Consider the following 57,154-nt stretch of genomic DNA (forward strand, 5'->3'; position numbering starts at 1 on the left):
CATTTGATGATTGGCGTAGCGTATATAACCACGAGCGCCCACACGAAGCGATTGCACTGGATACGCCTGTCAGTCGTTATCGCCCCAGCCCGAGAGGGTTTCCGTCCAGGCTACCTGAGATTGAGTATGGACCGGATGATGCGGTGGTCACAGTGAAATGGAATGGTGAGTTGCGATACAAGGGAAAGAGATTCAAGGTATCCAGCGCCTTACACAGGCATGAAGTGGCAATTCGCCCTCGCCATGATGAGGATGGCGTCTATGATGTGTTTTATGCGCACCATCATTGCGAAACCATCTACTTTACACACTCATGAAAAACACATTAATGTGTCAACCATGTCCTCGTACATGTGTCACCTATGTCCTCGGTCTATACAGGGCAAGCAAAGAAAAGTAACTCGCCTAGAGGCGAAAAAACGTAAACTTATTCGCCAAAGAAAATTAGGTCTCTAAGTAAGGCGTCATTCAAAAGTGACCATTTCTGCCACATTTCCATGGCATAGTTCTTGCACTGTAAGCTGGTACCCCAGCCCTTATGTGTCATGAATAGTCCAGCCCCTTTTTCAATACCAAAATCTTTAGACAGCCTGCGCTTGGGTGATTTATTGCGCATGCTGGTATCAGATGGCCGTATTGACAAGGCATGGGCAGAAAAGCTGCATCAGGACCGCAAGCGCGATAGCTCTAAAATACACCCGATTATCATTGTGGCCGAGCAAAAGTGGCCTGATCAACGACAACCTTCACAATTACTCACGGTAGATAGCCTCAGCCGATATGTCGCCGACAAGGCTAAAGTCGCTTACTACCAGATTGATCCGCTGAAATTAGATTTCAGCGCCGCGGCACAAATCGTCTCCCAGGCTTATGCTGAGCGGTTGCGCATCATGCCGATTACTGTGAAAGACGGTGTTGCCACCATTGCCACTGCCGATCCTTTCCATCAGGAATGGCTGCATGACCTGGAACGCATGCTCAAATTGCGCATAGAAGTGGTCATGGTCAATCCGCTGGATTTACAGCGTTATTTACCCGAGGTGTACCAACTGTCTGCGGCGATTCAATCAGCCAATGCAGCCAAGGCCGGGCAAATTGTCGGCGTACAAAACTTTGAACAACTGATTGAACTGGGCAAAGACCGCCAGCTGGATGCCAATGAACAGCATGTCGTGAACATCGTTGACTGGTTGTTTAAATATGCGTTTGAACAACGTGCCAGTGATATTCACCTGGAGCCCCGCCGTCAAATGGGACTGATGCGCTTCCGCATTGACGGCGTGTTGCATCAGGTTTACCAGTTACCCAGCAACATCATGAACGCCATTACCAGTCGCATCAAGCTGCTGGGCCGCATGGACATGGTAGAGAAGCGCCGTCCGCAGGATGGCCGCGTCAAAACCGTCGGGACTGATGGCAAGGAAATCGAACTGCGCTTATCGACCATGCCGACCGCCTTTGGCGAAAAACTGGTCATGCGGATTTTTAAACCGGATATTCTGGTACAGGATTTCCAGTTACTCGGTTTTTCCAAACGCCAAAGCGAGCAATGGGCGCAATGGACGCATCAGCCCAACGGCATCATTCTGGTCACGGGGCCCACCGGCTCGGGTAAAACCACCACCTTGTACACCACACTCAAGCAACTGGCTACCGATGAAGTGAATGTATGTACGGTGGAAGACCCGATTGAGATGATAGAACCGGCATTTAACCAGATGCAGGTCACCCAGAATATCGGCTTAGGCTTTGCCGAAGGCATACGCACATTGATGCGGCAAGACCCAGACATTATCATGGTTGGCGAAATCCGCGACCAGGAAACCGCAGATATGGCGATACAGGCGGCATTGACCGGGCATCTGGTGCTTTCCACACTGCATACCAATGACGCACCTTCAGCCGTGACACGCTTACTGGACCTGGGGGTGCCTGCCTACCTGATACACTCCAGTTTGCTTGGCATCATGGCGCAGCGCCTGGTACGCACTTTGTGCCCACATTGCAAAACGGAGGACGAGATTTCAGACGAGCAATGGGCCAGCGTGACACAGCCGTTTAAAGCCAAAAAACCGGCAAAAACCATGAAGGCAGTCGGCTGCAAGGAATGCCGCCAGACCGGGTATCGCGGCCGGACGGGCATTTATGAAATGCTGACACTCACGCCCGCGCTACGCAAACTGATCACGCCAGAAACGGATTTACTGCAGTTACGCCAAGCTGCGACAAAAGCTGGCATGCAACCTTTGATGCTGAATGGGGCAGAGAAGATTGCGGCCGGGTTGACCACGGTAGAAGAAGTTCTTAAAGTGGCGCCGCCAATTGAGATGGACTAACCTGCAAAAGACCTGCGTTTATTGATAGCGCAAGGCCTCTATGGGATTTAAACGTGCGGCTTTCCTGGCCGGATAAAAGCCGAAAAAGACACCAATACTTGCCGCCACACTAAAGGCGATCAAGACCGAGGCACTCGAGATAATCACTTCAGCCTGGGTGAACACGCTGACCAATATCGCGCCGCTGACGCCGATCAAAATCCCAATCAGGCAACCGACGATCGAAATCATGATGGCCTCCAGCAAAAATTGCAGCAGGATATCCCGCTCACGTGCCCCTATCGCCATGCGGATACCGATTTCACGTGTCCGCTCGGTTACCGACACCAGCATGATATTCATAATGCCGATGCCACCTACGAGCAAAGATACCGAGGCAATGGCCCCCAATAACAAAGACATGGTACGCGCGGTTTCAGCGGCAGAATTTGCAATAGCTGTCAGGTTGCGTACTGAAAAATCACTGTCTGCGCCTTCACGGATATTGTGACGCTGGTTGAGTAGGCTGTTCAGTGCCTCTTCGACCATCCCCATGACACTATCCGACTCAGCCTGTACCATAATCTGCCGCACCGTACCCGGTAACTGGTTTCCAAACAGTTTGCGCTGCGCAGTTGTCAGCGGCACGATAATGGTGTCATCTTGATCGCGTCCATCCAACGTTTGCCCTTTGCTCTCCAGCACGCCCAGCACCACAAACGGTCGCTGGTTAATGCGTATAGTCTTGCCTACAGCATCAATATCCGCGTCTTCACCAAACAGGTTTTGCACGACGGTTTTACCAAGCAAAGCCACACGTGTGGCAGAGCGTGTATCTGAGGATGAAAACGGATACCCGGCAGACAGTCTCCAGCCGCGGATATCCATATATTCTGGCGTGGTGCCGATGATATCCGTATTCCAGTTATTGCTGGCATACACGATCTGGCCCTTGCCCATGGTCACGGGAGCGACACCGACCACGCCATAGAGCTCGCTCATGGCATTGGCATCACGCACATTCAGTGAAGGTGCGTTACCGGTAGCAGTGCGCGCGCCGCCCATTCTGGGAGGGCCGGAGAGTACGACAAACAAATGACTGCCCATGGCACTGATAGAGCGTTTGACCGAAGCCTCAGCCCCTTGCCCGATGGCCATCATCAATACCACGGCACTCACACCAATGACCATGCCCAGCATGGTCAGAAACGTGCGTAAGCGGTTGGCACCCATGGCGTGCCAGGCTTCCCCCAACATGGCGCTAAACATTGGCGTTCTCCGCACTTGAGGCGCTAGCCCCGGTGTCCTGCACAATCTTGCCGTCCAGGAAACGCACTTGCCGTTTGGCATGTTCGGCAATATCGGTTTCATGCGTGACCAGCACAATGGTAATGCCTTCCTGATTCAGGCAATCAAAAATGGCCATGATCTCTTCACTGGTCGTGCTATCCAGGTTACCGGTGGGTTCATCCGCCAAAATCAGCCGCGGTTGGTTGACCAATGCTCGCGCAATGGCGACACGCTGCTGCTGGCCACCAGAAATCTGGTTGGGATGCGAATGCATATGCTTGTTCAAACCTACCTTTTCGAGCAACACCCTGGCACGCGCATGCCGCTCCTCTTTGCTAACGCCAGCATAGACCAACGGTAAGGCAACATTATCAAGCAGGCTGGCGCGCGCCAGCAGGTTAAACCCCTGGAAAACAAAACCTATGGTCTGGTTACGCACCTTTGCCACCTGGTCCGCGGGCATGGTGGCGACCGCATATCCATCCAGCACATAGCTGCCTGCGGTTGGCATATCCAAGCAGCCCAGGATATTCATAAAGGTAGATTTGCCGGAGCCGGATGGCCCCATGATGGCGACGTAATCCCCTCTCAGCACCTGCAAGTTGACATCTTTTAATACGGGGAAATCACCCGCAGACGTCCGATAGGCTTTGTAAAGATGCTTTACAGAGATGACTGGTTGCTGCATCTTTTTAGAACATTCTCGGGCCGCGTGGGCCGTTATTATTGCCAGGCCTATTGTTAGCTGAATTATCGCTTTGCAACTCGCCCACAATCACTTTATCCCCAGCTGCCAGTCCATTGCCAGTCACTGCAGTTGAGCGCCCATCGGTAATGCCAGCATACACACGCACCATCACTGGTTTTCCAGCCCTCAATACGTAAATTGTGCCCGTTGTGCTACCAGCAGCAGGCACCCCACGTCGCTCACCTTTGCCTTCATGCCTACGCCAAGCACGTTTACCATCACCATCACCTTCTCTGGGAAGCGGTTGTTTACTGACAATATCTGCCAATTTTGGTTTATAGCGTAACGCCGCATTAGGCACCAGCAATGCATGCCGCGCACGGTCGACAATAATGTTCACATAAGCGGTCATACCCGGCAGCAAGGTCAGGTCCTGGTTATCCACTGACACCACCACGTTATAAGTCACCACATTGGAAGTATTGGTTGAATTTAAACGCAACTGTTTCACCACGCCTTCAAAGCTGCGGTCCGGGAAGGCATCCACATTAAAATTGACCCTTTGTCCCTCTTTGATTTTGCCGATATCGGCCTCAGCAAAACTGGTGTCTATCTGCATTTTGGAAAGGTCTTGCGCGATCTGGATCAAGGTCGGCGTCTGAAAACTGGCTGCCACCGTCTGGCCGACATCGACCACGCGGTTCACCACTACGCCAGCCACGGGCGAGCGGATAATACTTAAATTCAGGTTGGTCACATCACGCGCCAATGCACCGCGCGCGGTTTCCAATTGTGCCCTGGCGGACTTTAATACCTGCACTGCCGTATCCAGCTCCTGCCTGGAAACATACTCTTGTGCATATAACTGCCGCATGCGTTTTTCATTAGCAATTGCCAACTCCACCGCTGCCTCGTTATTTCTCACGTTACCCTGTGACTGTGCAATCTGCGCATTAAACAAGCGGCTATCCAGTTCCATCAGCACCTGGTCTTTTTTGACCACATCATTAAAGTCCACATACATCTTTTTGACGATACCGGATACCTGCGTACCGACACTGATCAGGCTGACCGGATTAAGCGTGCCATTCGCAGAAACCGTTTGCTCAATATGCCCCTGCGTCACTTCATCCAGCCGGTAGAGATCTTCGGGGTTAATCTGCTGTGTCTGCTTGTAATACCAATAGCTTGCACCCACCAAGGCAATCAGCACGCTTAATATCAATGTATGTTTGATACGTTTCATCGTTAAATCCGTTTATTGAGCTGGCGCCGCGGCGCTGGGTAAATCAGGAGAAACTGCACCGGGTAATGACTGGATCATGGCATGATCAAGCACACCGATGGCTTGGGCTAAAGTCGCACGCGCAATATTGGAGTTAAGACTGGCCTGGATATTTTGCTGACGGGCACTGGCCAGCGCACTTTGCGCATTGAGCGTATCAATAATATTGCCTACCCCTGCGGTATACCGGCCAAAAGCGACACGGTAAGACTGTTCGGCACTTTCGAGCAGGGTTTGGCTGGCAGTCACCGACTGCAAGGCGGTACGCAGATTCTGGTAAGCGCTCCACACATCCAGTGAAATCTGTAAACGCAGACTATCACGCTGTGCCAGCCGCAAGTCAGCACTCGCTTCTGCCGCGCGTATACGGTAGGTCGGGGCATACCCTGCAAAAATCGGGATAGACACCGTAAAGCCCAGCGTGGTCGCACTATTGGCGGCATACTGCGAACCATCCTGAAGATTATTGGAGACACCCACGCTGATGGTTGGCTTGCTTGCTGCCTTGCTGGCAGCAATGCTGGCTTCTGCCGCCCGCACCTGCGCCTCGCTGGCTAATAAATCAGGGCGGCGCTGGCCCGCTTGTTGTATCAGTGTACTCACATCATCAAGAATGCCGGAGGGTGTTTGATTGGCGCTTGGAGCCAAAGTCATTGAGCGGTTGGCTGGCCACCCCATCAGGTTGGCAAGGCTGCCATAAGCAACGCGAAGGTTACCCTCAATGGTAATGCGCTGTAAGGTCAGTTGCGCGTAGGCAGTTTGCGCCTGCAACTTATCCGCAGGCGTTGCCACCCCTGCCTGGTAACGGGCATTGGCCGCCTTGAAACTTTCCTCAGCGGCCCGCTCGGCTTGCTGCGCTGCCGAAACCGCAGCAATATTGGCCTGCACCTGGTAATAAACGGCAATGGTATTGAGCAAAATACTTTGTACCGTACTGCTTTGCGTCGCACTGGCGGCCAGTAATAACTGGCGCGCACTCTCGATATTGGCTTTGCGGTTACCAAAGTCATACAGCAAGTAGCTCGCCACCAGGCTGTTTGAAAGATTGAGATTGGGATTGCCACGCGTGGCCGATTCAGGATTCAGTACGCCCATGTTGCTGGAGACGGTGTCGGTGACCGTCGGTAAATAGGCTGACTTGGCCACACCTAACTGCGCGGCTTGCACGCGGGCATTGGCCCACATTTCACGGGTTTGCGGGTTATGGCACAAGCTGATATTAGCCACATCGGCCAGTGTCAGTGGCTGCTGCCAATTCACCTCATCACAACCGGCGTCACCTCCCCAATATTGCCCGGGTATTCTAGGCAAAGTTTGCACTTGCGTGTCCAGGGGGTCACCATCGTTATAAAATAGTGACTCCTGTGCCTCGAGTGACACACAAGAGCAAAGCATCATTAAGCACACACACTGGCGCATGCCACTCCACTTAATCAACAAAACAGCACAACCTCGTAGATATACATCTTTTCCTCATCGCGCAGCCATCTTAAATGAAGCGTGAGTGCGACTAAAGAGAACGATACATTTTGATACTTTTAAGAAGGATGAGATTGAGTGGCCCCGGACGGATATCAAATGTCCAGAGCCCTGCTGCTAGCGGCATTTAGTCCGATGTATGTTTTAAAGATTGTGCGTGCCCATGTATCATTTGTGATAACAAATGCTGGCCCGACAAGCGCGATACAACAATCACTGCCAGCACGTGCACAACAATAAGCGCCAGCAAACCCAGGCTAAGCGCGGCATGCAGCTCAACCGGCCAATCCTCGCCCCACAAGGCATCGGTACGACTCAACCAGCCGGTCAGCGCCAGTGCTGCGATGAATAGCCAGATCAGATAAACCGCCCATTGCCCTAGCGGATTGTGTCCTCTGTGCGGCGTCATACGCTTTTGCCTGATCTTACTGAGATGGGTGCAAATTGCACGCCAACCTGGCAGGTAAAAACGTGCGCACTCTGCTGTGGTCAGGCAACCGCACACAATACGCATTGCCACCACGGCAAGGACAGCGTACCCGACCAACCGATGCCACCAGTCGGTTTCATACCAGACATAACTCATCAGCCAGAGTGCGATCACTCCAGCAGCTACCAGCCAGTGACTCACCCGCACCCACCAGGGCCACAGCAGCTCGTTACGCGTTGGCATGCGCTTACTAGTCTTTCAAACCAATAGCTTTGACGATCGCCAGGGTTTTCATATCGAAATAAATCTCGACTTTTTTACCCTCTTTGTTACGACCATAAATCTCGTAACAATTACCGTCAATTTTAAATTTTTTGATGGTGTACCCTTCGGCCTCCAGCGCCTCTTTCAGCGTATCTTCCGACGCCCACTCCTCTTTGGGATAAGACTTGCAATCGGCCGCCGCAAAGGCTGCCTGTGAGCCCAACAAGCCTTGGCTTAACAAACCCAGTGCCAACAACATTCTAAAAGTCATTTTTTTCATCTGTATTTCCTTTTGTTATGCATACAATTCCACCTTGCGTATCTCAGCCAGGTTAGACACTCCTGTGAGTGCCATGGTCATTTCCAGCTCATCCCGCAGCGTGCGTATGACTTTTGCCACGCCCATCGCGCCTTCCGCCGCCAAGCCCCAGACATACGGACGACCGATACAGACTGCATCAGCACCCATGGCCAGGGCTTTAAACACATCTTGCCCGGAACGGATGCCGCTATCGACCAGGATTTTGCATTGCCCGCCTACCGCCGCCACGATCCCTGGCAACACCGCAGCGACTGACGGCGTGCTATCCAGTACGCGACCACCATGGTTAGAGACAACAACCCCCTCACAACCAATTGCCAACGTGCGTTTGGCATCATCCACATGCATCAAGCCTTTGATCAATAACGGAACCTTAAGCTGTTGCCGCAACCACGCCACATCGTCCCACGTCGGTGCCTGGGTCATCCAGCCGTCAAAGACAGGACTTTGCCCAGCACTGATAGGCTGCATGCTCAATGGCCTGGCTAAATTAACAGCCACTATACCAGCAGGCAAATCAATCAGTGCCTGCTTCACCGGCGCATCCACAGTAAAAACAATCGCGCTTGCTCCAGCGGCCAACACCTTGTTTAACAACACTGCAGTGGCTTCACGGCTGCCTTGCCAGTAAAGCTGGAACCACAGCGGTTGTTGAGCCTGATTAATTATCTCTTCCACCGGCTGGCTGGCCAGGCTACTCACCATCATCTGCCCTTGCTGGGCATTGCAAGCGACAGCCGTGCCAATTTCACCATCTGCATGAAACAGTTTCTGGTATGCCACAGGCGCCAGCATAATGGGATGTGCCCACTGCTCACCAAACAACTCACATTGCGTGCTGGGATGATGCAAAACCTGTAAAGGACGTGGCAGCAGCTTTTTGGCTTGCCACCCGGCTTCATTGGTTTGCAGTTGCGCGCCATGGCCTGCATCGGATTGCAGGTAGTGCCAGATATTGGCAGGGAGCTTGGTTTGCGCCTGCTGCGCAAAGTAGGGTAATAACGGTAAGGATTGCATGAGCTTAGAGCGCCCACTGGCGTAACAGGTTATGGTAGATGCCGGTTAACTGCACCACTTCCGGAGTTTCCCCATGTTGTTGGCGCAACCTGACCAAAGCCATGTCCATATCAAACAACATGCGCCGGTGTGCCGCATCGCGCACCATGCTCTGAATAAACATAAAGCTGGCCAGCCGTTCACCACGTGTCACAGGCGTGACCGCATGCACAGAGCTGGAAGGATAAATGACGATAGAACCAGCTTTAAGCTTGATGCGCTGGTCACCAAACACATCCTGAACCACCAGCTCACCGCCTTCATACTCATCAGGATCGTTAAAAAACAAAGTGGCTGAAACATCCGCGCGCACCCGCGCACTGCCATCCGGCATGCTGCGCATGGCACTATCCACATGAAACCCGTAATGATTGGTTTCGCCGGAATAACGGTTCACAAACGGCGGCAAAATTTTGTCTGGCAGGGCAGCAGAAAAAAATAAAGGATCGCGATGCAATGCCTGCAACACGATCCTGCGAATTTCATCCAGCAACGGATACTGTTCGGCCAGTTGCTGGTTATTTTTGACTTGTGCTGCCTGCGTACCGGCGGTACTGCGGCCATCTACCCATTGCGCCTGTTTAAGCAGGCCTCGGATAGTCGTTAACTCTTCTTTGAGCAATACATCCGGTAACGTCAGCAGCAAATCAACTCCTAGAACTTATACTCAGTGGTCACAATCGCTTGACGACGGTTACCTGGTGTCACCAAACCACCGTTGTCATACACTGCGTCATAATACTCTTTATCCAGCAGGTTTTTCACGTTGAGACGTACTGCCCATTTGGGTTGCTCATACGATGCCATCAGGTCGACACGGGCGTAGCCTGGGGCGGAGTTGGGGTTGAAATGACCGCCAACAAACGATCCGCTTAAGTTAGCCGAACCAGGTTGATAGGCATACCGCTCGCCTTTGGCCTCTACACCGCCACCAATCTTCCACGCATCTGTTAATGCGTATGTCGTCCAAATATTTAAGGTCCCAATAGGGGTATTACGCGCACGTTGCCCCTCTACACGCTCATCTGCATAGCTATAAACGTTACCGGCAGCGACGTTTTGAGCGGCTTTGATTACGCGCGCATCCAATAATGCAATGCCTGCAAACACATCCCAACGGTCAGTGACTTTACCAGTGACTTCTATTTCAACACCATTCGTCCGACGTTTTCTAGTAAGAATTGCTGACGTTGCCTCAAGGTCAGTGTTACGCTCCCAATATTTGGTGGTAGTAAACAAAGCGGTGCGAACTGCTAAATCACCGTCCATGAAAAGCCATTTTGAACCGACTTCAAATGTCTTGCTACGCTCTGGATCTTGTGGCACCACAGTCAACTGGTAAAGATCAGCGGTCGGGCTGAAGGAATCACTCCAGGTAGCGTAATAGTGTCTGTCTGGATTAGGCTGCCATGACAACCCGGTACGGTAACTGTTTTCGCCGTAGCTGAGTTTTGGTGAGGTTGCGCTGGAGTATTTCGAATGTAGCTCATCGCGCCGCACCCCTGCTAACGCAGTCCAGTTAGGGACGAATTCAACACTATCCTGAACATAAAGCGCGTAGTTATCGGCATTGAAAGAATTTTGTAAGTTTCCTTTTGCATGACGGTCAAATAATGCACCTGTTGTCGGATCGAGATCAGTCAATTGGCGACGGACTGAATCCTCCTTCAAGTATTCCACACCCGTTAATAGCGCATGTTTCATACCGGCCAATTCAAACTTGGTACTGAAATCTGACTGCAAATTTAAGGTTTCATAATTCAAATAGCGCGCAACGTTACCGCCGGCACTACCGCTAAATGTTGGCATTGCGGGAGTTGCGCCTTTGGGTGGTGTTTTAGCCCAAAATGCTCTGTTGTATGTGCCACTTCTCAGTTGTGTTCTCAACTGCGTATCTTCAGAAAACTTATGCGTAAAAATTGCAGTTGTGACACGTGTATCACTGTCGTCAAAGTTACGGTTATCACCCCAGAAGGTTTTATCACTGGCGCCTGTTGAGGAACTATTAAGTGGGTGTGTACCCGAGAAACGAACACCAAAATCTGGCACATCCCGTGTCTGTGTATAAATATGGTTCAGGAAGAATTCGTTTTCAGTCCCAATACCAGCGCCAAAACTGATAGCCACCCCTTTACGGTCAAAAGATGGACGGTCACCTGTGGTCGGGTTTTTACGGTAGGTTTCTTCGTACCTATCCATCACGTTGACGCGAATCGCCGCCGTCTCTGTTAACTGCTTGTTAAAGTCACCCGTAAACTGGTGATAATCGTACTCGCCCAGGCTACCAGTCACGACATTTTTATCACGCAACTCAGCCATCTTGCTGACCTGGTTAATCACACCACCGGCCTGACCGCGACCGAACAGCATGGCGGCTGAACCACGCAATACATCGACCTGTTCAAGGTTAAATGTTTCACGGTTGTACTGCGCCGTATCGCGCATATTATCCAGGTAAATATCTCCAAAGGTATAAAAACCACGCAGGTTGAAGTTGTCCCCAGCACGCCCACCTTCGGCCGCATTCACTGACAAACCCACCACGTTACGCAAGGCTTCGCGCAATGAGCCCACTTGTTGATCATGCAGCAATTCGCGCGTCAGGGTAGTGACTGCTTGCGGCACGTCTTGTGGATCCTGATAAGTTTTACCTACCCGGGTTTTGGTCGCTTGGTAACCTTTGTTTGGTTTATCTTGAATGCGCTCCGACTTGACCTTAACCTCAGTCATAGTCTGGGTAGCATCTGCTGTTTTCTCTTCTTCTGCGGCGGATGAAATTGCTGGTAGCGCCATCAAAAGCGCCAATGTGATTGTTTTACGATGAAGGCCTGTAGGCATATTGTCTCCTGTAAGTTTCAAATATTAAGATATTAAATGACAACAATTCTCATTGTTATAATCAATGAAAGATATTGTGTGAATTGTTTGATATCAATGACTTTCTTTAAGGGACATAGGATGGATATAAAACGAAAGTTTCCACATCTACGACCAGGCAGACAAAGGTAGCAGCTGAATTGTTTTTTCAAGCTTTGTAAGTGAAAATGCCTGGGCAATTAATCGGCACAACATGCTTATCGAATAGATTGATAAACATGTGTGTTTAAAAAGCTTGTAGGACTAAAGTGGCTTTACATTGAGCGATTTAAAATGTAATTCCATTTAGTTTTTCAAGACAAGCCCTGGCAAGCTCGCAGCCCTGATTAACATCTCACTTAATTGAAGCTGCGCTCTACTAGGCGATCATGAGCAGTGCCCTGTTGCTGAAGAATAGTGAAAGATACCTTACGGGCTCTGCGCTTTTTTAGCCACAGATATACACCAGTCACTGACAGCATTGCGACCACCAAGCCCATCACAGAGATCAGGATTCGTCCGGGCATACCTAGAATGCGCCCTGAATGCAATGGGAACTGTGCCTGCACGACCACATCTCCTAAGGTGCCTTGCCAAGGAATACGTCTACCGACGTAATGTCCATCCAGTCCATCGTAATATAAACGCTTATGGCCTGCGCCAGCCACCCCATGATCGGCATCCGGGTAATAAAAGTCCACATTAAACAGCTGATAAGCCGCGCTGTATGAGATGCGCCCGGCAGGCTCCTGCCAGCCTTGGGCACGCGCATCCTCCACAGCCACATTGAGAATCTGCTCATAGGCCATTTTTGGTGGCAATTGTTGCGGCACAGGTAAGCGTGGACGCAAATCGGATGGTGTGGGCGTCAGCGTAAATGCAGATTGCATGACCGGCATAAACACCTCGCGACGCAGATTCAGGGCAAAAGCTGAAAATGCCAGTATAATCAGCAATATCCAAGTCCACAAACCAAAGGCACGATGCATATCAAAATAGCGTTTGTGCTGGCTGCTGTTCCAACGCATTTTCCATGCTGGCCACCAACGCTGCCAAAATGTGGCCTGATTACTCGCCTGTATGGATGGCGCTTTATGCAACTTTGTTTGTGTTCTTCTGGTGGACTTGGGAAATGTCAGGTAAAAACCGACAAAGCTATCAATCAGCCAAATGATTGCCACGCCACCCATCAGCCAGATTCCCCAGCGATCTATTCCCCACATTTCTGGCAAATGCAAACTGTAGTGCAGCTTGTAGAGGAAAGAAACGGCATTGGTGCGATCTATAGGCCAAACGGCTCCCCATTCGCGCTTTCCAAGCTCCTCGCCGGTGACAGGGTCGATAAACACCTGATTAAACTTGACAGGTTGCATACCATCCGGTGGATTGGGTAATGGCCTAACGCCAATGGCCAGCGTATGTCCCTCTTCAACATGGAGCGGAATCGAGCTCACCTGGACTTCTGGATAGCGTTCTGCTACCTGTTTTGCAAGCACCAACGTCGATTGATGCGCGCCACCGGATTCGCTATGCATCCAGGCTGGATTCAGTAGATCATCCAGCTCGTGATCCCAGGAAATGATGGCACCAGTGAGACCCGTGAGCAATAGAAATAAAGCACTAGCCAAGCCCAACCAACGATGCACCAATAATAAGGACGAACGCAAATCAATTTACCTCATATTAAAAATCGAGCTGGGCACTGATTGTAACAGTGCGAGGGGCACCCATGACCAGATAGCCATTATTCGGAAATCCGCCGCTGGAGGCCCAGTAATCCCGATCTGCCACGTTATCAATCCGACCACGTACAGTGAGCAGTTTACCTTTGATGTCTGTGACGTATCTTGCACCAAGGTCAAAGCGTGTCCAGCCTGGAACCTGAAGTGAGTTGCTTGCATTAGCGTACATACTGTCTGTAGAAATCACGCGTGCATCCAGCGTCAGTCCAGACAGTCCAATGACATCCCACTCAACACCGAAATTCGCTTGCTTATCAGGCACGCCAATCGTCTGCTTACCTTCTGTAGCAGCATTGTTGGTGTCTTTCTGCTCAGTATGCAACCAGGTCAGTCCACCAAGTACGCGCAGACCTGGCATCACTTCACCGTAGGTCATCAATTCTATGCCCTGGTGATCCTCGCTCCCAGAGTTTGTAAACTGCTGGGCTGCATTTGTGATACCTCGTGGTTTCTCTGTAGTGAAATAGGCCGTTGTGAGTCTTACCTTGCCAAAATCAAATTTGGCACCGACCTCTTTTTGTTTAGAGACAAACGGGGCAAGCACCTGCCCTGCATTTGCTACGGGTAATCCGTTTGCGGTCGCTGGAGCAGTGTCACCTTGTGCCAGAGCTTCAATGTAATTGGCATATAAAGAAACGCCATCCCACGGCTTGACCACCACGCCAAAGATCGGACTGACTTTGGTTTCGTCATATTGACTGGTGACAAGCCCGGTTGCGCCTTTATTCAGATATTTTAAATTCTGGTGCCGCAGGCCTGCAGTCACCAATAATTTTTTATCAAAGAATGAGAGCGTATCGCCAATTGCCGTACTTTGCAGGTTTGCCTCATAACTCACATAGAGATCAAAGGGAGCAGCATTTGCACCTGTGAATGCAGGTTGCGCATAATAAACAGGGTTATAAAGATTGGTATTCAATGTATTTTGAAAAGCAAAATCTATCTTTCGCAATGTGGAATAGCTGGTGGTAGAAAGTACCCAGTCATGTTCGACCGAACCAGTTTGGAACACGCCTTTCAAGCCGGCCTCACCGGTGAGCACTGACTCTTCTCTAATGTTATCAAATCTGGTTTGAGTACCCGCCCCTGTCATGGAGTTTGTCAGCGTGAGATTGGCAAGTGAGTTTGCCTCATGCGTATGTCGCGCACCCAATGCCGCAAAAGCGGTCACTTTACGATTAATATCCCATTCGCCACGTATGGTGCCGAACACATCACGCTCATTGGAATATGACCATGGCTGTGCCCAGTTTTTATCGCTGGAAGGCGCATCTGGTACAGCGGTGATATTCGCACTTGTCGCACTCAGGGTCACGTTGGTTCTTGTTTGCTTAAGCTTGTTATCCTGATAACCTGCATCAGCAGACAAACGTACGTCATCTCCACGCCAGTCAAACGCCACAGAGACCAGGTCAAGCTCGGCATCCTCCTTATCAATTGCAGTGCCGCCATCACGCCTGGAAACATTCAACCTAACACCCGCACGGTCATCTGGACCAAACCGTCTGGCCACATCCGCCGAGAAGAACTGCTGATTACCTGAGCTCCACCCTGCTGAAACAAGATTTAATGGGTCATTGGGGGCACGCTTGGGCAATAATGAAATAGAACCACCAATGCCATCACCATTTGGGCTTGCGCCATTTAAAAATGCTGATGCCCCACGCAGAACTTCGACGCGCTCAAACAGTTCGGCAGCAATATACTGTCGTGGCAGAATGCCGTATAAACCGTTATAAGCCACACTGTCCGAGTTCAAAATGTAGCCGCGAATAAAGTATGATTCCTGAAAGTTACCAAACCCGCGCGCCACACGTACCGAAGGATCATTCAATAGCACATCGCCGACACTTCTTGCCTGCTGATTCTGGATTAACTCATTGGTATAGGCATTGATCGAGAAGGGTGTATCCATGGCATCCTTGTTGCCAAGCACCCCAACACGTCCACCTTTTGCAACCTGGCCGCCTGCAAAAGGTTTCATCAAGCCTTTGGCGTTAGCATCAGCTGATGCATTCACCTTGATCTCATCCAAGGTTTCAATCTGGGAATCAGCTTTTTGCAGATCCTCTGCGAACGCATGGCTCAACGAAAAGTGATAGAGCAAAGCAAGTGTTAGCTTTCTGGGATTGAATTTCATCACAAATCCTTAGAAGGGAAAAAGCCAGGACAACTGAAAAAGTTACCTGGCTTGTAATTAAGTAAAAATACTAGAACTTGTAATTAGCGGAAAGTACGGCGTTTTGTCGCTCGCCAAAGCCACAATCGTTGGTACCACCACGACACCAGGAGACAAACTCCTTATCAGCGATATTTCGAACAGTTGCACGGAGATCCCAAGGGCCATAGGAGTAGCCAACCATGGCATCAAACAAAGTCACGGCATCTACCACCGGCGTACCACCGCTACCCACATTGTTGCCGATATGACGTGCACCTGCGCCAATCCGCCAATGATCATTGATACGATATTGCGCCCAGGCAGAGGCAAGCTTTTCAGCTACATATGGCAAGCGAACTTTGGTCGTATCATTAAAGGCATTCATATGAGTGTAATTTCCAAGCAACTCCAAATCACCTATGCGATGTTTGGCCTCCAGCTCCCACCCTCGGCTGAGTGCACCCGCCTGTTGCAGACCACCGGGAGTATTGCCCTGTAGCACACGATTCTGCTGTTCGATTTCAAACCAGGCAAAAGCCATAGAGGTATTGTTGTCAGGCGAAAGGAATTTAACCCCGGCTTCACGCTGTTCACCTTCGGTGGGTTTCAACACGCCGCCAGCACCATCAGTGCCAAGGTTGGGGACAAAGGCCTCTGAGTAGTTCACATAAGGAGATATCCCGTTTTCAAACCGGTACATCAGACCCAAGCGGCCAGTCGTTGCAGAATTACGGGAATCGACATCCGCCAGTGCATCGTTAAAACGTAACAGGGTGTTTGTTGCATGATCCCGGCGAAGTGCACCGGAGATCACCCACGGCCCCCACTCCATATGTTCTGTCAGGTAAAAACCGGTTTGTACGATTTTGTTGTTGTCACGCTCTTCCCCTCTCAATGCGGCATAGTCCACGTTGCCATAGACAGGGTTATAGACATTGATACCAAAAGCTGAAGCCCTAGAGGTGTAGTTGCTTTCAGTCCACAAGGCATCCTGATAATCCATCCCCAATGAAACCAGGTGAGTGGTTGGTCCCAAGATAAAATTTCCCTGCAACCTGACATCGCTTGAAAACACATTAGTGCTACGATCTGCTGCGTGAATGGTTCGACCTATAAAACCGGTTGCGTCAGGAGTACCTCCTATAGCAGTCCAGTGCTCACGTGTGATGCTGTTGGTGTTTGATTTGCGCAAATTGGCAACCAATTTGATATTGCTGGTCAGCGCTTGATCAACAAAAAGAGATACTTCGTCTTTTTTTGTATTGTAGCGATCCCAGCCAGGCTCACCGACAAATGTGCTACTGGATATCTTGCCCTGCGATCCCGGCAGTAGCGTGCCAAAAGTTGGCAAGAATTGGGCTGAAACCGTACTATCCACTTCTTGATGCACGTACTGCATGGTAATACTGGTTTTGTCACTGGGCTGCCAGGTCACTGATGGCATAAACACTAATGAGTCATCATTCACATGATCAACCTGGGTACCGCTATCACGTTTTAAGGCTACCAGGCGATATAACCATTCCCCATCTTCGGTAATGGGTCCGGTAAAATCAATGCCAATCTGTTTGCGGTCATACATACCATACTGCACATTGATCTCGCGCGATGCTTCTTTTTTGGGCCGCTTGGTCACTGCATTGATAATTCCCCCAAGGTCGGACTGTCCAAACAATGAAGAAGAAGGACCCTTCAAGACCTCAATACGCTCAAGCGTGTAAATATCCGTGCGGGTATTGTTATATGAGCCGTAAAGGCTACGCAGGCCATCCAAAAACATGGATGGATTCAATCCACGCACAGATGAGGAATCAATGCGTGTATCAAAACCAAAGTTGCCTGCATAGACACCGGCACTATAAGTTAGCGCATCCTGGATATTGAGGGCACCCATTTCACGCGCCTGGTCAACATCCACCACAGTGACAGACTGCGGCATATCTTGAACCGAGACAGGGCTTTTACCCACAGATGTCGCACGGTCTTGCGTGATAAATTTATCTTTCTTGCTATTTTTCTTAGCACTGACAGAAACCTCCGGCAAGGTATCTGTTTCAGTTTTAGCGGATTGTTCCGCGGCGATAGACACGGATGGGAAAGCCAGCATCAACGCCAGCGGTATCGCAGGAATACGAAACGAGTACATACAAAAGCTCCAGTAAATAGCTGTTGCTGGCTACAGGAGTCATGGCTCGTTGGCTTGCAATAAAAGTATTGAATGATAACAATTATCATTTGAAATTTCAAGCCAATGTGGGTAGAGGATAGGAATTACGTCTTAATAATCAAGACATGAATTGGATAGCATTTGTTGCTTCAAGCTGGGCGCAACAATCATTTCGCCTTCCTCAGTCATGGCGCTAGCTAGCCTTACCTCGTACAGTGCTTCCAGTAAAGGAAGCGTGACATGTGACGTTTGATAGTCCCCTACCAACGTACCATGCTTGATCAATATCAATCGCTCAAAGCCTTGCAGTGCCTGGTTAATATCATGCAGGATTGCCAGAATCGAGTGGCCTCGCTTGGAGGCAAAGCTACAAATGGCGTCCATGAGTTCAAACTGCAAGCCTGGGTCCAGCGCGGCCAATGGTTCATCTACCAGCAGCAGCCCCTGCTCCACATCCCACAGCTGGGCAAAGACTCGGGCCATTTGCACGCGGGCTTTTTCACCGCCAGACAAGGTGTCAAAACGCCGTTCAAGCAGATGCGCTGCACAGGCGTGCGCAGCGGCCTGTTGCACAATACTGTTTAAATACGGGTCATGCGCACGTGCAACGCGCCCGAGACCAATGACCAAATCGACAGGCAACCCGAAGGCCACCTCATGTGATTGCGGCAAAATCGCCCGGCGGCGGCTCAACTCAGCCAGCGACCAATCAGTCAGAAGACGTTGATCAAAATGTGCTTGCCCGGTCGCGGGGTTTAGCTCACGGGCCAGCAGTTTGAGCAAGGTAGATTTACCGGCCCCACTCGGCCCCAGAATCGCTACCTGTTCACCGGGCCGGATAGAGAGCGTGAAAGGACCAAATTGACGTTTGCCGAGCATTACTGTGACATGGTCAAGCGCCAGCAGTCCGGAAGTGGCATGCAAGGCAGTCATGATTAAACACCTTTACGCATTCTGGCCAGCAATACTAGGAAAAATGGCGCACCCAGCAAGGCAGTAAAAATACCCACCGGGATTTCGGCAGGAATCGCCACCGTCCTGGCAGCAGTATCTGCCAGTAGCAGCAAAATAGCCCCCACCAGCATGGCCAGGGGTGCCAAACGGCGTTGGTCCGGCCCTACCAGCAGACGCACGATGTGCGGCGCCACCAAGCCAATAAACCCTATCATGCCGCACCACGCAACCGCGAAACCGCACAGTACTGCGACCAGCATAATCACACGCATGCGCAGTGCACGCACATTCACGCCGACATGTGCGGCAGCCGCTTCGCCCAGGGCCAGGGCATTCATGGCATGTGTGAGCTGGCGTAGTGCCCACAATGCCAGCACGAGTGTGATCAGCAACACACCAGCCAATGCCCAATTGGCACCAGCCAGTGATCCCAGTGTCCAGAACGACAAAGTCCGCAATTGTTCGTCCGTCGCCAGGTAGGTACATAAGCCTATCACGGCAGCAGCCAGTGCATTGAGTGCGATGCCGGTGAGTAACAAGCCGGCAATAGAGTCCGCCGTGAGCCAGCGCGCGACGCTATCGAGAATAAAGCAGACAGTGACCGCGCCACAAAAAGCAGTCGCTGGCAACAGCCAGTAACGTAAAGCAGCCGGGACTTCTATGCCACTGCTGGCAAGCAGCACGATGGTGAGGGCGGCCGCACAGGCGGCGCCACTGGTCACGCCGAGCAATCCGGGGTCGGCCAGCGGGTTGCGGAACAGGCCTTGTGCCAGCGCACCTGACAGCGCCAATGCCGCACCAATCAATACTGCAAACAAAATGCGCGGCAGGCGCAAATGCCACAAGACATACGCCCCACCCGATAGCGGCTCATCACTATTTTTCAGCACGGCCAGCCAATCCTGCCAGGTGACGGGCACTGCCCCCATGGTGGCCGCAGCCCATACGCCTGCTATCAGTATCAGCGATAGTAGCCATGCAGGCTTGCTGGCAAACCATTGTGGCAATCCCCAGACGGTGCTGGTTGTACGTGATGACTGCGAGATGAATGATGTCATATCTACCTACCCTGCCGAGAAACGTGGCTGGGCTGCTAGCCTTGCATGGCCTTGGTGAGTAACTGATCCAGTGCTGACAAGGCTTGCGGCAAGCGCGGGCCAAACCCCAGCATAAACATGGCTTCCAATGCCACAATACGGCGTTTTTGCCCGGCTGGCGTCTGCGCCAGGCCAGGTAATTTCAATGCACCATCAACCCCGCCGACCACACCCATGCCCTGCTCGGTGAACAGTACAATGTCTGGCTGTGCAGCAATCACGGCTTCTGGGGTTAATGGTTTAAAGCCGTCAAAGCCGTCCACGGCATTGCGCGCACCTGCATAGGCAATCATGGCGTCGGCACTGGTTTTTCTCCCACCGACCATGATTTGCGCCGGACTATGCGACAAAATAAACAACACTCGTGGTGCAGATGTTTTGCGTGCGAGGATAGGCGCACGTGCACGCTGCCAGTCTTGCCTTAACTGCGACTCCAACTGGCTGGCCTGTGCCGCTCGTTCTATCAGGCTCCCTACATGCTGAATGCGCTCTATCACCCCTTCAAATTTGTCGTTGGCAGACAATATAGACACGGGCACGCCTGCCGTGCCTACCTGCCGCAGGACTGCCGGGGGGCCTGCGTCCTCCGTGGCAAGCACCAGTGTTGGGCTCAAAGCCAGAATGCCTTCGCTGGAGAGCGCCCTGGCATAGCCTACACTGGGCAACTTTGTCGCTGCCTCCGGATAGAGCGATGTGGTATCTACCCCCACCAGTTCTTTTTCAGCGCCCAGGGCATAAATAATTTCCGTGAGTCCACCACCGACGCTTACAATGCGGCGTGCCGTTTTTTTGCCTGCTTCATTGCCAAGGGCAAGTTGCGGTAAACACACCGCTGCCACCGCGGCCCCCAGCTGACTTAAAAAAATACGACGTGCGTGCGGCATGCCCTCTTTGGGATTGTTAAATACGTGAGACATACGGATTAAACCTTAGGTAAACGGTCAATCAAGTCGGCCCAGGCGTTTTCAGATTCTCCAGCCACATTGGCAGATGCAAACAAAGCGATGAGTGCGCCAGCCCCGTCCAATAACACCAGCGCTGAAAACATGCCATGCAAGCCGGATTGCACAACCATCCAGGCAGACGCAATATGATCTTCGCGCAAATGCAAATTAAACCCTGGGTCCAGTACATTCAGCCATGGCCCCATGACAACAACTTTATCCACCGGTCCACTGTGCGCCTGTGTCGCCCCCGCGTTTCCGGTCAAAATCAAAGGCGCAATGGCTTCGTTAGCGGCAGTTTCCAGTAGCGCTCTCGCGGCATGCACAGGCACTTGCCTTGCCGTTTCCGCAGCCAGCTGTTGCACATAGGACAAGCAGGCCCCTTCGCATTGCGCAAGCAAGGTATATAAATCACGGGCATCGTGCACCCTGTCCCAGGCCATTAAAAAAGATGGGAAATCTTGAACAACCGCGATAGTAACAGGGGGCAGCACAGCGATTCCAGGCAGCTGATTTTCATCAGAAAACTGCGCAACCAGGGCCAGGTAAGCCGCAATGTCACTTTGCGGACACAAAAACACTTTGTGTACCGCCACCCCCGCCTTGTCATAAAACTGCAGACTGCGCTGCACGCCCTTTTCACCAGACTCTGCGACAGCAAATCCATGCTGCCAATGTTCAAGATGGCACTGCAAATCGATCTGCTCCCCGCCTACGGTGATGACGTTATCCTGCGCAGTCACCAACTCGTAAACGCCCTCTTTTTCATGCACGCATGCGGCATTACGCGTGAGCGCCATGACGTGCTTGAGGGAAGCAAAAGCCACCAGCAGCCCATGCCACTCTGGCCGCAAACGCGTCACCCGCATCAACCCATCAGCAGGTGCGCCTATGTTTGCCGCAATCAACTCGCCTTCAGAGATATGCAGCTTTTCGGCGATCTCTCGATGGCGGGCGCGACCTGCCTGGCGCTCCAATTCGAACTGCCGCCTGATCTCTGCTAACAGCGGATTCTTTAGAGGCAGATTCATGTTTATGCCAGCTGATCCAGTTTCTGCTGAGTCGCTTTATCAGGTGCCGTATGCCCCTGGTCATTCCTGTGGGTGATCTGCATCAGGTCTTGCCCATTCAAATGATAGGCTTTGGCAAAACCGGATACATAGCTGCCCTGAGCAGGTGTTAACTCCATCAAGTGGAAGTCAGTCAGTTTGCTGATCACATCCATAAACTTGCCAAATTTTTCAAAAAATAAAATCATGATGGTTTCGAACTTGGCACTGTCCCGGTTTACTTCCTGCGCAGCACATTGAAACACCAGTCGCTTTCTTGCAAAGAGATGGGCTGCATCTTTCTCAGCTTCGATAAACATCAAGGAACACCGTCCGGTATCGCGCAGATTGGCACAATGCGTGGCCAGCTCGCTGACATAAATATAAAATTGATGGTCATGCTCCACATAGGCAGCATAACTGGCTTCAGGCAAGCCTTGTGTATTGGTGGTAGCCAGTTGGAGCGACTGAAACTGGCTTTTGAATGCCATGGCTTCCGCCCCAATAGATTGCAACTTCTCCTCGTTCATATCATTATTCTCCAGGTTAAACACCTCACCCATGTAAGATGAAGTTATTTATTAATTGATATTCTACATGATAATCGTTTTCATTTACAAAATGACACTTTACCGCGTTCTTAATATTATTTTTCTCGTATCAATCAGGCCTTGGTGAGTCAGAAAACAACATCAGGCCAGTCTGCCCGCTCGAACAGGCAGGCAGACTGGCCTGGTGATATCCCCAGATTTAAGCACACTAAAAATCAGTGGCACCGCAGGATAAAAGGGCGTAACAAGTGTTCGCTGTTATCCTGCTTGTGCTCTGGTGACGGTGAGGCTTAGATGAGTTTGAGGGTACCCTTCATCATTGATGCATGTCCTGGAAAGGAACAGAAAAAGACGTAGCTACCCGCGGCATCCAATTGCGATGGATTAAATGAAGTGCTTGCACTCTCACCACCGCCAATCACAGTGGTCGCAGCCACTACACGGGCGTCCTGCGGTTTGACAAATGACTTGCTGACGCCGGCTTTGCTGCCATCCTGCAACACACCCTGTTCATCTGCCTGTTTGCTCACAACCAGGTTATGGCCCATGATGTTTTTGCTCATGGTGCCGGTATGTTTCAGGTTGATGGTAAAGGACTTGCAGCTTTTAGGAATAGCAATTTCTTTGGTATTAAAAGTCATTGCATCGGTGGCTTCCACAGTCACATCGCAACTTGCAGCGGCTTGCGCCTGCTGTTGCAGCAAACATGCCGCTCCCATAGTAACCAGTAATTGCGCGCATTGCTTCATTGTAAATCGCATGATGTTCTCCATTGCATCCATATTGAAAAATTGGCTGGCTACTGGAGAGAAGCTCGTTGGCTGGCTGGGGTTAAAACTATCTTGTGGCGTTTTGCTCGCGGTATTTTTTCTTGATCACGGACCCGCTTTTGCGTTGTGCGGCTGGCTTGAGCCAATAATGATACCCGGCAATCAATATCGGCAATGCCACCGCAGTATCCGACACCAGTTCGCGCACGTCATCATAGAGCAAGGCTGCAATCAGTCCGATACAGGAAAGGACTGCAATCACCGTAGGCCATAAAAAAATTTGTTGTAATGTTTTCGCTTGCATAAAAGGTGCGTCACCATGATTTGTTCGCCCGTTGAAATTGATCAATACGCCTCTCTCAGCAAGATGCGCGTATTCACATCAGGCACATATTGATGACGCTTGCGCCACCATAATTTAAGTCCTGTCCACAGTACAATAATGCTCAATATATCCAGCACGGCCCATATCCATTTGAGTGTGGTGCCGCCATAGTCACCAAAATGGAGTGGCTGTGAAACCAGCAACGCCACCAGGTACCATGGCAACGGGCGGCTATCGGTCAGTGTGGCATGTTGTGCATCGACCAGCACGGGCTTGAACAAGCGCTTGGTGAGTGGCGTATCGCCACGCATGAAAATACCGTAGTGATGCTTGCTGGTATAAGCCGTACCGGGAAAGGCGATGAAACCAAGTTGCATCTCGGGTTCGGTTTTCTGGGCCACATCCAGTGATTCTTGCAGTGAAGCAAAATGTCTAGGAGGCGGCAGGTTTTTGTAAGGCGCGATCATTTGCGACATCTGGTCAAATTGCCAGTACTTCACCAGCAGGTCTGACCAGGCGTTGATGACACCGGTGGCACCGACGACGAAAAACCAGCTGAGCGTCACAATACCGAGCAAGTTATGAATATCCAGACGCTTGAGCTTTTCACCTCGCTCATGTCGAACTTCGCCAAAAGGCAGCTTGCGCATAAAAGGCGCATAAAGCACCACGCCTGAAATGATGGCGATGACCAGCAAGAATCCCATCAAGCCCAGGAACAACATGCCAGGCAAACCGGCGAACAGATCCACGTGCAACTTGAACATCACATACATAAAGCCTTGCTCACTGGGTGGCTCGCCTAGTACTTGCGCTGTGCGCGCATCCACCACCACATGTTTGAAACCGCTATCTGCCATCGTGGTTTTCGCCAATCTGACGACCCACTGCAGCGGCTCATCCTCCTCGCGGTACATATACAACGGCACCATGCCGGGCTGCCTGGCTTTGGCAGCTGCCAGTACCGCATCCATACTGGCCATCGGCCCCTGATGTGCGATCTCAGGAGTCGCGATATGATCGTCCAGCCAGTCACCAATTTCATGATGAAAAATCAGCGGTAAACCCGTGAGGCACAGCAACAACATGAACACCGTGCACACCAGGCTGGACCATTTATGCACCCAGGCCCAGCGACGGATAGAGGAATGAGACAGCATGAATAAAACCTATGGCAATTGCTTGATGACTTACGGTTGCGGCTGGCTCACGAAGCCAACTTTTTTCATGCCAGCGGTTTGCGCTTTAGCCAGCACCTCTGCCAGTACCTGGTAACGCGTATTTTTGTCAGCGCGGATTTGCAATTCTGGCTGCTGTTGCTTGACAGCCTCGTCTGACATACGTGTCGCGAGGTCGGCCACCTGGATTTCGCTGTCATTCCAGAAAATCTTGCCCTCGGCATCCACGGCCAGGTCAATCACTTCCGGTTTTTCCTCCAGTGGTTGTGAGGTGGCTTGCGGCAAATCAATCTTGACCGCATGCGTCAGCAGTGGCGCCGTGATGATAAAAATCACCAGCAACACCAGCATGACGTCAACCAGCGGTGTGGTGTTGATTTCACTCATGGGTTGCGTGTGCTCAGCCGCACTGAATGGATTTTGGCCCATCATACATTGCCACCTTTGCTGGCTACTTTGGCGTGCAGTTCTGTCACGTTTGCGGGTTTGTTACCCGCCTTGATCACCAGTGGTGCACCGGTGGTCAGCAGGGTATGCAGATCCTGTGCAAAACTCTCAAGTTCCGCCATGATGCCGCGGTTGGCCTTTATAAACGCGTTATATGCCAGCACGGCAGGAATCGCCACAGCCAGACCAATGGCCGTCATGATCAGGGCTTCACCAACCGGGCCAGCGACCTTATCAATGGTTGCCACACCAGATTGGCCAATGGCAGTCAGCGCATGGTAAATGCCCCATACCGTACCGAACAAGCCCACGAAAGGCGCCACACTGCCTACGGAGGCCAGCACAGACAAACCGCTTTCGAGTACAGCCTGCTCTTGTGACAGCGTACGACGCAACTGGCGCGCGATAAACTCATCCTGACTGCAGGCCGCAGCCAGTGACTGGCTGGCGTATTGCTGATGATGCTGGGTAGACTCCACCGCAGTCAGTGCCAGGCGGAATGCCGGTGATTGCAATTGTGCTTCCTGTAGCGCTTCTTGCAAGGTGGCCTTACGCCAGAATTGGCGTACATAAGCAGACACATCACGCTTGCGCTTGAACACCTGCCAGGACTTCACAAGAATAAAGTACCAACTCAGTACCGACATCGTCAGTAAGATCAGTGCCACCAACACCGAAACCACACCACCTTCGGTGATAAAAGCCAAACCACTTGTTGATTGCATTAAAAATTCCCTTTCACTGAAAACTTGCTCACTATTTCAAACTTGCCTAATTCTGCGTCAGCGAGAATGACAACGGTACATTCACATAGGCACTCAACGCTTTTCCACCCTTGCGCGCAGGCTCAAAACGCCATTGCTTGACCGCATTGACGGCTGCCTTGTCCAGGCGCTCAAAACCACTGCTACTAATCACGTCTACCGTTTCTGGCCGACCTTCAGCGGACACTAGCACCTTCATCAGCACCCTACCCTCTTCACCGGCACGCTGTGACAAACGCGGATACTCTGGCGGCGGATTATTCAGGTAAGCAACACCAAATTTTGGGGGCTCGACTTTCTCTTCCACTACCTCCTGCTTGGGAGGTGCTGCTGGCGGCGCTGGTTTGCTAGGCGCACTAGCGACAGGCGCTTCCAACGGTGGCGCGGATGGCTGCGTGCTGGCTTCAAATTTTGGTTGCTCTGGCGTGGTTTCTACAATACGCTCCACCACCGGCGCAGGCCGCTCTACAGGCTTAGGCGTTTCTTTAGGCTTGATCACCGGTTTAACCACTGGCTGCTTTTTGATAATCGGCACCACTTCCGGTGCAGGCGCCTCTTCTTTCTTGGCGGGCAGCGTAATCAGCGAAACCGTCATCGGCTCAGGCTTGGGCTCAACAATGACGGGTTCTTCATGCATCAACAACCAGGCAATGACCGCAGCATGCAATGCCACCACAGCCAGCATACCCAGCCCATGCCAGCCCTGACGGCTATCGCGGGACAACCAGTCTTCGGTGGCCAACACCGACCAACGAAAAATCCCGGCCAACTCTCCGAGCTGACGACGATGCAAACTCAACTCAGGTACACGAGAGGCGAGCGCACGCTGAGGCTTTAACGACAACCCATGCAAAGACTCACGTTGCAGCATTAGCGCACTCCCCTGATAAAATCACAAAAGGCAACGCCAGGGTTGCCATCATTACACACACATTTCACGCAAAAACCTCTATTGATTTTGCTGAGCCAGTCCTGTCGTTACCAACGCCTGGCACTTGGTCAAAAGTAATTTGTTTTGCTTGGTGCGCGTCAACTGATAAGTCTCGCCACCATGCACAATCGCCAGCACGCCTGCGTCACCCAACAACTCTTGAGCGTCTATCGTAGGCATCCACTGAAACGAAACGCCGGTCGCATTTTTCACCTCATCCAGTGATGATTGCAAGCGGTTAGTCATTTGAATCCATTCTAAAAAAAGGCCGACTTACTTGCGCGAGCAATGCGGCATCAGATTTCAAGGAACACCCTTACCAGGGATGATTTGGCGCATGAACAATCACGCCTATTTGAGCAATGACATGTTGGGGTTAGGAGCATTGCTCAAATGCTTTACCAGCCAAACCCGATTCAGAGCCTGGCCAGCTAAAATTAAACACGGTTGGAGTAATATTCAACCACCTGCTGCACATCAATCGGGAACGGCACATCTTCAATAGAAGGCAAATGCCCAATTTTTGCGCTTGCAGAGGCCGCTTCAACCGACAACCACTCTGGAATTGTCAGGCTAGGCGTCGCCATCGCATCCATTACCATAGGGATCTTGCGGCTTTTCTCTTTTACGCTAACCACATCGCCCACTTGCAAACGAATAGACGCAATGTTGGCTGACTTACCATTGAGCAATACGTGGCCATGATTCACCAACTGGCGTGCAGCAATCCCTGTAGGGGCAAAACCGGCACGAAACACCACGTTATCCAGGCGCCGCTCCAGCAATGACATCAACTTTTCGCCAGTAGGCTCGGTGCCTTTACGTGCTTCGAGGATTAAACGGCGCATTTGCTTTTCACTCACGCCGTAGTTAAAGCGAATCTTTTGCTTTTCCACCAGTTTGACAGCAAAGTCTGAACGGCGGCGGCGTGATGCCTGTTGACCGTGCTGACCTGGCGGGTTAGGACGGTTTTCAATCGATTTGCGGGACAAGCCGGGCAACTCTACGCCCAATGCGCGCATAATCTTGAGCCTGGGTCCTGTGGTACGTGCCATGAATCTATTACCTTTCGTTGTTTATCTTTAAATTGCTCTATTGATACATCTCAGCGGCTACTGCAACGTGGAAGACTGCGCCACAAAATCAGTCACCGCCTGCTGCATGGCAAATTCCTGATGCGCCTGCAACAATGCCTGCCACTCTTGCAACAGCTGCTTGGCAGCAGACTTGATCAAGCCACTTTCCGCATACTCTGGCGCAGTGAGTGTCTGCGCCAGACTGCAACCCAATAAAGCCAGGTCTTCAGAAGGATTCGCGGCGTAACGCGTTGCCACGCAACTCAGCGAAACCAGCACGGCGCTGGCAGTGGGCAAGTCCGGATCAAAAAAACCATTGGCTTCAGCTGCGTAATCAATCTGCATTGCGGGATGACTTTCGTTCAATCGTTTATGGAAATGATAATGTTTCTCATTTAGGATGTCAACCTTTGTTTGTAACTTGCCGCAACTCTTTTGCAGATCGCAGCAAACCGCTTCGCACACAGGCAACAATCTTGACCAAATTAGCAAAGCAAGTTAATGTATAGGGTTCAACATTAATTAGCCAAAAAATCAAGGTTTTATGGACGCTTCTGCCCACTCCGCCACAGACACCCACGCCAAATCCATGACAGGTGCGGACATTGTTGTCTCTTGCCTGAATGAGGAAAAAGTCAAATTCGTCTTTGGCTATCCAGGTGGCGCGGTCTTGCACATTTACGACGCGCTCTATAAGCAGAATGGTTTCAAACATATTCTGGTGCGCCACGAACAGGCAGCCGTGCATGCAGCCGACGCCTATTCACGTGCAACTGGTGATGTCGGTGTTGCCTTGGTCACCAGCGGCCCAGGTGCGACCAATGCGGTAACCGGCATTGCCACTGCCTATATGGATTCGATTCCACTGGTGGTCATTAGCGGCCAGGTGCCGGTTCCAGCCATTGGCCTCGATGCGTTCCAGGAAGTGGACATGGTTGGCGTCACCCGCCCTTGCGTAAAACATAATTTCTTGGTCAAGCATGTCAAAGACATTGCGCCAACGATCAAGAAAGCGTTCTTTATTGCCAAGACAGGCCGTCCAGGTCCGGTAGTTGTAGATATTCCTAAAGATATCACGGCACACGTGGCTGACTTCATCTACCCGAAAACGGTAGAGATGCGTTCTTACAATCCGATTCTCAAAGGCCACAGTGGCCAGATCAAGAAAGCGGTCAAGCTGCTGCTGGGCGCTAAACGTCCGATGATCTACACCGGCGGTGGCCTGGTATTGGGTAATGGCGCCGCTGAACTGGTCAAGCTGGCAAAAGCACTCAATTTCCCGGTGACCAATACCTTGATGGGGTTGGGTGGTTATCCAGCCACGGACAAACAGTTTGTCGGCATGTTGGGCATGCACGGCACTTATGAAGCCAACATGGCCATGCAACACTGTGATGTGTTGCTGGCGGTGGGCGCGCGCTTTGATGACCGAGTGATTGGCAATCCCAAACATTTTGGCGGCCAGAAACGTACCATCATTCATATTGATGTCGACCCCTCAAGCATCTCCAAACGCGTGAAGGTCGACGTGCCTATCGTGGGCGACGTACAGTCCGTGCTGGCGGACATGAATGAAATCCTGGCGCAGGAAGAAAACCAATCGACGGATACCGCTGACTGGTGGTCACAGATTAATGAATGGCGTGGCATCCAGTCCCTGGATTACACCTACTCAGACAGCGTCATCAAACCGCAATACGTGGTGCAGAAACTGTGGGAAGTCACCAAAGGCGAAGCCTATGTGACCTCAGACGTGGGCCAGCACCAGATGTGGGCCGCGCAATACTACAAATTCGACAAACCACGTCGCTGGATCAACTCTGGCGGCCTGGGCACCATGGGCGTTGGCTTGCCATACGCCATGGGCTGTCAGTTTGCAGACAAACATGCGCAAGTCGCCTGTATTACCGGTGAAGGCAGTATCCAGATGAACATTCAGGAGCTATCCACCTGTGCGCAATATGGCCTGCCGATCAAGGTCATTCTGTTGAACAACCGCTACTTGGGCATGGTGCGTCAGTGGCAGGAGTTCTTCTACGAGAACCGTTACTCCGAGTCGTACATGGACAGCCTGCCGGACTTCGTCAAACTGGCTGAATCGTATGGTCACGTCGGCATGCGCATTACCAACCCGGCAGATGTAGAAGGCGCCCTCAAAGAAGCGTTTGATAGAAAAGACAAATTTGTATTTATGGACTTTTTAACCGACCAAACAGAAAACGTCTTCCCTATGGTTGAAAACGGCAAGGGCTTGTCAGAAATGGTATTGAGCCCAAGCACGGCCAGCCGCCTGAAAGGGGAAGAATAATGCGTCATATCATCTCGCTACTGATGGAAAACGAAGCAGGCGCGCTGTCACGCGTGGCGGGCCTGTTTTCTGCGCGCGGTTACAACATTGAATCACTCACGGTCGCGGTCACCGAAGACCCCACCCTGTCTCGCATGACGATTGTGACCACGGGCTCCGATGATGTGATTGAACAAATTATCAAGCAACTCAACAAGTTGATTGACGTGGTCAAGGTGCTGGACCTCAACGATGGCAAGCACATTGAGCGCGAACTGATGCTGGTTAAGGTGAAAGCCACCGGCGTCCACAAAGACGAAATGAAGCGTATGTGCGACATTTTCCGCGGCCGTATTATCGATGTGGCCGACAATAGCTACACCATTGAGCTTACCGGCTCTTGCAGCAAACTGGATGCATTTATTGAAGCCATAGACCGCAGCGCGATTCTTGAAACCGTGCGCACCGGAGCGTCCGGCATTGGTCGTGGCGACCGCATCCTCAAGGTTTAATCGACATTATTTTTACAGACAAAAGCATTTGTATTGAAAGGCAAAAGCAGAGATGAACGTTTATTACGACAAGGACGCCGACTTAAGCATTATCAAGGGCAAAAAAGTAACTATCGTGGGTTATGGTTCCCAAGGTCATGCGCACGCAGCTAACCTGCGCGACAGCGGCGTTAACGTCACTATCGGTTTGCGTAAAGGCGGCGGCTCCTGGGCCAAAGCTGAAGGCGCTGGCCACACCACTTTAGAGATCGCAGCAGCAGTGAAAGAAGCTGATGTAGTGATGGTATTGCTGCCAGATGAAACCATGGCAGAAATCTTCAATGCAGAAATCGCGCCTAACCTGAAAAAAGGTGCAGCATTGGCATTCGCACACGGCTTCAACATCCATTACAACCAGATCGTGCCACGCGCTGACCTGGACGTGATCATGATCGCGCCTAAAGGCCCAGGCCACACTGTGCGTTCCGAATACCTCAAAGGTGGCGGCGTTCCTTCATTGATCGCTGTGTACCAAAACACATCCGGCAAAGCCAAAGACATCGCCTTGTCTTACGCGGCAGCTAACGGCGGCACCAAAGGTGGCGTGATTGAAACTGACTTCCGTGAAGAAACAGAAACTGACTTGTTCGGCGAACAGGCAGTGCTGTGCGGTGGCGCGGTTGAACTGGTAAAAGCCGGTTTTGAAACGCTGGTTGAAGCTGGTTACGCGCCAGAAATGGCCTACTTCGAGTGCTTGCACGAACTGAAACTGATCGTTGACCTGATGTACGAAGGCGGTATCGCCAACATGAACTACTCCATCTCCAACAACGCGGAGTACGGTGAATACGTGACAGGCCCACAAGTGATCAACAGCCAGTCTAAAGAAGCCATGCGTCAGTGCCTGGCTAACATCCAGAACGGTAACTACGCTAAACAGTTCATCCTGGAAGGCCGTACTAACTACCCAGAAATGACTGCACGCCGTCGTTTGAACGCTGCTCACCCAATCGAGCAAGTGGGTAATAAACTGCGCGCCATGATGCCTTGGATCGCGAAAAACAAATTAGTAGATCAGTCTAAAAACTGATCGACGTCTAAAGGATCAATCTAAAAATTAATTTTAGAAAATTGATCAAGCTGACCGGTAACGTTTAAAACTCATTAAATCTACCATAGGCAAAAAGCACAGGCCGATGTAATATCGCCTGTGCTTTTTTTATCACTAAATCATTGAATTTATAAGACGTTACTCCCATCTGCGTGAGTGATGACCAGGCCATGACAAAGGGCCAGACCAGAAAAGGATATAGGAATTGAAACTCTCGATTCTGCTGCAATACATCGCACCGAAACAATTAGTGACTGCCGCCGCTGGGAAACTGGCCCACTGGCAAGCGGGCCGCCTGACCACCGCTTTTATCGGCTGGTTTGTGCGCAGATACCATGTGAATATGGAGGAAGCAGTCAATGGCGACATAGGTAGTTATCGCAGCTTTAACGAGTTTTTCACCCGCCCTTTAAAACCCGGCGTCAGGCCATTGGCAGACAATGCTTTCGTGTGCCCAGTGGATGGCTGTATCAGCCAGTTCGGCAAAATCGAACAAGGTCAGATCTTCCAGGCCAAAGGCCATCATTACACGGCGCAGGCGTTAGTCGGTGGCGATGCAAACTTGGCGGCTAATTTTGACAGTGGCAGCTTTGCCTGCCTGTATCTAAGCCCGAAAGACTATCACCGCATCCATATGCCATGCGATGGCAAGTTGCTGAGCATGACCTATGTACCTGGGGATTTATTCTCAGTGAACCCACTCACAGCCGCCAATGTGCCCGGCTTGTTTGCGCGTAACGAGCGCGTAGTCTGTACGTTTGAATCCGTCCAGCATGGCAAGTTTGTGCTGGTTTTGGTCGGTGCGACGATTGTCGGCAGCATGGCTACCGTTTGGCACGATACCAAAGACCACATTATCAACCCGCCACGTCCGGGCAAAGTGGTCCATTGGGATTACAGCGACCAAAACATCACCTTGAAACAAGGCGAAGAAATGGGTCGTTTCCTGTTAGGTTCTACCGTGGTGATGTTATTCGAAAAAGACGTGCTGGAGTTTAATGCCAGCTGGCACCCAGGCAAACCGATACGCCTGGGCGAAGCCATGGGGAAATAGTGCGAGTAAACCATTAAAAAAGCGGAGCTTAAACTCCGCTTTTTTATTATCCATTCAAACTCTTGCTCACCACCTCAAACACATCGCCAGAGAGATTAGGCGTTGCCAGAATCGCTTCCAGCGCTGCTTTCATCTGCGCCTGTAACGCAGGCGTATAGCGCTTCCACTCACGCAATGGTGTGACCATACGCGCGGCAATCTGCGGGTTAATGGTATTGAGCTCAATAATCGCATCACGCAGGAAAGCATAGCCTTTGCCACTAGGGTCGTGGAACTTGACTGGGTTGTTAATGGCAAATGCGCTATACAGCGAGCGCACACGGTTAGGATTCTTGATATTGAAATCCGGATGTTTGCGCAACATGGTCAGGTCATCAAAAATCTGCTCGCGGTTGGCAATCGCTTGCAGCGAGAACCATTTATCCACCACCAGCGGGTAGTTTTCAAATGCCTGGTAAAAATCCGCAAACACTTCGGCGCGTTGCGGTTGGCTACTATCTGCCAGGCAAGCCAGCGCCGCCACGCGGTCGGTCATATTATCGGCTGCATCGTAATGCGCTTTTGCACGGGCAGCGCAACCGGTGCCATTGGTCACGGTGAGGATTTCCAGCACGGCATTTTGCAATGCACGGCGGCCCATGGCCTCGGGTGTGACCGAGAATGTGCCGGTATTGCGGTTTGCGTCATACAACGCCGCCAGCGCATCTTTATGAGCGCGTTTAATCTGCGTCAGGATGCTGGTACGCGCTGCATCAATCGCAGCCGGATCTATCTCGGGCAGATACTGGCCAATCACGCCTATCATCGGCAATGCCAGTGCGCGCGCCAGCAGCGCCTTGTCGCCCTGCGCGTTCAGGCCCTGCGCAATCAGAATACCCACATCGCCAATAAACTGGCTGATATCGGCTTGCGGGTCCGCCATCACACGCTGGATAGTCCGCAGCCCCAATGTCTGGCCCGCTTCCCATTTATTAAAGCCATCGGTGTCATGCACTTGCAACAAGCGCAAATCATCGTCGCTTAAATCGGTTTCCAGCTTCACAGGTGCCGAAAACCCACGCAGGATAGAAGGCACAGGCTTGCCAGGCAAATCAACGAAAGTGAATGTTTGCTCACGTGCGGTGACTTCCAGCACGCGGGTCGGCAAAATTTCCTTGCCTTGCGCATCCAGCAAACCAAGCGCTACCGGGATATGCAACGGCAGCTTGTCAGTCTGCCCAGGCGTATCCGGTTGTGACTGCCTGAATGTCAGCGTATAACTTTTCTGCGCTGCATCATATTGGCTGCTGACTTGCAAGGTTGGTGTGCCCGCCTGTTTATACCAGCGGAAGAACTGCGACATATCACGGCCAGACGCATCCGCCATACATTGCACAAAATCATCGCAAGTCACGGCATGACCGTCATAGCGCTTAAAGTACAAATCTGTCGCTTTGCGGAAAGTCTCCGCGCCCAGCAACGTATGCTGCATGCGGATTAACTCAGCACCCTTGTCGTAAATGGTTTTAGTGTAAAAGTTACTGATCTCGATAAACTGGTCAGGCTGCACCGAATGTGCCAGCGGGCTGCCATCTTCAGGAAACTGCAAACGGCGCAAACCGTTCACATCGTCAATGCGCTGTACCGCACGCGAATTCATATCCGCACTAAACTCTTGGTCGCGGAACACGGTAAAACCCTCTTTGAGTGAGAGCTGAAACCAGTCACGGCAAGTCACGCGGTTACCTGTCCAGTTATGGAAATACTCATGGCCGATCACGCCTTCCACACTCATAAAATCGCTGTCGGTCGCGGTTTCCTGATGCGCCAGCACCAGCGCCGTGTTGAAAATATTGAGCGAGGTGTTTTCCATCGCGCCCATATTAAAATCACTCACCGCCACAATATTGAACAAGTCGAGCTGGTACTCACGACCATACACTTCCTCATCCCACTTCATGGACCTTTTCAGTGACTCCATGGCATGGCCGCACTGCTTCTCATCGCCGGCACGCACATAAATATGCAAGTCCACCTTGCGGCCAGACATGGTCGTAAACGTATCCGCCACACGCACCAAATCACCCGCCACCAGCGCAAACAGGTAACAAGGTTTAGGGAAAGGGTCATGCCACACGCGGTAATGTCTGCCATCCGGCAAACTACCTTTATCCTGCAAATTACCGTTTGAGAGCAACACCGGATACAACCTGGCATCCGCCTCAATGCGCACGGTAAACACACTCAGCACATCAGGCCTGTCCTGGTAGTAAGTAATGCGCCTGAAACCTTCCGCCTCACACTGCGTGCAATAGTTGCCTTGTGACTGATACAAGCCTTCAAGCGCCGTATTCGCTTCCGGATTGATTTCGCTGACGATAGTCAATGTAAAGTCATCGCCCGGGTTCACTATCGTCATCTGCCCATCCGCCACGGTGTAGCCATCAAACGGCTGGCCATTCAAAGCGACGGAAACGATGATTTGATCCTCGCCATCCAGCACCAAATCATGAGAAGCACCCGCCGGGTTTTTCACATACCTCACATCAGAGGTAACAATCGTTTTGCCCGGCAAGAGGTTAAAACTCAAATTCACCTGCTGCGCCAGATACGGCGCTGGTGTGTAGTCTTTAAGGTAGATGGTTTTTGGTGCAACAGCGTTTTCGGTTCGCATGGATTTACCTGAGAGTTTTTAGAGTTAAGTAATGATTATATTTGAGAGTAGGCATTGTAGGATTGGTTTAATAATTGTTTAACTACATAGCCCTATCACATGTTAAATTAATTGATTTAACTCGTAGGTTGATGCGAAAAATAATTAAACATGCCAACCCAATTTAGTAAAAACCCACTGATATTGGAATTGCCAGATGCGGCGGAAGAGGTACTTATAAACGCAGGAATTGCCGCAGACCCAGACACTTTTGAGGTTAGCGAGGCACAATTCAGAAAAATGCGTATTAAAACTAACTCGTTTAATGAGAGGGTAATCATTGCGGATGAAAAAACAAATGAACCAGATGCATAATCCACCCCATCCGGGTGAAACACCACGTGACGATATATTGCCCGCACTCGGCCTATCTGTAACCGAAGCCGCCGAGCAATTAGGAGTAGCCCGCCCGACCTTATCCAAAGTGTTAAATGGTCGCGCTGCCATTTCCCCGGAAATGGCCATACGCCTCGAAAAATGGCTGGGGGTTGAGAACGGCGGACGTGCAGATATTTGGTTAGCTGAGCAAACAGCCTATGACCTCTGGCAAGCAAGAGAAAAGGTCAGTGTTCAGGTAAAGCCGCTGAAGGACTTTTCACTCACAAAATAAAGAATTCTGTGGGTTTTGAAAGTGTTCACCAAATCTAGTTAGCTATGGACAAGAAGCTATGTCGTAATTTCCAGCTCATCCACAACGCCATTGTTCACCACAAATTCAGACACAGGATGGCCACTCTCATACAGTAAAGCTGCATTACCCTCAGTTGCTGGCACAGTGATGCGGGAGTTATTAATCATAAAAACGGTGAAGTACTTATTCGCGTTTTTATCGAAATGCTCCCACACCGAAAAAACATCCTCAAGATAGAGGCCATTAATCTCCAACCCATCCAACTTCAAATCAGTTTTATTAAAATTGTTCATTGCATCTACTTCGCAAATTTATCAACAGTAGCTAGATTGAATAGCTGAGAGCCTGCTTAGTTCCGGGAAATATCCTTGGTTCTGGTATGTGACACTGCCTTTAATATGCCGATACCGGTGAGTATCACAGAAGCAATCGCGATGTATAAATGCGGTACACCAGCCTCCACCAACGCCCATGCAATCCCGCCAATTAAAATTGCAAAGCCGATGAGATATATAACGAACGATGACATACAGCCTCCTCATTTAATTTAAATTTTTAGTACTTAAATGATAGTTTTTGAGAAAGATAGTGGTATCAGAAATGCACTGAAAACTGTGTAGGAAAAGTGGAAAATACCTGAATGAATATTTGAGGTTGAGGTTTGGTTTAATCCAGATAAGAACGGAGTTTATACAGTGTTTATAGTGATACGTGCTCGCCACAATCTGCAAAACCGATTCCGTCACCTGATAAACCAATCGATTCACATCATCAATCCGTCGTGACCAAAAGCCAATTAAATTCCCCTTAAGTGACTCTTGGCTGCAATACCAGTGAACTGTTCACGGGCGGATGCTTCAATCAGCATATTGATCCGCTTAAGCGTCTTCTATCCTGCGAGCATTTCGGCTTTTACCCGCTCTAAGCTGGGCGATAGATTCGGCCAGATGTGCGGCGTTGGCTGGGCGTTGTAGCAGGTCATATGACCTCCTGCTTGTTCAAGCAATTTTGCAAGCATATGCTGATTTCATGCTGTTTTCAAACAACAGAATCAAGTGTGAAAAAAGCCGCTCTGGTTGAGCGGCTTTTAATTAAATTCAGCTTGGTGAATCAAGCCTTCTTCACAAACTCCGACTTTAACTTCATCGCACCAAAACCATCAATTTTGCAGTCGATATCATGGTCACCATCGACCAGGCGGATGTTTTTTACTTTAGTGCCCACTTTCACCACTGACGAAGAACCTTTCACTTTGAGGTCTTTGATCACAGTGATGGTGTCGCCATCTTGCAGCACGTTGCCGTTGGCATCGCGTACCACTTTCACTTCTTCTGAATCTGTTGCGGCTACCTTGCTCCACTCATGCGCACATTCCGGGCAAATGTAGTTGTCACCATCTTCATAGGTGTATTCAGATTGGCATTTTGGGCAGGCAGGTAATGTGGACATGAGGACTTTCTTGGAGCAAACAATAAAACCGTATATTTTACAGGGTTATTATTGAAAGGGCTTGTTATTATTAACCCAATCAAAGAGCACTCATCTTGTAGGCATAACGCCGACTTTTTTATTTATCAGTTTCGGCTACACTACATAGCGTCCTCATCTCGGTTTACAGGCTTTATTAAAGCCGCCCAATGCGGTCTGCATGTAGAAATATTAGTGCCCAGTTTACCGACTCTACACTCGCACTGCTGATGCAACGCTCCAGAGACAGCCTGCTGGACAAACTGAAGCAGCAATCGAACACGGATGTTTGAAGGTTTTTTATGAAAAACCCTCCGCACCGTACGCTTTTTTAATACTGGCAGCAGGCTTTTTAACAGATTCAGAGGTTAGTTTCATCGCACAAAAACCGTCGACTTTGCAGTGGGTCTCCTGATCACTCGTGACAAGTCGGATGTTTTCAATTTTTCATGGTGATTGAATATCTGGTTATTCAATCACTTTTGCCCTGTCATTTGCAAAGCGGTCTAGGATGGATTTGCTTGCACCACTTAAGGATTGCGCATGTGGCTACGTACGGAATGTGATATCAGCTTTAATGTCAGCACCCCCACACCGTTTATTTTGATGCTACGTCCGCGTAACAGCTTGCATCAATGGGTCGCAAGGCAGACTTATATGCTTAAACCCCATGTGCCAGTGGAGGAATATACCGACACTTATGGCAATCTTTGCCAGCGCTTAATGGCGCCTATGGGTGCATTTTGTATTAGCACTTCGGCAGATGTTTTGACTGCTGACAACATTGATATTGCGCCAGGGGGCCCGTTTGAAGAAATACAGCATCTGCCGCCCCATGTGCTGACCTATTTATTGCCTTCGCGCTATTGCGAGTCAGACAAATTCATTGATCTCAGCAAGGAAATTGTTGCGCATGTACAGCCTGGGTATGATCAGGTGAGCGCCATTGAGCAATGGATACGCCAGAATATTCGTTTTAATCCGGATTCTCCACATTTTCAGCTATCGGCGGTCGAGGTGAATCAGCAACGCGAAGGCGTTTGTCGCGAGCTGGCGCATTTGGGTATTGCCTTGTGCAGAGGGCTTTGCATCCCGGCACGCATGGTGGTGGGTTATTTGCACGGTTTACAACCGATGGATTTTCATGCCTGGTTTGAAGCGTATGTGAATGGGAGATGGTATACGTTTGACCCGAGCCAGTCAGAATCCGTTGGCGGACGCATTACTGTGGCCTATGGCCGCGATGCTGCGGATGTTGCCATTTTTAATCAGTTTGGCCCGGCGTTGTACCCGGAGGTAATGCAGGTACGCGTCACGCAACTCGCTGCCGCACCAGTTTAAAAGGCGAAAAAATAGCCCATGAAACGTATAAAAATCCAGCATCTTACTGAATACCTCTTCTCGAGCACAGTCACACTGCAGCAGCATTATTTATTGCTGCGGCCACGGGAAGGACATGATTTACGCATTGAGTCTTCTATCCTTAACATTACGCCGGCTTATCAGATCAAATGGTATCGAGATATATTTGATAACTCGCTGGCTGCTGTCACCTTTTTACAGTCGAGTAACAAGCTGACGATTGCCAGCGAAGTGGTGATTCAACACTATGAAGAGGCTCCACTGGATTTTTGTATTGACGACTATGCGGTGAATTATCCGTTTGCTTATGCGCAAACTGACTGGGAAGATCTGGCAGCTTTTCAGCAACCAATGTTTGCCAATGACCAACATGCCATTAATCACTGGCTAACAAAACTGGGGCTGAAAAACGTTAACATCAACACTTTTGAACTGCTGACTCGCTTGAATCAAGCGATTAACACCCAGTTTCGCTACCAGATTCGCGAAGAGCCCGGCGTACAAACGCCGGCAACCACCCTGACCAAGCTGAGTGGCTCTTGCCGTGATTATGCTACATTGTTTATTGAAGCGTGCCGCCACCTGGGACTGGCCAGCCGTTTTGTCAGTGGTTACTTGCATGCACCCGCCACAGAAGCGGGTAACGCCACCACCCATGCTTGGGCAGAAGTGTATTTGCCGGGCACCGGCTGGAAAGGCTTCGACCCCACCGCAGGCAAGGTGACCGGCACACAGCATATTGCAGTAGCTGTTTCACGTAACCCGGAAACCATCCCGCCAGTGTCTGGCAGCTTTATCGGCCCCAATATTCAGCCTCAATTGATTGTGAATGTACAGGTAAACCTACTCACAGGCTAATAAAAGCAAGACCACCCTTGCTAAGGGGAATGGATTGTTTCACAGGTATACAGGCGTAAAAAAACCGCTTCACTAGGAAGCGGTTTTTTATGCAGCGATTGTTCTAAATGACAGAACAGATTTCACTGTGTTCACAACATTTTAGCTACGGCATAACCTAAAGGTTAGCCTTCACTGAAACTGCGTCAACAATTACAGTACGGATTTAACTGTGTTGACTACGTTTTCAACTGTGAAGCCGAAGTGTTTGAACAGTGCGCCGCCTGGTGCGGATTCGCCGAAGGTATCGATACCAACAACTGCACCTTCCAGACCAACATACTTACGCCAGAAATCTGGGTGAGCAGCTTCAACAGCCACGCGTTTAACGCCTGGAGTCAATACGCTGTCTTTGTAAGCCTGGTCTTGACGGTCGAATACGTTGGTGGATGGCATGGAAACCACACGCACTTTAGTACCCGCAGCGTTCAATTCAGCAGCCGCTTGAATCGCCAGATCCAACTCGGAACCGTTAGCAATGATGATCACATCCGCTTTACCTGCAGCGTCTGAGAATACATAACCACCCTTGCGGATCAGTTCAAAGTCTTTAGCATCGTGCTTGATGCCTGGCACAGCTTGACGGCTCAATACCAAGCTGGTTGGGCCTTCAGTGCGCTCTACTGCAGCAACCCATGCAACGGTTGTTTCTGTAGAGTCAGCTGGACGCCATACATCCATACGAGGAATCATACGCAGACCAGCAGTGTTTTCAACTGGTTGGTGTGTAGGACCATCTTCACCTTGACCGATAGAGTCATGGGTCAGCACGTAGATCACACGTTGATGCATCAACGCAGACATACGCATGCCGTTTTTCATGTAGTCAGAGAACATGTGGAAGGTACCGCCGTAAGGCAACAAGCCACCGTGCAATGCCATACCGTTCATGATTGCAGCCATACCGAACTCACGTACACCGTAAGAGATGTAGTTGCCTGGCTCTTTACCACTCACGTGTTTGAAGTCTTTAGAGGATGTCAGGTTAGAACCTGTCAAGTCAGCTGAACCGCCCAGGAATTCTGGCAAGATTGGCGCCAACGCTGTAATTGCTTTTTGTGAAGCTTGACGAGTAGCCAATTTCTCAGCTTTTTCGTTGGTTTCAGCGATGATTGCGTCAGTCAGTGACTTCCAGTTAGCTGGCAATTCACCGGCCATACGGCGTTTGAATTCTGCAGCTTCTGCTGGGTAGGCTTTAGCGTAAGCGTCAAACTTCGCGTTCCAGTCAGCTTCGCGTTTTGCACCTTTGTCTTTTTGGTTCCAGCCTTCGTATACGTCAGCAGGAATTTCAAAAGGTGCGTGTGGCCAGCCGATGGCTTCACGGGTTGCAGCAACTTCAGCTTCGCCTAATGCGGAACCGTGGCAGTCGTGTGAACCGCACTTGTTTGGTGAACCTTTACCAATGATGGTTTTGCAGCAGATCAGTGATGGTTTGTCAGTCACTGATTTAGCTTCGTCGATAGCTTTCTGAATCGCAGCCTGGTCGTGACCATCTACTGAAACAACGTGCCAGCCGTAAGCTTTGAAGCGGCCTGCGGTGTCGTCTGTGTACCAGCCTTCGATGTGGCCGTCGATAGAAATACCGTTGTCATCCCAGAAAGCGATCAGTTTGCCCAGGCCCCATGTACCAGCAAGTGCACAAGCTTCGTGAGAAACGCCTTCCATCATACAGCCGTCGCCCAGGAACACGTATGTGTAGTGGTCAACGATGTCGTGGCCTGGCTTGTTGAATTGGCTAGCCAGCAGTTTTTCTGCCATGGCAAAACCAACGCCGTTCGCAATACCTTGGCCCAACGGACCCGTGGTTGTTTCAACGCCAGGTGCGTAGCCGTACTCTGGGTGACCAGCGCAACGGGAGTGCAGTTGACGGAATGACTTGATGTCGTCCATGGTCACATCGTAACCAGTCAGGTGCAGCAAGGAGTAAATCAGCATGGAGCCATGGCCGTTGGACAATACGAAACGATCACGGTTAGCCCATTGTGGGTTGTTTGGGTTGTGGCTCAGATTGTGGTTCCACAATACTTCAGCAATTTCAGCCATGCCCATAGGTGCGCCTGGGTGGCCGGAGTTTGCTTTTTGTACAGCGTCCATGCTCAGAGCACGGATGGCGTTGCACAAGTCGACACGAGTTGCCATTGTTTTCTCCCTAGAGTGAAAGTGAGCGGTCTTACACAAAAAGCTGCAAAACCTTGATTGAATTCTTTAAAAAGGCCGAAAAACCCGCCTTTTACGGAAAGGCTAGATTATTCACTAGAACCCGGTTTTCTTCAAGCGTTAATCCGCTTTTTCTGGTGATGGTTTTGCGATGGCTGACCTATAAAAAAGGGCATTCTGGTGCCCGCAAGGGTAGCTTTCAGCAAGGGTTTCCCCTACCATGTAAAAACATTGATAGCAAAGGAAGTAATCATGTCTGACGATAGAATCATTATGCGTGTGGGTGAAGCCCTGGTGGCTGGCGGCCCTCCCGGTACAGCCGCTGAACCCGAAGTCGCAATTGGCGAAATGAACGGCCCGATGGGCACCGCATTTGCCAACTTGCTGGGTGACCAGGTGAAAGGCCATACCCGTGTACTGGCGATTATGAACACCGATATCATGGTGCGCCCTGCCACATTGATGGTGAGCAAGGTGACGGTGAAAGACCCACGTTATACCAATATCTTGATGGGCACGGTGCAAGGGGCGATTGCCAACGGCGTGCTCGATGCCGTGCGTAGCGGCGATATCCCGAAAGAAAAAGCCAATGACTTGGGCATTATTGTGTCAGTTTGGCTGAGCCCGGCGATTCTGGAACAAGAGAAGATTGACCACAAAGCACTGTTTGATATTCACCGTGAGGCGACTTTCAAGGCGATTCAAAAAGCCTTGCGCAATGAGCCTAGCATAGACTGGCTGCTGGAAAACCAGGAGAAGATTGTGCATAAGTATTACCAGATGGGCCTTGATGGGAAGATTTAAGGTTCGGGAAAATTTAAGGCACGGAAAAAATTAGCCGTCAATGATGGCTTTGATGTAAATAAAAAAGGATGCCTGAGCATCCTTTTTTATTTATGGCCACGTTATCGTTTCAATGCCGAAATCACGGCTTCAATCGCCTTGCAGTTGCCACGTGCATCATCAAACGTGAGTAAAGGGGCCTTGCCATAAAGTACGCAATCACTAAAGTGCTCAATCTCCCGATTGAAGTGATTGGCTTTAGGCAGCACAATCGTTTCAGACTTACCACCTGCCTCCCAGCTAATGACAGGATCATCGCCAGGATATGCCCACATATTGTGGCATTTGATCCAGCCTTTATCGCCAATGAGTTCATACTCGGCTTTGCGGCCACGCTCAAAACTCACGTCAAAATGGCCTAAACGCGCGCGACCTTGGGCATCTGGGCCAAAATCAAGCACGCCACTGGCTACGACATCGGCACCGTGCTCATTCAGCTTGCCATAAGCTACTACATTAACCGGCTCAGCAGGGGCATCACCGCCACCAAAACACCAACGCAAAGCATGAATGGCATAAGGGCCAATATCCCACATGGCCCCGCCACCATGCGCCATATCACGGGTAATACGGTACATACGCGCAGGCGCCATCAGGAAAGAGAAACTGGCACGGCAAGACAGCACATCACCTATCAGGCCACTGTCTACCAGCTCCTTGACTTTGGCATGCTGAGGATGAAAGCGGTACATAAAACCTTCCATCACGGTTACGCCTTTGGTTTTAGCGGCTGATTCAATGGTATCAATATCAGCCAGGCGCGTGGTCATGGGCTTTTCAATCAGCACATGCTTACCAGCCTGGATCGCCTTGAGCGCCCATTCTGCATGCTCTTCATTGGCCATGGGGCAATAGACGGCTTCGACATTGCTGTCTGTGAGCAGGCTGTCCATGTCGTCATAACAGCTGACACCACTCGCGTTTGGTGCATACTTTTCCAGCGTGGCTTTGGCAGCGCCCGGCCGGCGGCTGGCGATGGCGACCAGTTGCGCGTTGGATGCCTCCACAATCGCAGGTAACAGGCGCTCATTCACCCGCGCAGCCCCAAGAATGCCCCATTTGAGTTGTTTTTGCATGTGTGTCCTTTCCTGCGCGATTCCAAAGAATGCCATTTTAACGCCAGTTTAAGCATGATGTCGTGTTTACGTGTGCAAACTAACCAGCCTGGTTCAGACTTTCCGGCCCGAATACTTCACGATGGATTTGCTGCGCCGGGATACCCAAGGCCAGCAATGCCTGCCATTGTTCTATCATGAAAGGCAGGGGACCACACAGATAATACTGGGCATTTAAAGCTGCATTGAATGGCCACTCGGCCAGGCGCATACGCCCATTGTGCACAGAGACTGCTGTTTCAACGACCGGCTGATCCTCTAGGTATAAAGCCAGATTTAACTGCGGCAATGATTGCTGACTTGCGCCTAACTCCTCCAGATGCGGCACATATTGCAGGCTACGGCCTGCGTGTAAAAACCAGATACCCCGTGTTGACTGGCGCTGAACCAGCGTTTTCAGCATTGCCAACATTGGCGTGATGCCAACCCCCGCTGAGATCAGCACCAGCGGTTCGCTGTTATTTAAATCAGGTGTAAATTCCCCATAAGGATGGCTGACCAACAATTGCCCGCCGACATTGGCATATTGGTGCAACCAGTTCGACACCGTTCCTTGAGGCATTTGCGTACCCCCCGCTTCGCGTTTAACGCTGATGCGGTAAGTGGTTTTTTGTTCGGCATCTGACAGGCTATATTGCCTGATCTGACGAGAGCCATCCGGCAAAGTAACGGCAACGCTGATATATTGCCCGGCTTTGAACGCAGGCAGGGTCTCACCCTCCGCAGCTGCCAGCACAATAGATAGAACCCCTTCTGCTACCGTAGCAGTTTCAACAATACGGGTTTCAATCCACTGGTCTGCTGCATAACCAGTGGATTGATACAACCGGGATTCAGCCGCAATAAATTCACCCGCCAATAACCAGTAAGCCTCATCCCAGGCCGCGATCAATGGCGGCGTGGCAGCTTCACCCAGCACTTCGGCAATCGCGCCCAGCAAATGACGGCCCACAATCGGGTAATGCGCCGGTTTGATGCCGACCGCAGCATGTTTATGCACAATGCGGTCAATCACAGGCTGCAACGCTTGCGCGTTATCAATATTGGCCGCATAGGCAAAGACAGCCGCCGCCAGGGATTGCTGCTGGCTGCCATTGGCCTGGTTGCCCATATTAAACAGGTTTTTGAGCTCAGGATGTGCATTAAACATGTTTTTGTAAAATGTGGTGGTAATCGCCAGGCCATGTGCTTGCAACACAGGCACACTGGCTTCGATGTAAGGGCGGGCAGCAGTGGATAACATATAAACCCCTTAAAATAGCATTTAAATGAAACATTTAAATTAAAAAAACAGCCCATGCAAATGGGCATAGCGGTAAATCACGCTTGGCTTAAGCGGCACGTGCTTTATGCATGGAAATAATTTTCTCCCTAGTATTGTTATTCACAATATCAATCAAACGATGTTGGTTCATGTGCGCATAAAAGGACTCCAAGCCAGTTTGCAATGCCCCTTTGAGCAGGCAGTGACCGTGAAACTGGCACAACGGTTTCTCGCAATTAATCAGCTCCGCTGTATTCTCAAGCTCACGCAAAATATCGCCTATGCGCAATTGCAATGACGCCTGGTTGAGCTCCAAGCCACCATTCCTTCCACGGGTTGCCCTGATCCACCCCAGCTTATTTAAGCGTGTAATCACTTTAATCAGGTGATTGCGTGGCAAATCAAACGTGGTAGCGATCTCGTCTATGGTCACTTGCTGGTCTACACGCGGCTGTGACAAATACATGAGGACGCGCAAACCGATATCGGTAAATTTATTTAATTGCATGCCAAGCATTCTAATATATGTTTCATTTACAATGCAACTTTAAATTGTTATGCTGTTATCCATCGCCAGCCTCTCAGGAGCCTCCAGATGCAGCCACTGATTCAAATCTCCCCGCCTAGCCGCAAACGACCTGCACAAGCATTCGCATTATTGAACCTAGGCTTTAGGCCCTTTTTCCTGGTAGCTGCCTGCTTTGCGGCACTCTCGATTGGCCTCTGGGTATGGAAATATATAACCCAATCTGCGCCAGCGTTAAATACCGTTTCCGCATCACAGTGGCATGCACACGAAATGCTATATGGCTTTGCTTTTGCGGTGATTGCTGGTTTTTTGCTGACGGCAGTCAAAAACTGGACCGGGATACAAACCCTGCACGGTCGCCCACTCATGGGGCTAGTCGCATGCTGGACGGTGGCACGAGTCGTGATGCAGTTTGCCCCCTCGCAGGTCGCGCTGGCTGCACTGTTTGATGGCGTGTTTAACTTGTGGCTGCTGATTGCGGTGGCCTGGCCCATTATTCGGGTTAAACAGTGGCGTCAACTCGGTGTGCTATCAAAAATCGCGCTGCTCACCCTGGGTAATATGGCCTTTTATGCCCAGGCGACTGGCTGGACCACCCAGGGTGCACATGTGGCCATCTGGACGGGACTGTTGCTGAATATCAGCCTGATCCTGGTCATCAGCCGCCGCATTTTGCCGATGTTTATTGAGCGGGGTGTCAAAGAAGAAGTGACGCTTAAAAACTCACTCTGGATCGATCGCCTGCTGATGGTGTGCCTGGCCGCATTATTAATCAACATACTGACTGTCAACAATCAAACACTTAACCTGGTGTTAGGGCTCACTATCAGCCTGAGTGCCGGTTTCAGATTAATGCGCTGGCATACACCTGGCATATGGCAAGTGCCTTTGCTATGGAGTTTTTATTGTGGCTTGTGGCTGATTAACCTGGGCTTTTTACTCTACGCAATGAGTTTTGTTGTCCCTGATATCTCTGTCATTTTAGCGATCCATTGCTGGGCCATTGGCGGCATCGGCGTGATTACGCTGGCGATGATGGCGCGGGTCTCACTAGGACATACTGGCCGCAATATCCATCAACCACCGCGTAGCGTGGTCTGGATATTTAGCCTGGTCATTTTTGCCACCCTGAGTCGAGTGTTATTGCCTATCAATTTTCCCGAGTTGTACCGTTTGTCAGTCATGCTGGCTGCGGGCGGCTGGATCGCCGCATTCACATTATTTACGATTATCTATTGGCCGATACTGTTTAAACCGCGCATTGATGGCTCGCCTGGTTAGGACTCACTCTTTCCATTTAATGGAACAACCGATACTGGCGATTTGTTCTTTTGGTCCCTGACCGGTTTCGGCCACCTGCTTCATGGCTTTGAATAATTCACGGGTACTTTCCGGTGCAGTTTCCTTGCGGCTTTCGTCAAAGCGGCCGCGGTATTGCAGCTCAAAGTGTTTGTTAAAGCCAAAGAAATCAGGTGTGCACACTGCATCATAGGCTTTGGCAATTTGCTGGGTTTCATCTAGCAGATAGGGGAACGGAAACGCCATCTCGGTAGCGATTTTTTTCATATTCTCCGGGCTGTCTTCCGGGTAATCTGAAGGGTCATTAGACATGATCGCCACCGTATTCACACCCATTGCCTTGAGCTCTTTTATGTCAGCGATCAGGCGTGGCAAAATCGCCTTGACATAAGGGCAATGGTTACAAATAAACATCACCAGCAGCCCATTCGGGCCCATGCTACTTTCAAGATCGACCAAACGGCCATCCACATTGGGCAAATTGAATGCCGGGGCTTTCCAGCCAAAGTCACATACGGGGGGGCTAATGCTTGCCATCAGAGTTGCTCCTGCCATTAAATTCAAACCAGTATGGTACGTGATTAAGACGCCAAGGTGAATCTTGTGACCACCGTGCCAGCACAGAGGCATTTTGGTTACAATGCCAGTCATGAGTAATTTACGATTTCATAGCCCGACTGCATTGACTGTGGGCCAATCAGTCCCGCTCAGTGATAACGCCATGGCGCATGCAGTGAGAGTCATGCGACTTAAAGTGGGCGATACGCTGACGTTGTTTTGTGGCGATGGCTTTGACTACCAGTGTGCGCTGACTAGCATAGAGAAAAAATCCGCCCGGGTTGAGGTGCTTAGCCGCACACAGGTCAGCAATGAATCTCCCCTGAGCATCCGCCTGCTTCAGGGTATTTCCAGCGGTGACCGCATGGATTACACCATCCAGAAAGCGGTGGAGCTTGGCGTGACGGAGATTTATCCGCTCAGCACCGAGCGTTGCGTCACCAAACTCAGCGGTGACCGTGCCGAGAAACGCACAGAACACTGGCAAGGCGTGGCAATTGCCGCCTGTGAGCAAAGTGGCCGCGCAGTCATTCCTCACGTGCATGTCCCACTCGCTCTGCCACAATGGCTGAGCCAATATGCCACCCCAGACTGCCTCAACCTGTTGCTTAATCCGGTCGGGGCCAACCGCTTGGCAGTATTGAGCAAGCCGGATCACCCCATTCATTTGCTGATAGGCCCAGAAGGCGGCTTAAGTCCTGCCGAAATTGAACTCGCCACCCAGCACCACTTCCAATCTATCGTACTCGGCCCCAGGATTTTACGTACTGAAACAGCCGCACTGACCGCTATTGCCTGCATGCAGTCACTGTGGGGAGACTTTTAGTTACCCATGTTTGAAGTCATGTTACAAATGGCTTTACTGATTAGTGCCGGCATTGCCTGGCAGCGGTTTGCGCCTGACCATATCTCGGCTATCTCTCACAGGCGCGCACTGACAGATATCGTTTTTTATATTCTGCTACCAGCACTCGTGATTGACGTGTTGTGGCAAGCGCCGCTGGACGCGGATACCTTCAGCATCCAACTGACAGCCATTTCCAGGTTATCCGTAGCGGCATTACTGATGCGGCTATGCTTACAGGTACTCAAAAGATTCTCGGATGTGCCCCGCGCTCAGCAGGGCGCGTTGATGCTGGCAGCGACATTTCCTAACGCCACTTATCTTGGCTTACCCGTGACCAGCGAAGTGCTGGGAGATTGGGCGCATGAGATGGTGCTCAAATTTGACCTGTTTGCGTGCACGCCAATTCTGCTATCGCTGGGAATGTTAATGGCACAACACTATGGTGAAGCCAACACAAAAAGCAATCCGTTCAAAGAGCTGATCCGCGTGCCACCTTTGTGGGCATTGGCGATTGCCTGCGCATTGAATTTGTTGCATGTCCCTCAACCGGAAATGATCGCACATGGCCTGCATACGCTGGCCGGTGGCGTGATTCCGCTCATGCTGATTGCTTTGGGGATGAGCATCCGTTGGGATACTTTTAAACCTAAACTGATTCCACTGCTGTTGCCAGTGTGTGTGATTGGCTTATTGCTGGCCCCATTGGCTGCAAAACAGGCTGCCCTTGCGCTAGGGCTGCAAGGGCAGCAGCTGACTGCATGCGTCCTGCTCGCTGCCATGCCAACCATGGTCTTTGGCATTGTGATTTGTGAGCGCTATCGTCTCGATGGCGCCCTGTATGCCGCAGCCGTATTTATCAGCACTTTGCTCAGTATTGCCAGCCTGCCGCTGTGGTTTGTCATCCTGCAGCCATAAACACTCCATATTATTTTGTCCTTTAACTCATGAAATCACGCATGCCGGTTGAATTTTTATGAGGCACGCTGTCATACGTCATATGACGAGTAGTCAAGAGGCCAGGCTGTTTCTAAGATAGCGGTAAAACAGTCATTCTTTCGTTTTGTGTATTTGGGATTATCAGAAGATCATGCCGAAAACCACGACCAACCAATATATTGCTCACCAACCTACTCCGCCAGCGACGCTGGTCAGCTTGCTAGCTGAAACTGGCGTGACCATCAATGGCAATGCGCCCTGGGATATCCAGGTGTATGAAGAAAGCGTTTACCGAGATGTATTGACCAAAGGCACGTTGGGTCTGGGGCAGGCATTTATTGAAGGTCGCTGGGACTGCAAGCGGCTGGATGAGTTTTTCCATCGTGTGATGCGTGCAGACATTGATGAAAAAATGGGTGGCATGGCAAAACTGAAGCTGCTGGGCGAAGTGATAAGACACTCTTTTTTCAACCTGCAGACGCCTGACCGCGCCTACCAGGTGGCACAACAGCATTATGATATTGGTAACGATGTGTTTGAAGCCATGCTGGACAGCAGCATGAGCTACTCATGCGCCTACTGGGAGCATGCAAGCACGCTGGAAGAAGCGCAATTCAACAAGCTGGACATGATTTGCCGCAAGCTGGACCTGCAACCTGGAGACCGCGTGCTGGAAATTGGTTGTGGCTGGGGCGGCTTGGCAAGGCATATGGCCAAGTATTATGGCGCGCAAGTGGTCGGCATCACGGTTTCCGTTGAGCAACAGGCATTAGCCAAAGAGCGTTGCGCTGGCCTGGAAGTGGATATCCAGCTCAAGGACTACCGTGAGCTACATGGCCAATTCGACAAAATTGTCTCCGTGGGTATGTTTGAGCACGTCGGCCCCAAGAATTACGAGATTTATTTCGCGACTGCGCAACGCCTGCTCAAGGATAACGGCCTGTTCTTGCTGCACACCATAGGCAACCATAAAACCGCCCTGCATACCGACGCTTGGATAGACCGCTACATTTTCCCTAATGGGAAATTACCTTCAGCCAGCGAAATTACCGATGCGATTGAGCAAAAATTCCTGATTGAAGACTGGCATAACTTTGGTACTGATTATGACCGCACCCTGATGGCGTGGTGGGACAAATTTAACCGGGCTTGGCCGGAACTACAGTTTAAATATGATGAAAGTTTTTACCGCATGTGGAAATACTACCTGATGTGTTGTGCAGGCTATTTCCGCTCGCGGCAAGGGCAACTCTGGCAACTGGTCCTGAGCAAACGGCAGAGCAACCGTATCTATCGTTCAGTGCGCCCGCTGCCAGCCAGTTGATGTTGACGTAGTCTCTCTGTGTTCTTGACCTTATATGACGGCCTTGGCCGTCATTTTTTTCGGGCCAAGCGTGCTTCAAAAATGGCAAAAAAAATTCTAATCGCTGATGGACGGGATCAACCCTTAAAAAAATAATTTCTTCGCGAACTGCTCACTTTAATTCCTATCTAGTAAGTGATAGCCCCATCTTTGCTATATTGGCGTTTATCACGCTCATCGGCGGTCACAGGTTTTTTCCTGCCGTATTATTTGCAATAAAAACCATTTTTATTTACTATTTTGCATAATAGTCTTAAATTAAACCGAAATGCTTGGATCAAACATTAGAGATTTGCGTAAATCGCAAAATTTAACCCTACAACAATTGGCCGCCCGTGTAGGGACTGATGCCAGCAATTTGTCACGCATAGAACGGGGCGAAATCGGCATTTCAGAAGCTTTGTTACGCGCCACCGCCCAGGCATTGAATACCACCCCCGGGCGCTTGTATGACGCCAACCTGACCCCTGTGTCACTGACCAATACACCACCGGCCATTTTGTCGAATGCCAATAGCAAAGACTTTGTGCACTGGTTCCGCTCGGCGGCGCCTTATATTCACGCCTTTGGCGGCAGTACGTTTGTGATTGCCTTTGGGGGAGAGGTGGTGAGCGAACAGCAGTTCGTGGCCTTGTCACATGACCTCAACCTGCTGGCTAGCCTGGAAGTCAGGCTGGTGCTGGTGCATGGCGCACGGCCACAAATTGAGCAGCGACTCAAGCGCGACAACCTGACGCCCAAACTGCATAACGGCCGCCGTATTACTGACGACGCCGCCATGGAGGCGGTCAAAGAAGCCAATGGCGCCATCCGCGTGGAAATCGAATCCTTGCTTTCCATGGGCATTGCCAACTCGCCGATGGCCGGCAGCGATATCCGCGTGGCCAGCGGCAACTTTGTCACGGCCAAGCCACTGGGGGTCCGCGACGGTGTAGACCTGCAACATACTGGCGAAGTGCGCAAAATTGATGCCACCGGTATTCAGAAACGGCTGGACGACGGCGAACTGGTGCTGTTATCACCCATGGGTTATTCCCCCACTGGCGAAACCTTCAACCTGACACTGGAAGATGTGGCAGTGAGTGCCGCCATTGCGCTGGATGCGGAAAAACTGATTTTCCTCATGGACTCTGAAGGCGTTCAGAACCTGCGCGGCGAGTTGTTGCGTGAAATGACCTCGGCCAAAGCCAAAAACCTGTTGCGTAATGTGCAGGAGAGCGACGAGCCGATTCATTACTCAGAAGACGTGAATTACTACCTGCCGGCGGCAGTGCGTGCCTGCGAACATGGTGTGGCCAGGACGCACCTGATCTCGCGTCATATTGATGGCGCCATTATCCAGGAGCTGTTTACGCGGCAAGGCATAGGCACCATGGTTACCGAACTGCCGCTGGAAACCATGCGCCAGGCTAATATTGACGATGTAGGTGGCATCCTGATGCTGATTGAGCCGCTGGAAAATGAGGGCATTCTGGTGCGGCGCGGCCGCGAGCGCATAGAAATGGAAATCAACTATTTTTATGTGATGGAGCACGATAACCGGGTCATAGGCTGCGCAGCCCTGTATCCATTCCCACAAGAAAAAATGGTGGAATTTGCCTGCCTGGCCATCGATCCAGCTTACCGTGGGGGAGGCCGTGGCGACAAATTGTTTAATTTTTGCCAGCAGCAGGCCAGTCAAAAAGGCTTTAAACAGCTTTTTTGCCTGACGACGCGCACCGAGCACTGGTTCCTGGAGCGCGGCTTTAGGGAACTGGAGATAGACCAATTGCCGCAGGAAAAGCAAAAACTCTACAATTTTCAGAGAAAATCCAAAGTTTTCATCAAATCGTTATGAGTTTTTAGCTAAAATTCAGCCTGTACCCGATTGATCGCAATCGCCTGATGATTGAATGAAAGTTTGACCTATGCAAACCTCCACCGCCAGCCAAAAAGCGCAAACCCTGTCTGAAGCCTTACCTTACATCAAGCGCTTTTTTGACAAAACCATTGTCATCAAATACGGTGGCAACGCCATGACAGACAACCGCCTCAAAGAGTGCTTTGCGCAAGATGTCGTGTTGCTCAAGCTGGTTGGCATGAACCCAGTCGTGGTGCACGGCGGTGGCCCGCAGATCAATGAAATGCTGGACAAACTGGGCAAAAAAGGCGAGTTTATCCAGGGCATGCGCGTTACGGATGAAGAAACCATGGATGTGGTGGAAATGGTTCTCGGTGGCCAGGTCAACAAAGAGATTGTGAACCTCATCAACCGTCATGGTGGCAAGGCTGTCGGCTTGACCGGCCAGGATGGCAATTTTATCCATGCGCACAAACTGCTCATGGAAGATCTCAAGGATCCAACCAAAATGATAGACGTAGGCCAGGTTGGTGAAATTTCGGGCATAGACCCCAGCATCATCACGTTTCTGGACAGTGGTGACTTTATTCCTGTGGTTGCCCCGATTGGCGTTGGCAAAGATGGCGAAACCTATAACATTAATGCCGATGTGGTGGCTGGCAAGCTGGCAGAGATCCTCAATGCCGAGAAATTGATTTTGCTGACCAATACCCCGGGTGTGCTGGACAAAAGCGGCCAGTTGCTGACTGGCCTCACCCCGAAACAGATTGACGACCTGGTAGAAGATGGCACACTGAGTGGTGGCATGCTACCAAAAATTGGCTCCGCACTGGATGCCGCCCGCAGTGGCGTCAAGTCTGTGCACATCATTGATGGTCGCGTTGAGCATGCCTTGTTGCTGGAAGTGTTGACCGACGAAGGCGTAGGCACCCTGATTAAAGCCAAATAAGCCCCCCCCTCCACCGCTGACAACCCGTTAACCATGGCCGAGATTGTTTTATACAGCAACAAACTGTCGCGTGGCCGTGCCGTGCATTGGCTGCTTGAGGAGATGGCGCTGGACTATGAAGTGGTGTGGCTGGATTTTGGCCAGCCCATGAAAGAGGCAGAATATCTGGCGATCAACCCCATGGGCAAGGTGCCTGCCCTCAAACATGGAGAAGCAGTTGTCACTGAAACGGCAGCCATCTTGACCTACCTCGCGGATACCTTTCCCGAAAAAGGCCTGATGCCCGCCACTGGCTCTCCCGAAAGGGCAGCATTTTACCGCTGGATGTTTTTTATCACAGGCCCACTGGAAGCGGCGACTACGGCTGAGTTTCTTGGCTGGAAAACACCGGAAAAAACCCCATTGGGCACGCCCTGCCAAGCTTTTCTTGGTTTTGGCTCCATGGCATTGACACTTAACACACTTGAGTCGCATTTAAACCAGCATGCTTATGTAGTCGGTGACCAGTTCACGGCAGCAGACGTCTATCTGGCAACCCACCTTAACTTTGGCATGCGTTACACCAAGGCTTATCAGCCACGCCAGGTGTTTGAGGAGTATGTAAACCGCATGCTGCAACGCCCTGCCAAGTTGCGTGCAGACGCCCTTTAACCGGATCAATACGCGATGTCACGCCGGGTGTGGATTTTTGATCTGGATGACACCTTGCACAACGCTTCCGCACATATTTTTCCAGTCATGAACCAGTGCATGACACACTACATCATGCAGACACTGGAGATGGAAGAAGCGGCAGCACAACAATTACGCCAGCATTACTGGCGAATCTATGGCGCGACCCTGAAAGGACTGATGCGCCATCACGGCGTCAATCCGCATCACTTCCTGGCCGAAACGCACGCCTTTTTAACCGATGACATGGTACAAACCACACGCAATCTAAGGCAATTACTCAACAGCCTGCCAGGGCGCAAATGCGTATTCACCAATGCCCCACGCGTCTATGCCATGCGCGTCCTGCAAGTGCTCGGTATTGCGGATTGTTTTTCACTGGTATTTAGCGTCGAATCCAGCCGCTTTCATGCCAAACCCAGCGTACGTGGATTCCAGCTATTGTTACGCCAGTTACGCTGCCGGGCCACCGACTGTACCTTGTTTGAAGACAGCCTGCCAGCATTGATGACCGCAAAACGATTAGGCATGCGTACCGTGTGGATCAGCCGCCGTTTGCATAAACCAAACTTTGTGCAATATAGGTTGCCGCATGTGTTGGCACTCACTCACTGTACACTGAAAAAAGCACCACATCCATTCCCGTGCTGAGCGAATACAGTTAAAATACCAGCCAAAATAACAACTTCAATAGGGTCAACAGGGCCTGGTCACGGAAATCATTATGGCAACGATCAATAAAGAAGCACGCGCAAACCGCAAGCAGCAGATTCTGGAAACACTGGCAGGCATGCTGCAAACCCCACGTGGCGAAAAAATCACGACGGCGGCCCTGGCGGCCAAACTGGATGTCTCCGAAGCGGCGTTATACCGCCACTTTGCCAACAAGGCCAAAATGTTTGAAGGCCTGATTGAGTTTATCGAAAGCGCATTGTTTGGTGTCATGAATAAAATTACCAGCGATGAAACGGATGGACTGAAGCAGGTGCAACTGATGCTGCAAACCATGCTCAAATTTGCCGAACGCAACCCTGGCATGTCGCGTGTATTGATAGGTGACGCACTGGTCAATGAAGATGAAGCTTTGCAAGCGCGCATTAACCAACTACTGGACCGCCTGGAAGCCAGCCTCAAACAATCACTGCGCATTGCCGAAGCACAAGGCAATAAAGTCGCCGATGCCGGTATCGCCGCAAATACCATGATCAGCTTTGTGCTGGGGCGCTGGCATGCATTTGCCAAAAGCGGCTTCAAGCGCAAACCCAGTGACAACCTTGAACAGCATGTGACCCAACTGATTACCGGCTGTTTGCAATAAGTGAAGTAGAAAGTTTTAATAGATGGAAACCACCGTTTTTGGCATGAATGAAGCCCAGCTGACCGAGTTTGGCATGAGCTGGGGCCTCGCTGGCCTGATCCTGTTCATCGTATTCATAGTCGGCAACCTGGCCTGGAAGTCTAAGGCTGGCAAAACCGGGACATTTGCCTTGTTTCTCGCCCTGACATTAGGGATGGTGGGGTTCGTAGCCAAACTGCTTATACAGCACTACCTGAATATTCATTAATGATTGCCCAAGCGGCAGCAGTGGCAACAATTAAAGGCCCGCTTGCGCCAAAGTTCAATGGCAGAAGATAAATGAAAAAGCTTGGCAGACGCTTATCAAACCAAGAGCCATTCACTGTGCTGCACTTTTTGAAGTGCCGCAGACACCAGTGAAATCGATGCTGTACATCTGGATGCACCACACAATTTATCCTGGGAAAAGCAATTACCAGCCGGTTAAATAGTTTAATAACGTAAATGACGGGTACAAGCTATTGCAATGTCAGCAGCAGTCCGTTACCTTAAAGTGATCTGTAGCGACGACCACTTGTGCAACATGGACAATTCCCCTCCCAACGATAGCGACACCTACAAAACACTCCTAGAATCCACCAAGGCTATTCCGTGGAAAATAGACTGGGCCAGCAAGCAATTCACCTATATCGGCCCTCAGATTGAACCTTTATTAGGCTGGGCGCCAGAGAGCTGGCAATCTGTTGAAGACTGGGTCGCGCGCATTCATGAAGAAGACCGTGAGCGTGTATTTAATTTCTGTGTGCAGCAGTCCCTCCAGGGTTTAGACCATGAAGCAGACTACAAGGCACTGGCGGCCGATGGCAGTTATGTGTGGATCCGCGACGTGGTGCATGTCATACGCACGCCAGGTGGCGAACCGGAAGCCCTGATCGGTTTCATGTTTGATATCAGCGAACGCAAAAAAACCGAAGAGCAGCTGCTGAACATGCAAAAACAGCTGGAAGAACTTTCGTACAAAGATGGCCTCACCGGGGTTGCCAATCGCCGAATGTTTGATACCGTGCTTGAACGCGAATGGCTGGAAGCCAGGCAGCATCAACAACCGCTGTCACTGATCATGATAGATATCGACTACTTCAAGCAGTACAACGACTTTTACGGGCACTTGCAGGGGGATGAAGTGCTAAAGCAGGTGGCGAAAACCCTGTCTCACGCCGGTGTACGGGCCAGGGATTTTTTTGCGCGATTTGGCGGTGAGGAATTTGCACTGATCTTACCTGAGACCAATGCGCTTTCAGCAAGCAAAATTGCCGAGCGCTGCCGCAACCTGGTGTTTAAGGCGCAGATTC

At 50.8% G+C, this 57,154-nt stretch carries 58 protein-coding genes and 1 pseudogene (1 of these 59 cut by a window edge); 22 read left to right on the forward strand and 37 right to left on the reverse strand.

What is annotated here, in order from left to right; genetic code table 11:
- Both F463_RS15040 and tfpB read left to right on the forward strand, forming a co-directional pair.
- A pseudogene (locus F463_RS15040) lies at nucleotides 1-317 on the forward strand (IS481 family transposase); the annotation flags it as partial.
- Between the two features lie 228 nt (nucleotides 318-545).
- Nucleotides 546-2,336, forward strand: coding sequence for a type IV pilus assembly ATPase TfpB (tfpB, locus tag F463_RS0111805; RefSeq protein ID WP_018987302.1), 1,791 nt, complete (start codon nucleotides 546-548; stop codon nucleotides 2,334-2,336).
- Nucleotides 2,337-2,354: 18 nt separating this feature from the next.
- Here tfpB and F463_RS0111810 read toward each other — a convergent pair whose 3' ends face one another.
- The 26 genes from F463_RS0111810 to F463_RS0111935 form a co-directional block, all read right to left on the reverse strand.
- Nucleotides 2,355-3,584: an ABC transporter permease gene (locus tag F463_RS0111810; RefSeq protein ID WP_018987303.1), complete on the reverse strand. Its 1,230-nt coding sequence runs from the start codon at nucleotides 3,582-3,584 to the stop codon at nucleotides 2,355-2,357.
- Nucleotides 3,577-4,293 carry an ABC transporter ATP-binding protein gene (locus tag F463_RS0111815; RefSeq protein ID WP_018987304.1) on the reverse strand — a complete coding sequence of 239 codons (717 nt, stop codon included), beginning with the start codon at nucleotides 4,291-4,293 and terminating at the stop codon, nucleotides 3,577-3,579. Before F463_RS0111815 ends, F463_RS0111810 begins: the two co-directional genes overlap by 8 nt.
- A 4-nt stretch (nucleotides 4,294-4,297) precedes the next feature.
- Nucleotides 4,298-5,539 (reverse strand): efflux RND transporter periplasmic adaptor subunit, encoded by a 1,242-nt coding sequence (locus F463_RS0111820; RefSeq protein WP_018987305.1) that lies wholly within the window; start codon nucleotides 5,537-5,539, stop codon nucleotides 4,298-4,300.
- A gap of 12 nt (nucleotides 5,540-5,551) precedes the next feature.
- Nucleotides 5,552-6,976 carry a TolC family protein gene (locus F463_RS0111825; protein WP_018987306.1) on the reverse strand — a complete coding sequence of 475 codons (1,425 nt, stop codon included), beginning with the start codon at nucleotides 6,974-6,976 and terminating at the stop codon, nucleotides 5,552-5,554.
- A 208-nt stretch (nucleotides 6,977-7,184) separates the two neighbouring features.
- Complete coding sequence (locus tag F463_RS0111830; protein WP_018987307.1) at nucleotides 7,185-7,730, reverse strand: cytochrome b/b6 domain-containing protein; 546 nt, start codon at nucleotides 7,728-7,730, stop codon at nucleotides 7,185-7,187.
- Between the two features lie 7 nt (nucleotides 7,731-7,737).
- Nucleotides 7,738-8,010 carry a PepSY domain-containing protein gene (locus F463_RS0111835; protein WP_088177815.1) on the reverse strand — a complete coding sequence of 91 codons (273 nt, stop codon included), beginning with the start codon at nucleotides 8,008-8,010 and terminating at the stop codon, nucleotides 7,738-7,740.
- Nucleotides 8,011-8,046: 36 nt separating this feature from the next.
- Complete coding sequence (locus F463_RS0111840) at nucleotides 8,047-9,090, reverse strand: alpha-hydroxy acid oxidase (RefSeq protein ID WP_018987309.1); 1,044 nt, start codon at nucleotides 9,088-9,090, stop codon at nucleotides 8,047-8,049.
- 4 nt (nucleotides 9,091-9,094) lie between these two features.
- Nucleotides 9,095-9,775: a Fe2+-dependent dioxygenase gene (locus tag F463_RS0111845; RefSeq protein WP_018987310.1), complete on the reverse strand. Its 681-nt coding sequence runs from the start codon at nucleotides 9,773-9,775 to the stop codon at nucleotides 9,095-9,097.
- A gap of 8 nt (nucleotides 9,776-9,783) precedes the next feature.
- Nucleotides 9,784-11,967: a TonB-dependent receptor gene (locus F463_RS0111850; RefSeq protein ID WP_018987311.1), complete on the reverse strand. Its 2,184-nt coding sequence runs from the start codon at nucleotides 11,965-11,967 to the stop codon at nucleotides 9,784-9,786.
- 377 nt (nucleotides 11,968-12,344) lie between these two features.
- The gene (locus F463_RS0111855; RefSeq protein WP_026295549.1) at nucleotides 12,345-13,652 is read right to left on the reverse strand and encodes a PepSY-associated TM helix domain-containing protein; all 1,308 of its coding nucleotides are present in this window, start codon (nucleotides 13,650-13,652) and stop codon (nucleotides 12,345-12,347) included.
- 16 nt (nucleotides 13,653-13,668) lie between these two features.
- Nucleotides 13,669-15,867 (reverse strand): TonB-dependent receptor, encoded by a 2,199-nt coding sequence (locus F463_RS0111860; RefSeq protein ID WP_018987313.1) that lies wholly within the window; start codon nucleotides 15,865-15,867, stop codon nucleotides 13,669-13,671.
- A gap of 70 nt (nucleotides 15,868-15,937) precedes the next feature.
- Nucleotides 15,938-18,034 carry a TonB-dependent siderophore receptor gene (locus tag F463_RS0111865; protein WP_018987314.1) on the reverse strand — a complete coding sequence of 699 codons (2,097 nt, stop codon included), beginning with the start codon at nucleotides 18,032-18,034 and terminating at the stop codon, nucleotides 15,938-15,940.
- Nucleotides 18,035-18,166: 132 nt separating this feature from the next.
- Nucleotides 18,167-18,988 carry an ATP-binding cassette domain-containing protein gene (locus F463_RS0111870; RefSeq protein WP_018987315.1) on the reverse strand — a complete coding sequence of 274 codons (822 nt, stop codon included), beginning with the start codon at nucleotides 18,986-18,988 and terminating at the stop codon, nucleotides 18,167-18,169.
- Between the two features lie 2 nt (nucleotides 18,989-18,990).
- Nucleotides 18,991-20,067: a FecCD family ABC transporter permease gene (locus F463_RS0111875; RefSeq protein ID WP_018987316.1), complete on the reverse strand. Its 1,077-nt coding sequence runs from the start codon at nucleotides 20,065-20,067 to the stop codon at nucleotides 18,991-18,993.
- Nucleotides 20,068-20,102: 35 nt separating this feature from the next.
- Nucleotides 20,103-21,023 carry a heme/hemin ABC transporter substrate-binding protein gene (locus F463_RS0111880; protein WP_033413528.1) on the reverse strand — a complete coding sequence of 307 codons (921 nt, stop codon included), beginning with the start codon at nucleotides 21,021-21,023 and terminating at the stop codon, nucleotides 20,103-20,105.
- Between the two features lie 5 nt (nucleotides 21,024-21,028).
- On the reverse strand, nucleotides 21,029-22,081 hold the full coding sequence (locus F463_RS0111885) for a ChuX/HutX family heme-like substrate-binding protein (protein WP_018987318.1): 1,053 nt from the start codon (nucleotides 22,079-22,081) through the stop codon (nucleotides 21,029-21,031).
- A 2-nt stretch (nucleotides 22,082-22,083) separates the two neighbouring features.
- Nucleotides 22,084-22,629, reverse strand: a complete 546-nt coding sequence (locus F463_RS0111890) for a HugZ family pyridoxamine 5'-phosphate oxidase (RefSeq protein ID WP_026295551.1) — start codon at nucleotides 22,627-22,629, stop codon at nucleotides 22,084-22,086.
- A gap of 311 nt (nucleotides 22,630-22,940) precedes the next feature.
- Nucleotides 22,941-23,411 carry an azurin gene (gene azu / locus F463_RS0111895; protein ID WP_245545230.1) on the reverse strand — a complete coding sequence of 157 codons (471 nt, stop codon included), beginning with the start codon at nucleotides 23,409-23,411 and terminating at the stop codon, nucleotides 22,941-22,943.
- Nucleotides 23,412-23,487: 76 nt separating this feature from the next.
- Entirely contained in the window at nucleotides 23,488-23,724 is a 237-nt protein-coding gene (locus tag F463_RS14520) for a hypothetical protein (RefSeq protein ID WP_245545231.1), read from the reverse strand.
- Nucleotides 23,725-23,765: 41 nt separating this feature from the next.
- Nucleotides 23,766-24,905 (reverse strand): PepSY-associated TM helix domain-containing protein, encoded by a 1,140-nt coding sequence (locus F463_RS0111905; RefSeq protein WP_018987322.1) that lies wholly within the window; start codon nucleotides 24,903-24,905, stop codon nucleotides 23,766-23,768.
- 30 nt (nucleotides 24,906-24,935) lie between these two features.
- Nucleotides 24,936-25,352 (reverse strand): ExbD/TolR family protein, encoded by a 417-nt coding sequence (locus tag F463_RS0111910; protein ID WP_081620831.1) that lies wholly within the window; start codon nucleotides 25,350-25,352, stop codon nucleotides 24,936-24,938.
- Nucleotides 25,352-26,095, reverse strand: coding sequence for a MotA/TolQ/ExbB proton channel family protein (locus F463_RS0111915; RefSeq protein WP_018987324.1), 744 nt, complete (start codon nucleotides 26,093-26,095; stop codon nucleotides 25,352-25,354). Before F463_RS0111915 ends, F463_RS0111910 begins: the two co-directional genes overlap by 1 nt.
- 46 nt (nucleotides 26,096-26,141) lie before the next feature.
- Entirely contained in the window at nucleotides 26,142-27,005 is an 864-nt protein-coding gene (locus F463_RS0111920; protein WP_018987325.1) for an energy transducer TonB, read from the reverse strand.
- A gap of 78 nt (nucleotides 27,006-27,083) precedes the next feature.
- Entirely contained in the window at nucleotides 27,084-27,311 is a 228-nt protein-coding gene (hemP, locus tag F463_RS14390; protein ID WP_018987326.1) for a hemin uptake protein HemP, read from the reverse strand.
- Nucleotides 27,312-27,502: 191 nt separating this feature from the next.
- Nucleotides 27,503-28,120, reverse strand: a complete 618-nt coding sequence (gene rpsD / locus F463_RS0111930; RefSeq protein WP_018987327.1) for a 30S ribosomal protein S4 — start codon at nucleotides 28,118-28,120, stop codon at nucleotides 27,503-27,505.
- Nucleotides 28,121-28,177: 57 nt separating this feature from the next.
- On the reverse strand, nucleotides 28,178-28,486 hold the full coding sequence (locus tag F463_RS0111935) for a hypothetical protein (RefSeq protein ID WP_018987328.1): 309 nt from the start codon (nucleotides 28,484-28,486) through the stop codon (nucleotides 28,178-28,180).
- Nucleotides 28,487-28,685: 199 nt separating this feature from the next.
- On the opposite strand from F463_RS0111935, the gene ilvB reads away from it, so the two are divergent.
- The 4 genes from ilvB to asd all read left to right on the forward strand — a co-directional run bounded on the left by ilvB (nucleotide 28,686) and on the right by asd (nucleotide 33,084).
- Entirely contained in the window at nucleotides 28,686-30,449 is a 1,764-nt protein-coding gene (gene ilvB / locus F463_RS0111940; protein WP_018987329.1) for a biosynthetic-type acetolactate synthase large subunit, read from the forward strand.
- Entirely contained in the window at nucleotides 30,449-30,940 is a 492-nt protein-coding gene (gene ilvN / locus F463_RS0111945; protein ID WP_018987330.1) for an acetolactate synthase small subunit, read from the forward strand. Before ilvB ends, ilvN begins: the two co-directional genes overlap by 1 nt.
- A gap of 52 nt (nucleotides 30,941-30,992) precedes the next feature.
- The gene (gene ilvC / locus F463_RS0111950; protein ID WP_018987331.1) at nucleotides 30,993-32,009 is read left to right on the forward strand and encodes a ketol-acid reductoisomerase; all 1,017 of its coding nucleotides are present in this window, start codon (nucleotides 30,993-30,995) and stop codon (nucleotides 32,007-32,009) included.
- A gap of 226 nt (nucleotides 32,010-32,235) precedes the next feature.
- Nucleotides 32,236-33,084 (forward strand): archaetidylserine decarboxylase, encoded by an 849-nt coding sequence (gene asd, locus F463_RS0111955; RefSeq protein WP_018987332.1) that lies wholly within the window; start codon nucleotides 32,236-32,238, stop codon nucleotides 33,082-33,084.
- A gap of 46 nt (nucleotides 33,085-33,130) precedes the next feature.
- Here asd and pepN read toward each other — a convergent pair whose 3' ends face one another.
- On the reverse strand, nucleotides 33,131-35,737 hold the full coding sequence (gene pepN, locus F463_RS0111960; protein ID WP_018987333.1) for an aminopeptidase N: 2,607 nt from the start codon (nucleotides 35,735-35,737) through the stop codon (nucleotides 33,131-33,133).
- Nucleotides 35,738-35,887: 150 nt separating this feature from the next.
- Between pepN and F463_RS14395 the strand changes: the two genes are divergently transcribed.
- Nucleotides 35,888-36,091, forward strand: coding sequence for a hypothetical protein (locus F463_RS14395; RefSeq protein WP_018987334.1), 204 nt, complete (start codon nucleotides 35,888-35,890; stop codon nucleotides 36,089-36,091).
- Entirely contained in the window at nucleotides 36,063-36,386 is a 324-nt protein-coding gene (locus F463_RS0111970; RefSeq protein ID WP_245545232.1) for a HigA family addiction module antitoxin, read from the forward strand. Before F463_RS14395 ends, F463_RS0111970 begins: the two co-directional genes overlap by 29 nt.
- A 56-nt stretch (nucleotides 36,387-36,442) precedes the next feature.
- On the opposite strand, the gene F463_RS0111975 is transcribed toward F463_RS0111970, so the two are convergent.
- The 5 genes from F463_RS0111975 to F463_RS14835 form a co-directional block, all read right to left on the reverse strand.
- Entirely contained in the window at nucleotides 36,443-36,700 is a 258-nt protein-coding gene (locus tag F463_RS0111975; protein WP_018987336.1) for a hypothetical protein, read from the reverse strand.
- Between the two features lie 56 nt (nucleotides 36,701-36,756).
- The gene (locus F463_RS0111980; protein WP_018987337.1) at nucleotides 36,757-36,936 is read right to left on the reverse strand and encodes a hypothetical protein; all 180 of its coding nucleotides are present in this window, start codon (nucleotides 36,934-36,936) and stop codon (nucleotides 36,757-36,759) included.
- 13 nt (nucleotides 36,937-36,949) lie between these two features.
- The gene (locus tag F463_RS15315) at nucleotides 36,950-37,174 is read right to left on the reverse strand and encodes a hypothetical protein (RefSeq protein WP_425411191.1); all 225 of its coding nucleotides are present in this window, start codon (nucleotides 37,172-37,174) and stop codon (nucleotides 36,950-36,952) included.
- Between the two features lie 343 nt (nucleotides 37,175-37,517).
- On the reverse strand, nucleotides 37,518-37,856 hold the full coding sequence (locus F463_RS0111985; protein ID WP_018987338.1) for a zinc ribbon domain-containing protein YjdM: 339 nt from the start codon (nucleotides 37,854-37,856) through the stop codon (nucleotides 37,518-37,520).
- Nucleotides 37,857-38,174: 318 nt separating this feature from the next.
- Nucleotides 38,175-38,318 carry a PhnA domain-containing protein gene (locus tag F463_RS14835; protein WP_081620832.1) on the reverse strand — a complete coding sequence of 48 codons (144 nt, stop codon included), beginning with the start codon at nucleotides 38,316-38,318 and terminating at the stop codon, nucleotides 38,175-38,177.
- A gap of 99 nt (nucleotides 38,319-38,417) precedes the next feature.
- On the opposite strand from F463_RS14835, the gene F463_RS0111990 reads away from it, so the two are divergent.
- Complete coding sequence (locus F463_RS0111990; RefSeq protein WP_018987339.1) at nucleotides 38,418-39,215, forward strand: transglutaminase-like domain-containing protein; 798 nt, start codon at nucleotides 38,418-38,420, stop codon at nucleotides 39,213-39,215.
- Between the two features lie 18 nt (nucleotides 39,216-39,233).
- Complete coding sequence (locus F463_RS0111995) at nucleotides 39,234-40,094, forward strand: transglutaminase family protein (protein ID WP_018987340.1); 861 nt, start codon at nucleotides 39,234-39,236, stop codon at nucleotides 40,092-40,094.
- 192 nt (nucleotides 40,095-40,286) lie between these two features.
- Here the strand turns inward: F463_RS0111995 and tkt are convergent, their stop codons facing one another.
- A complete protein-coding gene (gene tkt / locus F463_RS0112000; RefSeq protein ID WP_018987341.1) occupies nucleotides 40,287-42,272 on the reverse strand; it encodes a transketolase in 1,986 nt (661 codons plus the stop codon).
- Nucleotides 42,273-42,542: 270 nt separating this feature from the next.
- Between tkt and fae the strand changes: the two genes are divergently transcribed.
- Nucleotides 42,543-43,094: a formaldehyde-activating enzyme gene (gene fae, locus F463_RS0112005; RefSeq protein ID WP_018987342.1), complete on the forward strand. Its 552-nt coding sequence runs from the start codon at nucleotides 42,543-42,545 to the stop codon at nucleotides 43,092-43,094.
- A 101-nt stretch (nucleotides 43,095-43,195) separates the two neighbouring features.
- Here the strand turns inward: fae and F463_RS0112010 are convergent, their stop codons facing one another.
- The 3 genes from F463_RS0112010 to F463_RS0112020 all read right to left on the reverse strand — a co-directional run bounded on the left by F463_RS0112010 (nucleotide 43,196) and on the right by F463_RS0112020 (nucleotide 46,020).
- On the reverse strand, nucleotides 43,196-44,209 hold the full coding sequence (locus F463_RS0112010; protein WP_018987343.1) for a Gfo/Idh/MocA family protein: 1,014 nt from the start codon (nucleotides 44,207-44,209) through the stop codon (nucleotides 43,196-43,198).
- A gap of 79 nt (nucleotides 44,210-44,288) precedes the next feature.
- Nucleotides 44,289-45,491 (reverse strand): globin domain-containing protein, encoded by a 1,203-nt coding sequence (locus F463_RS0112015; RefSeq protein ID WP_018987344.1) that lies wholly within the window; start codon nucleotides 45,489-45,491, stop codon nucleotides 44,289-44,291.
- 88 nt (nucleotides 45,492-45,579) lie between these two features.
- Nucleotides 45,580-46,020 (reverse strand): Rrf2 family transcriptional regulator, encoded by a 441-nt coding sequence (locus F463_RS0112020; RefSeq protein ID WP_026295553.1) that lies wholly within the window; start codon nucleotides 46,018-46,020, stop codon nucleotides 45,580-45,582.
- 87 nt (nucleotides 46,021-46,107) lie between these two features.
- On the opposite strand from F463_RS0112020, the gene F463_RS0112025 reads away from it, so the two are divergent.
- Nucleotides 46,108-47,322 carry an NnrS family protein gene (locus F463_RS0112025; protein ID WP_018987346.1) on the forward strand — a complete coding sequence of 405 codons (1,215 nt, stop codon included), beginning with the start codon at nucleotides 46,108-46,110 and terminating at the stop codon, nucleotides 47,320-47,322.
- A gap of 3 nt (nucleotides 47,323-47,325) precedes the next feature.
- Here F463_RS0112025 and F463_RS0112030 read toward each other — a convergent pair whose 3' ends face one another.
- A complete protein-coding gene (locus F463_RS0112030) occupies nucleotides 47,326-47,877 on the reverse strand; it encodes a thioredoxin family protein (RefSeq protein ID WP_026295554.1) in 552 nt (183 codons plus the stop codon).
- A 112-nt stretch (nucleotides 47,878-47,989) separates the two neighbouring features.
- Here F463_RS0112030 and F463_RS0112035 point away from each other — a divergent pair, with 112 nt between their 5' ends.
- The 10 genes from F463_RS0112035 to F463_RS0112080 form a co-directional block, all read left to right on the forward strand.
- Nucleotides 47,990-48,724 (forward strand): 16S rRNA (uracil(1498)-N(3))-methyltransferase, encoded by a 735-nt coding sequence (locus tag F463_RS0112035; protein WP_018987348.1) that lies wholly within the window; start codon nucleotides 47,990-47,992, stop codon nucleotides 48,722-48,724.
- 27 nt (nucleotides 48,725-48,751) lie between these two features.
- Nucleotides 48,752-49,660, forward strand: a complete 909-nt coding sequence (locus F463_RS0112040) for an AEC family transporter (protein ID WP_245545233.1) — start codon at nucleotides 48,752-48,754, stop codon at nucleotides 49,658-49,660.
- A gap of 172 nt (nucleotides 49,661-49,832) precedes the next feature.
- Nucleotides 49,833-51,005 (forward strand): cyclopropane fatty acyl phospholipid synthase, encoded by a 1,173-nt coding sequence (cfa, locus tag F463_RS0112045; RefSeq protein WP_018987350.1) that lies wholly within the window; start codon nucleotides 49,833-49,835, stop codon nucleotides 51,003-51,005.
- Between the two features lie 307 nt (nucleotides 51,006-51,312).
- Entirely contained in the window at nucleotides 51,313-52,881 is a 1,569-nt protein-coding gene (gene argA / locus F463_RS0112050) for an amino-acid N-acetyltransferase (RefSeq protein WP_018987351.1), read from the forward strand.
- 70 nt (nucleotides 52,882-52,951) lie between these two features.
- Nucleotides 52,952-53,833 carry an acetylglutamate kinase gene (argB, locus tag F463_RS0112055; protein WP_018987352.1) on the forward strand — a complete coding sequence of 294 codons (882 nt, stop codon included), beginning with the start codon at nucleotides 52,952-52,954 and terminating at the stop codon, nucleotides 53,831-53,833.
- Between the two features lie 33 nt (nucleotides 53,834-53,866).
- Entirely contained in the window at nucleotides 53,867-54,484 is a 618-nt protein-coding gene (locus F463_RS0112060) for a glutathione S-transferase family protein (protein WP_018987353.1), read from the forward strand.
- A 15-nt stretch (nucleotides 54,485-54,499) separates the two neighbouring features.
- A complete protein-coding gene (locus tag F463_RS0112065) occupies nucleotides 54,500-55,156 on the forward strand; it encodes a pyrimidine 5'-nucleotidase (protein WP_018987354.1) in 657 nt (218 codons plus the stop codon).
- A gap of 73 nt (nucleotides 55,157-55,229) precedes the next feature.
- Complete coding sequence (gene slmA / locus F463_RS0112070; RefSeq protein WP_018987355.1) at nucleotides 55,230-55,823, forward strand: nucleoid occlusion factor SlmA; 594 nt, start codon at nucleotides 55,230-55,232, stop codon at nucleotides 55,821-55,823.
- Nucleotides 55,824-55,845: 22 nt separating this feature from the next.
- A complete protein-coding gene (locus tag F463_RS0112075) occupies nucleotides 55,846-56,070 on the forward strand; it encodes a DUF2788 domain-containing protein (protein ID WP_018987356.1) in 225 nt (74 codons plus the stop codon).
- A gap of 315 nt (nucleotides 56,071-56,385) precedes the next feature.
- A protein-coding gene (locus F463_RS0112080; protein ID WP_033413553.1) for a GGDEF domain-containing protein crosses the window boundary here: on the forward strand, nucleotides 56,386-57,154 show its 5' portion. Its footprint extends 167 nt past the window's final position; 769 of the gene's 936 nt are visible here — the first part of the coding sequence; its start codon is at nucleotides 56,386-56,388; the stop codon falls past the right edge of the window.

The sequence above is a fragment of the Methylophilus methylotrophus DSM 46235 = ATCC 53528 genome (assembly GCF_000378225.1).
In the GTDB taxonomy this organism is placed as follows: Bacteria; Pseudomonadota; Gammaproteobacteria; order Burkholderiales; family Methylophilaceae; genus Methylophilus; species Methylophilus methylotrophus.

What these genes read in the sequence shown, in the direction of transcription:
- tfpB (WP_018987302.1), top strand. Translation starts at nt 546, where the DNA reads ATGAATAGTCCAGCCCCTTTTTCAATACCAAAATCTTTAGACAGCCTG.
- F463_RS0111810 (WP_018987303.1), bottom strand. Translation starts at nt 3,584, where the DNA reads ATGTTTAGCGCCATGTTGGGGGAAGCCTGGCACGCCATGGGTGCCAAC.
- F463_RS0111815 (WP_018987304.1), bottom strand. Translation starts at nt 4,293, where the DNA reads ATGCAGCAACCAGTCATCTCTGTAAAGCATCTTTACAAAGCCTATCGG.
- F463_RS0111820 (WP_018987305.1), bottom strand. Translation starts at nt 5,539, where the DNA reads ATGAAACGTATCAAACATACATTGATATTAAGCGTGCTGATTGCCTTG.
- F463_RS0111825 (WP_018987306.1), bottom strand. Translation starts at nt 6,976, where the DNA reads ATGATGCTTTGCTCTTGTGTGTCACTCGAGGCACAGGAGTCACTATTT.
- F463_RS0111830 (WP_018987307.1), bottom strand. Translation starts at nt 7,730, where the DNA reads ATGCCAACGCGTAACGAGCTGCTGTGGCCCTGGTGGGTGCGGGTGAGT.
- F463_RS0111835 (WP_088177815.1), bottom strand. Translation starts at nt 8,010, where the DNA reads ATGTTGTTGGCACTGGGTTTGTTAAGCCAAGGCTTGTTGGGCTCACAG.
- F463_RS0111840 (WP_018987309.1), bottom strand. Translation starts at nt 9,090, where the DNA reads ATGCAATCCTTACCGTTATTACCCTACTTTGCGCAGCAGGCGCAAACC.
- F463_RS0111850 (WP_018987311.1), bottom strand. Translation starts at nt 11,967, where the DNA reads ATGCCTACAGGCCTTCATCGTAAAACAATCACATTGGCGCTTTTGATG.
- F463_RS0111860 (WP_018987313.1), bottom strand. Translation starts at nt 15,867, where the DNA reads ATGAAATTCAATCCCAGAAAGCTAACACTTGCTTTGCTCTATCACTTT.
- F463_RS0111865 (WP_018987314.1), bottom strand. Translation starts at nt 18,034, where the DNA reads ATGTACTCGTTTCGTATTCCTGCGATACCGCTGGCGTTGATGCTGGCT.
- F463_RS0111870 (WP_018987315.1), bottom strand. Translation starts at nt 18,988, where the DNA reads ATGACTGCCTTGCATGCCACTTCCGGACTGCTGGCGCTTGACCATGTC.
- F463_RS0111875 (WP_018987316.1), bottom strand. Translation starts at nt 20,067, where the DNA reads ATGACATCATTCATCTCGCAGTCATCACGTACAACCAGCACCGTCTGG.
- F463_RS0111880 (WP_033413528.1), bottom strand. Translation starts at nt 21,023, where the DNA reads ATGTCTCACGTATTTAACAATCCCAAAGAGGGCATGCCGCACGCACGT.
- F463_RS0111885 (WP_018987318.1), bottom strand. Translation starts at nt 22,081, where the DNA reads ATGAATCTGCCTCTAAAGAATCCGCTGTTAGCAGAGATCAGGCGGCAG.
- F463_RS0111890 (WP_026295551.1), bottom strand. Translation starts at nt 22,629, where the DNA reads ATGAACGAGGAGAAGTTGCAATCTATTGGGGCGGAAGCCATGGCATTC.
- azu (WP_245545230.1), bottom strand. Translation starts at nt 23,411, where the DNA reads ATGCGATTTACAATGAAGCAATGCGCGCAATTACTGGTTACTATGGGA.
- F463_RS14520 (WP_245545231.1), bottom strand. Translation starts at nt 23,724, where the DNA reads ATGCAAGCGAAAACATTACAACAAATTTTTTTATGGCCTACGGTGATT.
- F463_RS0111905 (WP_018987322.1), bottom strand. Translation starts at nt 24,905, where the DNA reads ATGCTGTCTCATTCCTCTATCCGTCGCTGGGCCTGGGTGCATAAATGG.
- F463_RS0111910 (WP_081620831.1), bottom strand. Translation starts at nt 25,352, where the DNA reads ATGGGCCAAAATCCATTCAGTGCGGCTGAGCACACGCAACCCATGAGT.
- F463_RS0111915 (WP_018987324.1), bottom strand. Translation starts at nt 26,095, where the DNA reads ATGCAATCAACAAGTGGTTTGGCTTTTATCACCGAAGGTGGTGTGGTT.
- F463_RS0111920 (WP_018987325.1), bottom strand. Translation starts at nt 27,005, where the DNA reads ATGCTGCAACGTGAGTCTTTGCATGGGTTGTCGTTAAAGCCTCAGCGT.
- hemP (WP_018987326.1), bottom strand. Translation starts at nt 27,311, where the DNA reads ATGACTAACCGCTTGCAATCATCACTGGATGAGGTGAAAAATGCGACC.
- rpsD (WP_018987327.1), bottom strand. Translation starts at nt 28,120, where the DNA reads ATGGCACGTACCACAGGACCCAGGCTCAAGATTATGCGCGCATTGGGC.
- F463_RS0111935 (WP_018987328.1), bottom strand. Translation starts at nt 28,486, where the DNA reads ATGCAGATTGATTACGCAGCTGAAGCCAATGGTTTTTTTGATCCGGAC.
- ilvB (WP_018987329.1), top strand. Translation starts at nt 28,686, where the DNA reads ATGGACGCTTCTGCCCACTCCGCCACAGACACCCACGCCAAATCCATG.
- ilvN (WP_018987330.1), top strand. Translation starts at nt 30,449, where the DNA reads ATGCGTCATATCATCTCGCTACTGATGGAAAACGAAGCAGGCGCGCTG.
- ilvC (WP_018987331.1), top strand. Translation starts at nt 30,993, where the DNA reads ATGAACGTTTATTACGACAAGGACGCCGACTTAAGCATTATCAAGGGC.
- pepN (WP_018987333.1), bottom strand. Translation starts at nt 35,737, where the DNA reads ATGCGAACCGAAAACGCTGTTGCACCAAAAACCATCTACCTTAAAGAC.
- F463_RS14395 (WP_018987334.1), top strand. Translation starts at nt 35,888, where the DNA reads ATGCCAACCCAATTTAGTAAAAACCCACTGATATTGGAATTGCCAGAT.
- F463_RS0111970 (WP_245545232.1), top strand. Translation starts at nt 36,063, where the DNA reads ATGAAAAAACAAATGAACCAGATGCATAATCCACCCCATCCGGGTGAA.
- F463_RS0111975 (WP_018987336.1), bottom strand. Translation starts at nt 36,700, where the DNA reads ATGAACAATTTTAATAAAACTGATTTGAAGTTGGATGGGTTGGAGATT.
- F463_RS0111980 (WP_018987337.1), bottom strand. Translation starts at nt 36,936, where the DNA reads ATGTCATCGTTCGTTATATATCTCATCGGCTTTGCAATTTTAATTGGC.
- F463_RS0111985 (WP_018987338.1), bottom strand. Translation starts at nt 37,856, where the DNA reads ATGTCCACATTACCTGCCTGCCCAAAATGCCAATCTGAATACACCTAT.
- F463_RS0111990 (WP_018987339.1), top strand. Translation starts at nt 38,418, where the DNA reads ATGTGGCTACGTACGGAATGTGATATCAGCTTTAATGTCAGCACCCCC.
- F463_RS0111995 (WP_018987340.1), top strand. Translation starts at nt 39,234, where the DNA reads ATGAAACGTATAAAAATCCAGCATCTTACTGAATACCTCTTCTCGAGC.
- tkt (WP_018987341.1), bottom strand. Translation starts at nt 42,272, where the DNA reads ATGGCAACTCGTGTCGACTTGTGCAACGCCATCCGTGCTCTGAGCATG.
- fae (WP_018987342.1), top strand. Translation starts at nt 42,543, where the DNA reads ATGTCTGACGATAGAATCATTATGCGTGTGGGTGAAGCCCTGGTGGCT.
- F463_RS0112010 (WP_018987343.1), bottom strand. Translation starts at nt 44,209, where the DNA reads ATGCAAAAACAACTCAAATGGGGCATTCTTGGGGCTGCGCGGGTGAAT.
- F463_RS0112015 (WP_018987344.1), bottom strand. Translation starts at nt 45,491, where the DNA reads ATGTTATCCACTGCTGCCCGCCCTTACATCGAAGCCAGTGTGCCTGTG.
- F463_RS0112020 (WP_026295553.1), bottom strand. Translation starts at nt 46,020, where the DNA reads ATGCAATTAAATAAATTTACCGATATCGGTTTGCGCGTCCTCATGTAT.
- F463_RS0112025 (WP_018987346.1), top strand. Translation starts at nt 46,108, where the DNA reads ATGCAGCCACTGATTCAAATCTCCCCGCCTAGCCGCAAACGACCTGCA.
- F463_RS0112030 (WP_026295554.1), bottom strand. Translation starts at nt 47,877, where the DNA reads ATGGCAAGCATTAGCCCCCCCGTATGTGACTTTGGCTGGAAAGCCCCG.
- F463_RS0112035 (WP_018987348.1), top strand. Translation starts at nt 47,990, where the DNA reads ATGAGTAATTTACGATTTCATAGCCCGACTGCATTGACTGTGGGCCAA.
- F463_RS0112040 (WP_245545233.1), top strand. Translation starts at nt 48,752, where the DNA reads ATGGCTTTACTGATTAGTGCCGGCATTGCCTGGCAGCGGTTTGCGCCT.
- cfa (WP_018987350.1), top strand. Translation starts at nt 49,833, where the DNA reads ATGCCGAAAACCACGACCAACCAATATATTGCTCACCAACCTACTCCG.
- argA (WP_018987351.1), top strand. Translation starts at nt 51,313, where the DNA reads ATGCTTGGATCAAACATTAGAGATTTGCGTAAATCGCAAAATTTAACC.
- argB (WP_018987352.1), top strand. Translation starts at nt 52,952, where the DNA reads ATGCAAACCTCCACCGCCAGCCAAAAAGCGCAAACCCTGTCTGAAGCC.
- F463_RS0112060 (WP_018987353.1), top strand. Translation starts at nt 53,867, where the DNA reads ATGGCCGAGATTGTTTTATACAGCAACAAACTGTCGCGTGGCCGTGCC.
- F463_RS0112065 (WP_018987354.1), top strand. Translation starts at nt 54,500, where the DNA reads ATGTCACGCCGGGTGTGGATTTTTGATCTGGATGACACCTTGCACAAC.
- slmA (WP_018987355.1), top strand. Translation starts at nt 55,230, where the DNA reads ATGGCAACGATCAATAAAGAAGCACGCGCAAACCGCAAGCAGCAGATT.
- F463_RS0112075 (WP_018987356.1), top strand. Translation starts at nt 55,846, where the DNA reads ATGGAAACCACCGTTTTTGGCATGAATGAAGCCCAGCTGACCGAGTTT.